Origin of the sequence: Streptomyces sp. NPDC005435 (genome assembly GCF_040703155.1) — a bacterium.
In the GTDB taxonomy this organism is placed as follows: domain Bacteria; phylum Actinomycetota; class Actinomycetes; order Streptomycetales; family Streptomycetaceae; genus Streptomyces.
Genome location: NZ_JBEXEQ010000030.1, coordinates 1 through 56917 on the forward strand (window position 1 = coordinate 1; position 56917 = coordinate 56917).

Genomic DNA, 56917 nt, shown 5'->3' on the forward strand with positions numbered 1-56917 from the left:
CTCACCCTCTCGGGCTTTCCTCCGGGCTTCCCTTCGGTGTTTCCGACTCTATCAGACCGTTTTCCGATCCGATTTCCTCGGTGCTTTCCAGGTTCTCGCTCTCGCGTTTCCCTTTCCGGCGGTTCCGACTCTATCAGAAGTTTTTGGCCGGTCTTACCGGCCGCTCATTTCTGAGTAATTCGGAATGTGCTTCTCGGAATCGCCTGAGCGACTTCTTCGAGCAGCAGATAGATTCTAGCGGTCAACCTTGAGCTCGTTCAGCTCCAGGCAACTGTTTGACTCTACCTCCCCGGTCCACCCGTGTCAACGGGTTTTTCGGGGCGATCAGGAGACTAGCAGCTCACAGGCCGTTTCCGCACATCAGGCGGCTGTGGGGACGGTCGAGCTGCGCTCGTACAGCGCGAGGTCGCCCGTCTCGCCGGCGCGGACCGCTCGGCCGCCGAGGACATAGACGTAGGCCAGGAAGGCCAGCTCGGCGGCGATGCCGATGCCGATGCGTGCCCAGGTGGGCAGGCCGGACGGGGTGACGAAGCCTTCGATGGCGCCGGAGACGAAGAGGACCAGGGCGAGACCGATGGCCATGCCGACGGCCGCGCGGCCTTCTTCGGCCAGTGCCGTGCGGCGGCTTCGCGGGCCCGGGTCGATCACGGTCCAGCCGAGGCGGAGGCCCGTACCGGCGGCGACGAAGACGGCGGTCAGTTCGAGCAGGCCGTGCGGGAGGACCAGGCCGAGGAAGGTGTCGAGGCGGCCGGCGGAGGACATGAGGCCGAAGCCGACGCCGAGATTGAGCATGTTCTCGAAGAGGATCCAGAGCACGGGCAGGCCCAGGAAGACGCCCAGGACCAGGCACATCGCGGCGGCCTGGGCGTTGTTCGTCCATACCTGGGCGGCGAAGGAGGCGGCCGGGTGGCTCGAGTAGTAGGTCTCGTACCCGCCGCCGGGGCGGGTCAGCTCGCGCAGGTGGGCGGGGGCCGCGATGGTGGCGCGCACCTCCGGGTGCGTGCCGATCCACCAGCCCAGCAGGATCGCGACCGCCGTCGAGACGAGTGCGGTGGGCACCCACCAGCGGCGGGCCCGGTAGACCGCGGCGGGGAATCCCTGGCTCAGGAAGCGGGCCGCGTCGCGCCAGGAGGCGCGGCGGGTTCCGGTGACGGCGCTGCGCGCGCGGGCGACGAGCCGGCTCAGCCGGCCGGTCAGCTGGGGGTCCGGGGCGCTGGACTGGATCAGGGAGAGATGGGTGGCCGTGCGCTGGTAGAGGGTGATCAGCTCGTCGGTCTCGGCGCCGTTGAGCCGGCGCCTGCGGCTGGTCAGGGCGTCGAGGCGGTCCCACTCGGCTTGGTGTGTGTAGACGAAGACGTCCAGGTCCATCGGGTCTGCCCGCTCCTCGGCCGGTCGTCGTTGCGCGTATTGCTGTCAGCTTGTCGTACCGCGACGCGATGTGGGCTCAGCTTGGCAGACTTGCCCCAAGGGGCGGGCCAGGGGAAGGACGGCGGGGCATGAGTGAGCTGGTGACCGGTGAGGCGGTGGCGCTCGAACTGCGGCCCGCCAAGCTGCCGAGCAGGGCGTTGGCCGTGTTCCTGGACCTGGTCGTGGCCGTGTGCGTGTACATCGGTGTCTCCGTCGTGGTCCTGCTGGCGACGGCGTCGCTGGACGACGCGGCGCAGACGGCGCTGTCCATCGCGGTGTTCCTGCTGATCCTGGTCGGTGCTCCCATCGCGGTGGAGACGCTCAGCCACGGGCGCTCGGTGGGGAAGCTGGTGTTCGGGCTGCGGGTGGTGCGCGACGACGGGGGGCCGATCCGGTTCCGGCACGCGTTGGTGCGCGGTGCCGTCGGGGTGGTCGAGATCCTGATGACGTTCGGGGTGGTGGCGTGCATCGCGTCGCTGGTGTCGGCGCGCGGGCGGCGGCTCGGGGACGTGTTCGCGGGCACGCTGGTGGTGCGGGAGCGGGTTCCGGTGGGGACCGCCTGGCCGGTGCCGGCTCCGCCGCCAGGAGTCGCGGAGCGGTTCGCCGGGCTGGATCTGTCGGCGGTGCCGGACGGTCTCTGGCTCGCCGTCCGGCAGTACCTGGGGCGGATGCGCCAGCTGGATCCGCGGGTCTCGGCGACGATGGCCGGGCGGCTCGCGGCCGATCTCGCGGGGCGTACGGGGACGGCGGTGCCGCAGGACATGCCTCCGGCTCTCTTCCTGGCCGCCGTGGTCCAGGAGCGGCAGGCCCGTCAGGCCGCGGTGCGGACGGACGGTGCGGCTCATGCGGCGGTGACCGGCGGGGATGCGCCGAGCGGTGGTGGCTGGGCCGCGCCGGGCGGGGCTCGGGTGTACGAGGCCGCGGTGGAGCAGCCGCCCGTGGAGAAGGCGCCGGATTCCGGTTCCCGGCCGACGGGGTTCGTGCCTCCGGCGTGAGCGGCCGCCCCGGTTCTCAGCCGAACGTCGACGGCGGGGACTTGAGGTCTTCCAGCTCGACGCCTGGGGCGGACAGGACCACGTCCCCGGCGAGGTGGACGGTGTGCACCTCGCCGGTGTCCAGGGCTGTGACCTGGTATTCGTCCACGATCAGGGGGCCGTTGTCAGTGGCGTGTGTTTCTCTGTCGACCAAGGCCCAGGACTGGTCCACGGTGCGGGGGGCGAGCACCGGGTCGGTGAGGGCGACGAGGCGTACGCGGGTGGCCGAGGGCGAGGGGGTGAGGCGCAGCAGACGAGCGGTGGCGACGAGGAACGCGGGGGACGTGCCGGTGAAGGCGTGGGCGCGCACATTGCCTTCGGTGGCCTGAGTCCCGGTGGGGTCCGTGCGGACCCAGGAGATGCCGTCGAGCGCGGCGCCGCGTACCTGCCAGTCGCCCGCGTGGATTTCGAGGCGCAGGGGGCGGCCGAGGTCGTCCAGGGCGAGGTCGACGGAGCCGCTGTGATCACCGTCGGGGGTGGTCAGCTGCGAGACGTAGCGCCAGCCGGAGGGGCCGGGGGCGCAGTGGAAGTGTTCTTCCGCGAGAGGGGTGTGGTCGTGCGGATCGTGAAGCGAATAGCGGCCACGCGGCATGACGGGTCCTGGGGTCTGACGGGCTGACGGTGCGGCCGGTGGGCCGACGGTCGGCCGGAGCAGGGCAGGCCCCCGGCACGGGGGTGCGGGGGCCTGCCCAGGTCGCTCAGTAGCGGTAGTGGTCCGACTTGAAGGGACCGTCGACCTCGACACCGATGTACGCGGCCTGCTCCGGGCGCAGCTTGGTGAGCTTGACGCCGAGCGAGTCCAGGTGGAGGCGGGCGACCTTCTCGTCCAGGTGCTTGGGGAGCACGTAGACGCCGGTCGGGTACTCGTCGGGCTTGGTGAACAGCTCGATCTGGGCCAGGGTCTGGTCCGCGAAGGAGTTGGACATCACGAACGACGGGTGACCGGTGGCGTTGCCCAGGTTCAGCAGGCGGCCCTCGGACAGGACGATGATCACCTTGCCGTCGGGGAAGGTCCAGGTGTGGACCTGCGGCTTGACCTCGTCCTTGACGATGCCGGGGATCTTGGCGAGGCCGGCCATGTCGATCTCGTTGTCGAAGTGGCCGATGTTGCCGACGATGGCCTGGTGCTTCATCTTGGCCATGTCGGCGGCCATGATGATGTCCTTGTTGCCCGTCGTGGTGACGAAGATGTCGGCCTTGTCGACGACCTCGTCGAGGGTCGTGACCTGGTAGCCGTCCATGGCCGCCTGGAGCGCGCAAATCGGGTCGATCTCGGTGATGATCACGCGGGCGCCCTGGCCGCGCAGGGACTCGGCGCATCCCTTGCCGACGTCGCCGTAGCCGCAGACGACGGCGGTCTTGCCGCCGATGAGGACGTCGGTGGCGCGGTTGATGCCGTCGATCAGGGAGTGGCGGCAGCCGTACTTGTTGTCGAACTTCGACTTGGTGACGGCGTCGTTCACGTTGATCGCCGGGAAGAGCAGGTCGCCGTCGCGCTGCATCTCGTACAGGCGGTGGACGCCCGTCGTGGTCTCCTCCGTGACGCCACGGATCTCGGAGGCCAGGAGGGTCCACTTCTGGGAGCCGTCGGTGATGGTGCGGTTGAGCAGTTCGAGGATGACGCGGTGCTCGTCGGACTCGGCGGTGTCGGGCGAGGGGACCTTGCCGTCCTTCTCGTACTCGACGCCCTTGTGGACGAGGAGGGTGGCGTCACCGCCGTCGTCCAGGATCATGTTCGGGCCGCCGGTGGGGCTGTTCGGCCAGGTCAGCGCCTGCTCGGTGCACCACCAGTACTCCTCCAGGGTCTCGCCCTTCCAGGCGAAGACCGGGACGCCCTGCGGGTTCTCGGGCGTGCCGTTCGGGCCGACGGCGATGGCGGCGGCCGCGTGGTCCTGGGTGGAGAAGATGTTGCAGGAGGCCCAGCGGACCTCGGCGCCCAGGGCGACCAGGGTCTCGATGAGCACGGCGGTCTGCACGGTCATGTGCAGGGAGCCGGTGACGCGGGCGCCGGCCAGGGGCTGGGCCTCGGCGTACTCCTTGCGGATCGCCATCAGGCCGGGCATCTCGTGCTCGGCGAGGGTGATCTCCTTGCGGCCGAACTCGGCCAGGGAGAGGTCGGCGACCTTGAAGTCCTGTCGGTTGTCGACAGTCGTCATTGCGGGCTGCTCCTCGGAGTTGGGGCGAGGTGGGTGGGGCTGGTCTGCGCGGCGATGGGCACAAGGGTGCCCGAAAAGAGGACACGGGCGTGCCCGGGTGCGCGCAGCGCAGTCCGTCGGAGGCCCTCTCTCCCTCGGACGATCCGTCCCCGGACCGCCCGACCGCCATCAGCAGCGACGTCTGGCTCCGTCCCAAGCTAACACCGGAGATGGGGGCTGCCCCAGTCCGCCTCTCGGGCCGGCGGGGTGTCCGGTACGCCGGACGGGGCCCGCCCGGGTGTGGGCGGGCCCCGTCGGACGAGGTGACCGGGTGGCCTGAGCAGTGGCTCAGTGGTCGGCCGGGTGGGGGGTCGGGCCGCCCGGGGTGGCCTTGGGGTCCGGGCCCTTGGCGGCCTCGGCCTCGCTGTAGATGTCGGGCTCCAGGTAGATGACGCGGGCGATCGGGACGGCCTCGCGGATGCGGGCCTCGGCGGCGTTGATGGCGTGAGCGACCTCGGTGGCCGTGTCATCGTGCTCGACGGCGATCTTGGCGGCGACGAGCAGTTCCTCGGGGCCGAGGTGGAGGGTGCGCATGTGGATGACGCCGGTGACGGTGTCGCCGTCGACGATGGCGGCCTCGATCTTCTTGACGTCCTCGATGCCCGCGGCCTCGCCGAGCAGCAGGGACTTGGTCTCGGCGGCGAGGACGAGGGCGATCAGGACGAGCAGGACACCGATGCAGATGGTGCCGATGCCGTCCCAGACGCCGTCGCCGGTGAGGAGGGCGAGGCCGACGCCGACGAGGGCGAGGACCAGACCGATGAGCGCGCCGAAGTCCTCCAGCAGGACGACCGGCAGCTCGGGGGCCTTGGCGCGGCGGATGAACTGGGCCCAGGAGAGCTTGCCGCGCAGCTCGTTGGACTCCTTGATGGCGGTGCGGAAGGAGAAGCCCTCGGCGATGATCGCGAAGACCAGGACGCCGACCGGCCAGTACCAGTGCTCGACCGGGTGGGGGTGGCTGATCTTCTCGTAGCCCTCGTAGATGGCGAACATGCCGCCGATGGAGAAGAGGACGATGGAGACGAGGAAGGCGTAGATGTAGCGCTCGCGGCCGTAGCCGAAGGGGTGTTGCGGGGTGGCTTCGCGCTGGGCCTTCTTGCCGCCGATGAGCAGCAGGAACTGGTTGCCGGAGTCGGCGACCGAGTGCACGCCCTCGGCGAGCATCGACGAGGAGCCGCTGAACGCGAACGCCACGAATTTCGCGACCGCGATCGCGAGGTTGGCACCGAGTGCCGCCACGATCGCCTTCGTACCGCCTGACGCGCTCATGTGTCCGCGTGTCCCTTCACTGTCGTACGTCTACGCCGTCTCGGCGTGTACCCGTCTTTGCCGGTGCTTTGCCGGTGGGACATTGTTGCAGCCCACCGGGGTGGCGGGGCGTCAGCTGTCCACAGGCCCGGTCATACGATCACAGTGGCACGGAAGACGGTGCCGGTTCCGGCCAGCTCGACGCGCTCACCTGCGGGGACGTAGACCGACTGGCCGGGGAGCAGCTCGTGCTCGCCCGCGCGGACGGTGCCCGCCGTGCACAGCAGGATCTGCGGGGTGCCACGGGTCAGGTCGCGGACGGTGCCGCCCTCGGGCAGGACGAGGCGGGAGAGCCGGAACTCGTCGATCGGGGTCTCGTAGACCTCCTCCCCCTCCGGCGAGGCCTCGGGGCGCAGGACGCCCGGGTCGCCCGACGCGAACCGGACGATCCGCAGGAGTTCGGGGACGTCGACGTGCTTGGGGGTCAGGCCGCAGCGCAGGACGTTGTCCGAGTTGGCCATGATCTCCACGCCCAGGCCGTCGAGGTAGGCGTGCGGGATACCCGCGCCGAGGAACAGGGCCTCGCCGGGCTGGAGCCGGACATGGTGGAGCAGCAGGGCGGCGATGACACCGGGGTCGCCCGCGTAGTGCCGGGCTATGCCGGCGTACGGGGTGTAGGGGCCGCCGAGGCGGGTGAAGGCGGCGCTCGCCTCGGCGACGGTGCGGGCCATGTCCGCGCGGTCGGCGGTGAGGATCGCGGTGAGGACCTCGCGCAGGGCGGCGTCCTCGGGGCGGGCGCGCAGCGCGTCGGCGTAGGGCTTGAGGGAGTCGACGCCGAGCCCTTCGAGCAGCGCGGCGGCCTCGGCGGCGGGGCGGAAGCCGCACAGGCCGTCGAACTCGGTGAGCGCGCAGATCAGCTCGGGCTTGTGGTTGGCGTCCTTGTAGTTGCGCTCCGGGGCGTCCACCGGGATGCCCCGGCGCTCCTCGTCGGCGTAGCCCTCCCGCGCCTGGGCGAGGTCGGGGTGGACCTGGAGGGAGAGCGGGGCCCCGGCGGCGAGGATCTTGAGCAGGAACGGCAGCCGGGGGCCGAACTTCGCGACCGCGGCCGCGCCGAGTTCGCGCTCGGGGTCGGCGGCGATGACCTCGGTGAGCGGGCCGCGCGGGGTGCGCGAGGGGGCGCCGGGGTGGGCGCCCATCCACATCTCGGCCTGCGGCTCGCCGGTCGGCTCGGTGCCCAGCAGGCGCGGGATGGCGGTGGGCGAGCCCCACGCGTAGGGGCGGACGGTGTTGTCGAGGCGGTCCATGTGTCTCTCTGTCTCCGTACGTGCGCTGCGCGGCCGGTGCCGGGGATGGGCGCGGGCCGGACCGCCGGCCCTCGCGGGGGCGGGCGGTCCGGGAGCAAGGTCAGGCGGCGGAGGCGAGCGCCAGGTAAACGGCGGCGAAATCCGTGACGGCGATCAGTTCCGCGAGGGTCTCCAGATCGGCGCCGTCCTCCGGCTCCAGTTCGCTGATCGGCGTGTCGTGGCTGAGGGCCAGGTCACGGGCGGCGGGGGCGGCCGTGAGACCGCCGAGGGGGCGGTCGCGGAGCAGCACCACGCGCGCGTGCAGCGCGGGCGCCTCCTCCACGCGGTCGCGGAAGAAGTCGTCGGGGTCGGCGCTCGCGGCCAGCGGGCCCGCGAGGAGGGCGCTGTGCGCGGCGAGGGCCTCGGGGAGTTCCGCGACCAGGGCGGGGCGCCCGGCGAGTTCGGCGAGGGCGTCGGCGAAGCGGCGTCCGGCCGGGCCGGCGGAGGTGCCCTCGGTCCAGACGACCGGGAGCGCGTCGGCCAGTTCGGCGGCCAGGGTCTTCGCCGGGTTGCCGTACGTCACGATGGCGGGGCCGCAGCGCTCGGCGACGCGGTCCAGGCGGTCGGCGACCTTCTCCAGGGCGTCCGGGTCCGCCGCGAGCAGGCCGACGCGGTCGAGCAGCGCGAGCAGCGGGGTGAGCAGGGCCCAGAAGACGCCGGGCGAGGCTCCGGCGAGGGGTTCTTCCTGGTCGTAGGGGGACGTGGCCATCGGTACGAAGAGGCCGTGCGCCCCGGCGACCGCCTCGCTGAGCGGGGTGCCGGAGGGGGCCACGGCGACGACGGAGCAGCCTCGGCGGTAGGCCTGCTCGGCCAGGAGGGACAGGCTCGGTTCGCCGCCGTCCGGGGTGGCGATCAGCAGCAGGTCCACGGAACCGGCCCAGCCCGGCAGTTCCCAGCGCAGGGCGCCGGGGGCGGGGGCCACGCCGGTCGGGGCGAGCCGGATGACGGGGCTGCCGGGTCCGGCCAGGGTGCCGAGCAGGTCGGCGGCGTGGGTGGCGGCGGCTCCGGGACCGGCGATCAGGACCGCGCGGGGGCGGCCGTCCGGCCTGAGGGTGCCGACGCCGGCCTCGACGGCGTGCCGGGCGGCCGTACGGACCCGGGCCCCGGCCTCCGCCGCCCCGCGCAGCAGCCCTCGGCGGTCGGCCTCGGCGAGGCCCTCCGGAGTGTCCAGGAGCGATTCGTCGAGCATGGGCGGCAGCCTCCGGTCGCCGGGAATCCAGTCGGTGTGGTCGGGCGCGCGGACCGGTTCGCGGTGCCGCTCCGGCGCCCGGCGGTACTACAGCGGGCGGCGGGCCTCGTCCACGAGCAGGACGGGGATGCCGTCGCGCACCGGGTACGCCAGGCCGCAGCCCTCGCCGGTGCAGACCAGCTCGGTGCCCTGCTCGGAGTCCTGCCCGTGGTCCTGCTCCTTGAGCGCGGAGTGGCAGGCCGGGCAGGCCAGGATCTCCAGGAGGCCGGCTTCGAGCGCCATGGGGTGTCCCTTCGGGCGGCGGTACGGGATGTACGGATGTGCTGGTCAGATTACCGCCGTACGACATGGCGCCGTACGGCTCGTGGCCGGGCCGCCGTCGGCTCAGGCGCGGATGAGCGCCAGGGCCTCGTCGCGGATCTTCTCCATGGTGGCCGCGTCCTTGGCCTCCGCGTTCAGGCGGAGCAGGGGCTCGGTGTTGGAGGGGCGGACGTTGAACCACCAGTCGTCGGTGGAGACGGTGAGGCCGTCGAGGTCGTCGAGGGTGACGCCGGGGCGGCCTTCGTAGGCGGCGCGGATCGCGGCGAGGCGGGCCGCCTGGTCGGCGACGGTGGAGTTGATCTCGCCGGAGCCCGCGTAGCGGTCGTACGCGGCGACGAGGGCGGACAGCGGGCCGTCCTGGCCGCCGAGGGCGGCGAGGGTGTGCAGGGCGGCGAGCATGCCCGTGTCGGCGTTCCAGAAGTCCTTGAAGTAGTAGTGCGCGGAGTGCTCGCCGCCGAAGATCGCGCCGGAGCGGGCCATCTCGGCCTTGATGAAGGAGTGGCCGACGCGGGTGCGGACCGGGGTGCCGCCGTTCTCGCGGACGACCTCGGGGACCGTGCGCGAGGTGATCAGGTTGTGGATGACGGTGCCCGAGCCGCCGTTGCGGGCCAGCTCGCGCACGGCGACCAGCGCGGTGATCGCGGACGGGGAGACCGGGTCGCCGTTCTCGTCCACGACGAAGCAGCGGTCGGCGTCGCCGTCGAAGGCGAGACCGAGGTCGGCGCCCTCCTGCACGACCCGCTTGCGCAGGTCCACGATGTTGGCGGGGTCCAGCGGGTTGGCCTCGTGGTTCGGGAAGGTGCCGTCCAGCTCGAAGTACATCGGCACCACGGTCAGCGGCAGCCCGGCGAGGACGGTCGGGACGGTGTGGCCGCCCATGCCGTTGCCCGCGTCCACGACCACCTTCAGCGGGCGGATCGCGCTCAGGTCGACCAGGGAGCGCAGGTAGGCGGCGTAGTCCTCCAGCGTGTCGCGCGCGGTGAGCGTGCCGGGGACGGCGGCCGGTGCCGGGGCGCCCGACTCCAGCCACCGCTCGACCAGTTCGCGGATCTCGGCGAGCCCGGTGTCCTGGCCGACCGGCGCGGCGCCCGCGCGGCACATCTTGATGCCGTTGTAGCGCGCCGGGTTGTGCGAGGCGGTGAACATCGCGCCGGGCAGGCCGAGGGCGCCGGAGGCGTAGTAGAGCTGGTCGGTGGAGCACAGGCCGATCTCGGTGACGTCCACGCCCCGGGCGGCCGCGCCGCGCGCGAAGGCGCGGGTGAGGCCGGGCGAGGAGGGGCGCATGTCGTAGCCGACGACGATCGCGCGGGCGTCGGTCACCTCGGCGAAGGCGGCGCCGAAGAGCGCGGCGAGGGACTCGTCCCACTGGTCCGGGACCACTCCGCGCACGTCGTACGCCTTCACGATCTGCGACAGATCAGCAGTCACGGCCCAGCCTCCCGAAAGTCCTGTGGGTGCCCAAAACTACCCGCCCGGGGGATTCGGCCGGGCGCGGGACACCACAAGGGGGACGCGAAGGGGCGGACGCCGCGTCAGTTGTCCGGGGAGCGCAGGACCCGCAGATGACCCCGGCGGGCCACCTCCATGGGGTCCGCGGTGCGCGCGCCGCCCGCTCCGGAGGCCCGCTCCTGGGGGCGGGCCGCCTCGCGCACGGCGTTGGCGAGGGCCTCCAGGTCGTCACCGCTGGGGCGGGCGGGGGCCGAGCCGTCGAGCAGGCGGACGACCTCCCAGCCGCGCGGAGCGGTCAGGCGCTCGGAGTGCTCGGCGCACAGGTCGTAGCAGTGGGGCTCGGCGTAGGTGGCGAGGGGGCCGAGGACCGCGGTCGAGTCGGCGTAGACGTACGTCAGCGTCGCGACGGCGGGTCGGCCGCAGGCGGTGCGCGAACAGCGACGTACAGGGCTCACGACGTTGGACGGTACCGCACTCTTGAGCGGGCCGCGACGACTCTCCACCAGGTCACTCCACCGTGTCGTGCCGTGAAGCGTCCCACACGCCCTTCCGGACAAGCCCTGTTGACCTGCTGCGACGGGTGTTCGCGCAATTCCCCGGCGGGGTGCGAGCGGTCACGAGTCGGTACAAACATCGTCCATCACGTGGTGTGCGCCGGTCTTGGAGCGTTACGGAAACGAGCCTTGGCCCGGCCGGTTCGGTCATTGCCGGACATCGGCATCCGGCGCGGGACGCCGTGTGGAGCCGGGCGCGGCGGGCGGGCGGGGACTACGCTTCACCGGTGATGGACAACCGCGTACCGCCCCGTGCCGCAGGCCCCGGGCCCCGCCGCCGTGATCGTCACGGGCGGGGCATGCGGGGGCCGATCGCCCCGCCCCAGGTGCCGCTGGCCGCGAGCCGCGGCGATGTGTTCCGGGATCTGGTGCAGGACTCCGTGGACCGGCTGGAGCGGCGGTGGCCGCAGCTGACCGACGTCGACTTCCTGGTGCTCGAGGTGCCCCGGCTGGAGGGCACGGGCGACGCGTGGGCCGACGAGGCCGTGCCGCTCGGCGGGATCATCCCCGCGCGGGAGGGCCGGCGGGCGCGGGTCGTGGTGTACCGGCGGCCGGTGGAGATCCGCACCAAGGGCCGCGAGGAGCGGGCCACGCTGGTGCACGAGGTCGTGGTGGAGCAGGTGGCCGAGCTGCTCGGGCTCACCCCGGAGACGGTCGACCCCCGGTACGGCGAGGACTGACGCGAGACCGCGGAAGGGCCGGGTCACGCGCGCGCGACCCGGCCCTTCCGTGTGAACTTCCCTGCGGCGCGCTACTTCTGAAGGATCGCCAGGTCCTGTTCCGCCTGCGGTACGGCCACCAGTCCGCGGTCGCTCGGCAGCGTCTGGACGGTGAAGCCGGGCACGCCCTCCTCGGTCGCCGACAGGGTGCGCGCGCCGTACACCGGGCCTCCGGAGACGGGCTCCACCGTGAGCGCGTAGGTGCCGCTGAGGCCCGAGGGGACCGGGGCGGCCACGTTCTGGGTGGTGCCGGCCTTGATGGTGAAGGTCTTGGTGGCCGGGCTGCCGCCCTCGCTGCCCGCCGAGGCGGTGACCTTGACGGTGGCGTCGGCGGTGGGCGCGGTCAGGGACAGGGTGGTGCCCTTGCCGCTGTTGTCGGCCGAGGTCGCGCGGCGGCCGACGGGGGCGGTCGCGGGAATGTACGCCGTCTCCCGCTTGGCGCCCGTGCCGCGTACGACGCGCAGCGCGGCGACCACGGGCACGGAGCCGTCGGCGGGGGTGAGGATCAGCGAGCCCGCCTCGCCCCGGGTGACGGCGCCGAGGTCGGCGGAGGTGGTCATGCCGGACTTGACGTGCAGGGTCTCGTTACCGGCCGGGGTGATGGTGCCGCCCGAGGAGGCCAGGCGGATCTTCAGGTCGGCGTCGTCGTCGCCGGGGGTGAAGGCGACCAGGCGCACGTCGGTGGCGTCCTTGGGGATGCCGGGCAGGACCAGGCTGCCCGCCGGGTCGGCGGCCGCGGCGAGCCAGTCGCCGCCCCCGGTGTCGTCCTGGGCCTGGACGGCGGCGCCGACGCGGCCGCTGCGCACGGTGACGTGCACGGTCAGGTCGGCCTCCTTCTCGTCGGTGAGGGTGGACAGCAGCACCGGTTCGCTCGCGTGCGGTTTGACGGTGATGCCGTCGGCGACCTCCGACTTGATCGCGCCGTCCTTGCCGTAGAGCTTGATGTCCACGACGGCGGCGGAGTCGTCCGGGTTGGTCAGGTGCACATAGTCGGTGCGGCCCGCGGCCGTGCTCGCGCCGGGGAACCAGAAGTCGGTGTCGGCGGGCGTGCAGGTGACGCCCTGGAGGCCGCTGCCGGTGCCCGCGGCGATCTCGGTCGTCTCCTGGACGGTCCAGCCGGGCGCGTACTTGCCGTCGGCGGTGCCGATGAACGCCGGGGCGTCGGCGCCCGAGGTGTCGCCGGTGGCCGGGGTGCCGGGCACCTTGGGCTTGAGGGGCGGCTCGACGGCCTGGGCGCCCTTGCCGCCCTTCTTGGCGCCGGAGCCGTCGGGGGTCTCCTCGGTGGCGCCCTGGAGGGTGGCGCTGCCGCTGCCGTCGGTGCCCTTGGTGACGGGCGTGAACGACGTGTACGACGTGTCGGCGATGTCGGAGAAGCTGGGCGCCGGGCAGAGCAGCCCGGTGCGCTGCACGGGCAGTTCGGCGGCCGCCTTCGCCCCGCTCGCGCCGGACGCCGGGGGCGGGTCGAACGTGGCGTAGGCGGTGACCGCGGCCAGCGCGGTGGCGCAGGCCAGGAGGGACAGGGTGGTGCGGTTCACTGCTGGCTCCCGTCATGGCGCTCGTCGCCGGTGCCGTAGGGCTGCTGGGCGGGGTCGTAGCCGTGCGGGTGGGCCGCCGGGTCGTAGGGCTGCTGCTGGGCGGCCTGGTCGCCGTAGCCGTACGGGTCGTACGCGTTCGCCTGGCCGGGCTGGTAGGGGGCGTTGCCGTAGGCGTCCTGGTAGGGGGCCTGGTACGGGTACGGGTTCTGGTCGGCCGGGTAGGCCGCGTACTCGCCCTCGGTGTACTCGGACTCGGTGTACTCGGCCTCCGCGTAGGCGGGGGCGTCCCACTCGGCGTAGTTCTGCTGGTGCGGGACGGCGCCCTCGGGGAGTTCCTGCGGGAAGTCGCCCTCGGGGAAGTCCTCGTGGCGGCCGTCGGGGAAGTCCTGGCCGGGGCTCTCGGGGAAGTCCGGGTCCTCGGCGCCCGCTTCGGGGGCCTCCTGCTCCCGCAGCGCCGCTTCACGCGCGGCCTGTTCCTCGGCCTGGGCGCGCAGCCGGCGGGCGCGGCGGCCGTCGCCCGCGAGGTCGTCGGCGGTGACCACGTCCTCCTCGGGGAGGTCGTCGTCGACGTCGCGGCGGCGGCCGGGCAGGGCGAGGACCACGAGGACGACGGCGAGCGCGCCCTGGGCCCACAGCCACAGGGTGTGGGTGAAGGGGGCGTCGAAGGTGACGTCCAGCTTGCCGCCGGCGGCGGGGAGCTGGAAGCCCTGGGCCCAGCCGTCGACCGTGGTGCGGGTGAGCGGCTTGCCGTCCAGGGTGGCGGTCCAGCCCTCTGCGGCGGTGTCGGCGAGCCGGAGGACGCGGCCGTCGGCGCCACTGGGAACGGTGGTGTGGATCTCCACCGGGCCCGCGGCGACGGACCTGGGCGTGCCGGAGCCGCCGCGGTCCACGATGGCGGCGCGGGAGACCTCGGCGTTGACGCGCCACAGCCCGCTGCCGTTCTGCTGGCTGAGGCGGCTCAGGCCCGGGGTGGCGTCCAGGACGCGGCTGATCTGGCGGGGCGCGCCCTGGTGGACGAGGACGTAGCGCACGGCGAAGCCGCCGAGCTGTCCGGCCTGGTCGGCGCCGGAGCCCGCGACCAGGTTGGCGACGATCTTGTCCAGGCGGGTGTTCGCCCCGTCGGCGGCGGTGAACTCGCCGTCGCCGATGCGGGCGCCCGCGCCCCGGACGAGGCTGTAGCGCACCTGGGCGGTGGAGTCGCTGTCCAGGACGAGCGTGCGGGCCTGGTCGCGGGTGGAGGCGTCCTCGGCGACGAACGCGGGGACCTGGGCCGGGTCGCGGCGCTCCAGCGGGCCGTCGGCGCCGCCGATCATCCAGCTCACGGCGGCCACGAGCGGGCCCACCACCGAGGCGAGGGCGATCAGCGCGGCGACCGGCTGGCGCCAGCCGAAGCTCTGCTCGGCCACCCGCGCGCGTGCCCCGTCGGCGCCGAGCGCGGCGGCGGCGAGCAGTGCGAGGCCGTAGACGAGGGTGGCGGGTCCGGCCCAGGCGGTGCGGTTGGACAGGACGGCGAGGACGAAGCCGGTCAGGGCGACGGCCCACGCGGTACGGATGCCCAGCTGCCGCTCGGAGCGCAGCAGGGCGGCGAGCGCGGCCAGGACGATGCCGATGAGCATCAGGCCGGACACGGTGCCGGGGCCGCCGGGGCTGGTGCCGAGCAGGTCGGACGCCGAGGCCGCCGAGGCGCCGTAGTCCAGTCCCGCCTCGCCGAAGAAGTTCGCCGGGAGCAGGGTCAGCGACCAGGGGGCGAGGACCAGCAGCGGGGTGCCGAGCTGGACGACGAGGCGCAGCAGGGAGGCCATCAGGTCCGAGCGGCGCAGCACCAGTACGCCGACGCCGAGCACCAGGGCGGCGGGCCAGACGATGGGGGTGAAGGCCGTGGTGATGGTGAGCAGCAGCGCGTACGCCCAGGTGGCGCGCCAGCTGCCGCGCGTACCGGAGCCGTTGGCGAGGCCGCCGGCGGCGACGCCGGCGCGCGCGAGGAGCGGCAGCAGCACGGCGAGGACGGCGGTGCCGATGCGGCCGCCCGCGAGGGCGCCGGTGACGGCGGGCAGGAAGGCGTAGGCGATGGCCGCCCAGGCGCGCAGCAGCCGGGAGTCGACCAGGGGCCGGGAGGCGAAGTAGGCGGTGAAGCCCGCGAGCGGCACCGAGCCGACCAGCAGCACGGTGACGGCGAGGCCGGTGGAGCCGAGGAGCAGGGAGGCCAGTGAGGCGAGGGCCGCGAGGTACGGCGGTGCGGCGGGGGTGCCGCCCGCCCCCGCCGGGTGCCAGGCGGCGCCGTAGGAGGCCCACAGGTCGCTCGCGCCGGCCGGGACGGGCAGCAGGGCTCCGCCCGCGAGGGCGCCGCCGCCGAGCAGGGCGCGGCAGGCGACGAGGGAGATCAGCAGCAGGCCGAGGAAGAGCACCGGGCCGGGGTTGCGGGCGATGCGCTTGAGCCGGGCGTACCGCTCGACCTCGAAGAACTCCTCGTCGCTTCCGGTGTCACCGCCGCCGCCGTGCCGTCCGACGGGGGTGGTGTCGGACTCGGAGCCGGTGGAGAAGTTGGCCGCGACCTGTTCGATGGTGACCCGGATCGTCGCGCCGGGCGGCGGGAAGAGCGGGCGGAGTTCGTCCTTGCCGACGAGCGCGCGGCCGCGTCGTTTGCGGGCGGCGAGGATGCGCTCGGGGCGCAGCAGGGTGCCGAGCAGACCCCGGATCTCGTCCACGGCCTGTCCCGGCACCTTGCCGACGAGGTAGGCGAGGGTGCGCAGGAGGGTGCCGAGGACGAGCCGCAGCAGCACCCAGGGCAGGGCGGCGGTGCGGGTGTTGACGAGCAGGGTGTGGACCGCGCCCGCCTTGTCGACCTTGTGCGGGGAGGCGGCGGTGCGGCCCGCGCAGTCCACCGCGCGGCGCTCGCGGGAGGCGGCCTCGGCGTGCCGGACGACCGCGTCGGGGGCGATCAGGACGCGGTGGCCGGCCAGGTGGGCGCGCCAGCACAGGTCCACGTCGTCGCGCATGAGGGGCAGCCGGCGGTCGAAGCCGCCGAGTTCCTCGAAGACGTCGCGGCGCACGAGCATGCCGGCGGTGGAGACGGACAGGACGGGGCGCACGTGGTCGTGCTGGCCCTGGTCCTGCTCGCGGCGGTCCAGGCCGGTCCAGCGGCGGCCGGAGTTGGCGATGGAGACGCCGACCTCCAGGAGCTGCCTGCGGTCGTACCAGCCGCGGAGCTTGGGGCCGACGATCGCCACGTCGTCGCGGCCGAGTTCGAGTTCGTTGTCCACGACGCGCAGCAGCTGGGCGAGCGCGTCGGGCTCGGGGGCGCAGTCGTCGTGCAGCAGCCAGAGCCACTGGACGGGTTCGCCGTGCGAGGGGCCGGGCCGGTCGTAGGCGTCGTCGCCCCAGGCGCCGCCCGGCGGGTTCCAGCCGCCGAGGCCGCGGAGGTGGGGCAGGTCGTCGGCGGTGAGGACGGGCGCGTGCCGGTCCGCCTCCTCGACGGCCGCGCCGAAGCCGGTGCGGCGGGCGAGGTGCAGGACGTTGGCGTCGCCGAGCGCCTCGGCGACCAGCTGGGCGGAGTCGTCCGCGCTGCCGGTGTCGGCCGCCACCGCGTACTGCACGGGGCGCTCCTGGCCGATCAGCCCGGCGAGGGCGTCGGGCAGCCAGCGGGCGCCGTCGTGGGTGACGAGGACGGCGGTCACCACATGACGCGGGAACTCAGGGGTGGCAGCGTCGTGTTGGGCTGCCGTATGGCTGTGCACGGACATCGAGGTACGGGCCCCGGTTCGATGGACTGCGGTGGACGCGTGCGCCCCTGGTGCGGGGCGGGGCGTCTCGGACGAGCGACCACACTATCGGCTGCCCATGACGACGGCCCGCCGCCTGTGGATAACCCACCGGCGACGGGCCGTTCGCCCCTTATGCACGGAACTTCTCCCACCGTCTGGTCGTCAACGGCCGGGAAGTGATCGGGAGTCGGTCAGACGGCGGCCTTCTTCAGGCGGCGCCGCTCGCGCTCGGACAGGCCGCCCCAGATGCCGAAACGTTCATCGTTGGCGAGGGCGTATTCGAGGCATTCGGAGCGGACCTCGCACGCGAGGCAGACCTTCTTGGCCTCTCTCGTGGAGCCGCCCTTCTCGGGGAAGAAGGACTCGGGGTCGGTCTGGGCGCACAGCGCGCGCTCCTGCCAGCCGAGCTCCTCGTCCGCGTCGTCGACCAGCAGTTGCTGCACCAGCTCGGTCATGTGCGCCCCTCGTCCGTCTTTCGCGTCCCCGTGCGTAGCCGTAACCGTCCGGCTGAACGACACGAGTGAAATTACAAGTGTGCTGCTCCGGGCGAGTCAAGCCGAGATCTGCTATTGAGCCCGTTATTCACTCTGCGGAACCAAGGCCGTGCGTTAAGTGTTCAAATCGCCATAAACCTTGACACGCATGCGGGCCCGGAGGGACGGCGGACCTCGCACCATCTCTGTACGAGGAGAGACGCCCTCGTGTTCGTCCCCGTTCCGCGTGGCGTGGCACGCGGCCCGCGCCCGAGCACCCGGATGTGCCCCATGTGTCCCGGCCATCGGATGAACAAACCTTTCACCTCACAGATGAACCGGATGAGGTGAAACATGTCCCACATACCGGGCATCGAGTTGACACCGCTGGTGTGAGCCGCTGTCCTAGTGGGCATGCTCGCGAACTTGGCGCTCACCTCGACCCGCACCGCCGGGTCCTTCGGTGCTGCCCTCGTCCGCCGGAGCTGTTGCTGTTGTCCCAGCTGTTGAGCCCACCGCGCTCCAGCTGACACCGGACCCATCCCGGCCCGGTCGCACCTCCCGGTCCTGACACCTGTTCCAGGACACCCCGCACGCCCGCGATCCGGGCGGCCCCCGCGTGAACCTTCCGCCCCCCACTCCTCTTCCGAGGGACCACAGCACCCCGATGAACAGCGACAACGACCTCCAGATCGCCGGCGACATCCTCGAAGTACCCCATCTGCTCCAGCCGCCCCGTGAACACCCGGTGACCGTCGCCGAGTTCGCCGGGCTGGCCCGCGCCGTCGCCGCCGACCGCGCCCAGTGGGCCCACCTGGTCCGCTACGACGCCACCACCCGCTGGTACCACCGGCTGCGCACCGGACCCGGTTACGAGGTCTGGCTCCTGTCCTGGGTGCCGGGCCAGGGCAGCGGGCTCCACGACCACGGCCGCTCCTCCGGTGTCCTCACCGTCCTGGAGGGCGGCCTGACCGAGCGCACCGAGCGCGGCACGCGCGCGCTGACGGCCGGGGCCCAGCGGGTCTTCGCTCCCGGGTACGTGCACGAGGTGGTCAACGACTCCCTGGAGCCCGCGGTCAGCCTGCACATCTACTACCCGGGCCTCACCGCGATGCCGATGCACGCGTCGGCGCACGGGGAAGCGCACGGCGAGCTCCGCGCCGAGCCGTGCCCGGCGGTGGTGTGAGCCAGGTGTGAGCCACTCCCCCCGCTGAGCGTCCGCGGCGGCTGACAGACTGTGGCCATGCGCATTGTGGTTCTGGCAGGCGGCATCGGCGGTGCCCGGTTTCTGCGCGGTCTCAAGAAGGCCGCCCCGGACGCGGACATCACGGTCATCGGCAACACCGGCGACGACATCCATCTCTTCGGTCTGAAGGTCTGTCCGGACCTCGACACCGTGATGTACACGCTCGGCGGCGGCATCAACGAGGAGCAGGGCTGGGGCCGGGAGGACGAGAGCTTCCGGGTCAAGGAGGAGCTCGCGGCCTACGGCGCGGGACCGGGCTGGTTCGGCCTGGGCGACCGGGACTTCGCCACCCACATCGTGCGGACGCAGATGCTGGACGCCGGGTTTGCGCTGAGCGCCGTCACCGAGGCGCTGTGCGCCCGCTGGCAGCCCGGCGTGAAGCTGATCCCGATGACCGACGACCGCGTGGAGACCCACGTGGCCGTGGAGATCGAGGGCGAGCGCAAGGCCGTCCACTTCCAGGAGTACTGGGTGCGGCTGCGCGCCTCCGTACCCGCCGAGGCCGTCGTACCGGTCGGCGCCGAGCAGTCCAAGCCCGCGCCCGGCGTCCTGGAGGCCATCGCCGAGGCCGACGTCATCCTCTTCCCGCCGTCCAACCCCGTCGTGTCCGTGGGCACGATCCTCGCCGTGCCCGGCATCCGCGAGGCCATCGCCGAGGCGGGCGTGCCGGTGGTGGGGCTCTCCCCCATCGTCGGGGACGCGCCCGTGCGCGGGATGGCCGACAAGGTGCTCGCGGCGGTCGGCGTGGAGTCCACCGCCGCCGCCGTGGCCGCGCACTACGGCTCCGGCCTCCTGGACGGCTGGCTGGTCGACACCGTCGACGCCGGCGCGGTCGGGCGGGTGGAGGCGGACGGCATCCGCTGCCGGGCCGTACCGCTGATGATGACCGACGAGGACGCGGCCGCCGCCATGGCGCGCGAGGCGCTGGCGCTGGCCGAGGAGGTGCGGGCCGCGTGACCACGAGCGAGTACCGCGTCTGGGCCCCCGACGGGCTGCCCGAGGTGGCGCCGGGCGACGACCTGGCCAAGCTGATCGCGGCCGCCGAACCGGGGCTCGCCGACGGGGACGTCCTGCTCGTCACCTCCAAGATCGTGTCCAAGGCCGAGGGCCGGATCCTCCAGGCCGCCGACCGTGAGGCCGCGATCGACGCCGAGACGGTCCGGGTGGTGGCCCGGCGCGGTCCGCTGCGCATCGTGGAGAACCGGCAGGGCCTCGTCATGGCCGCCGCCGGGGTGGACGCGTCCAACACGCCCGGGGGCACAGTCCTCCTCCTCCCGGAGGACCCGGACGCCTCCGCGCGCGCGATCCGTGAGGGCCTGCGCGACGCGCTCGGCGTCGGCGTGGGCGTGGTCGTCACCGACACCTTCGGGCGGCCGTGGCGCGCGGGCCTGACCGACGTGGCGATCGGCGCCGCCGGGGTGCGGGTCCTGGACGACCTGCGCGGCGGCACCGACGCGCACGGCAACCCGCTCTCCGCCACCGTCGTCGCCACCGCCGACGAACTCGCGGCGGCGGGCGACCTGGTCAAGGGCAAGTCCGCCGGGCGCCCGGTGGCCGTACTGCGCGGCCTGCCGCACGTGGTGACCGGCCCGGATGAAGGTGACGAAGACGGCGAGGGCGGCGAGGCCGGCGGAGGTGCGCGGGCGCTGGTGCGCTCCGCGCGCGACGACATGTTCCGGCTCGGCACCTCCGAGGCGGTCCGCGAGGCGGTGACCCAGCGGCGCACGGTACGGGCCTTCACCGACGAGCCGGTGGACCCGGGCGCCGTCCGCCGCGCGGTGGCCGCCGCCGTGACCGCGCCCGCGCCGCACCACACCACGCCGTGGCGGTTCGTGCTGCTGGAATCGGCCGAGTCCCGGCTGCGGCTGCTCGACGCGATGCGGGACGCCTGGATCGCGGACCTGCGCCGGGACGGCAAGAGCGAGGAGTCCATCGCCAAGCGCGTCCGCCGGGGCGACGTGCTGCGCAACGCGCCGTACCTGGTCGTGCCCTGCCTCGTCATGGACGGCTCGCACACCTACGGCGACGCGCGGCGCGACGGTGCCGAGCGGGAGATGTTCGTGGTCGCCATGGGCGCGGGCGTGCAGAACCTGCTGGTCGCGCTGGCCGGGGAGCGGCTGGGCTCGGCCTGGGTGTCGTCCACCATGTTCTGCCGGGACGTCGTGCGCGAGGTACTGGACCTGCCGGCCGACTGGTCCCCGATGGGCGCCGTCGCCGTCGGCCACCCCGCCCAGGACCCGGCACCGCGCCCGGCGCGTGACGCGGGCGCGTTCATCGAGGTCCGCTGAAAGGGGGCGGGGGCCTAGTCTCGTAGGGCAGCCCCCGCACCTCCCGCATCCCTAGGACCTCATCCGTGGCAGGACGTTTCGCTCCCCGGCCCGTTACGCGTACGACCGTGCGCGGCGGGGAGGGCACCGTGTCCGCCCCGGTGCCCCGGCAGGCGAGCGCGCCCCGCACCCGTTCATGGGCGCCGGAGGGGCCCCTCGACCTCGGTCTCGTGCTCGGGCCGCTGCGGCGCGGGCCCGGCGATCCGACGTTCCGGGCGGCGCGCGACGGCTCGGTGTGGCGGGCCTGCCGTACGCCCGCGGGGCCCGGCACACTGCGGGTGTCCGCGCGGGGCGGCGAGGTGTGCGGCGAGGCGTGGGGTCCGGGCGCGGAGTGGCTGCTCGACCGGCTGCCCGAGCTGCTGGGCGCCGCCGACGACCCCGGGGCGTTCGAGCCCCGGCACCGGATCGTGGCCCTGGCACGGCACCGGCGGCCCGGACTGCGGCTGACCCGCACCGGACTGGTGCTGGAGTCGCTGATCCCCTCGGTGCTTGAGCAGAAGGTCACGACCGACGAGGCGTACCGGGCGTGGCGGCTGCTGGTGTGCCGGTTCGGGGAGCCGGCGCCGGGTCCCGCCGGGACGGGCGAGCGGCCCCTGTACGTGATGCCCGCGCCCCGTGCCTGGGCGCTGATCCCCTCCTGGGAGTGGCACCGGGCGGGCGTCGACGACAAGCGCGCGTCGACGATTCTGCGCGCGGTACGGGTCGCCGCGCGGCTGGAGCGGACGACGGTCCTGCCTGCCGCCGAGGCGCGGGCCCTTCTGGAGGTCGTGCCCGGCATCGGGCCCTGGACCTCGGCGGAGGTGGTGCAGCGCAGTCATGGTGCGGCTGACGAGGTGACCGTGGGGGATCTTCACCTTCCCCGTATCGTCGGCTGGGCCCTGGCGGGGGACCGTGACGCCGACGACACGGAGATGCTGCGCCTGCTTGAGCCGTACGCCCCGCAGGGGCAGCGGCATCGGGCGGCTCGGTTGATTCTGCTCAGCGGGAACGCGCCGGCCCGGCGGAAGCCGAAGATGCCGCGAGTGGACATCGGGCGCCTGTAAAGCAAGGGGCACGCTACGAAGGGGCGCGGGGAACTGCGCGACAAGCCACGACGAACCCGCACCCACCCCCTACGTGTCGGACTACATGTCGGACGAGAACCGCACCGCCCCCGCCGGGATCTGCGCCCCGCACCACACCCGGACCCCGTCGCGGAGTTCGTTGTCCGCGCCGACCACCGCGCCGTCGCCGACCACCGCGCCGGTGAGGACGGAACGCTCCCCCACCCGGGCCCGGACGCCGATGAGCGAGTCGGAGATGACGGCACCCGCCTCCACGACCGCCCCCGGCAGGATCGCCGAGCCCGAGACCCGCGCGCCTTCCGCGACGAACGCGCCCTCGCCCACCACCGTGCCGCCGGTCAGCTTGGCGTCGGGGGCGACCGTGGCCGTGGGGAGGATCAGGCGGTCGCCCCGGCGGCCGGGGACGGCCGGGGAGGGGGCGCGGCCCAGGACGAGGTCGGCCGAGCCGCGGACGAAGGCGGCCGGGGTGCCGAGGTCGAGCCAGTAGGTGGAGTCGACCATGCCCTGGAGGTGGGCCCCGGCGGCCAGCAGTCCGGGGAAGGTCTCGCGCTCGACCGAGACGGGGCGCCCCGCCGGGATCGCGTCGATGACCGAGCGGCGGAAGACGTAGGCGCCCGCGTTGATCTGGTCGGTGACGATCTCCTCGGGGGTCTGCGGCTTCTCCAGGAAGGCCAGCACGCGCCCGGTGTCGTCGGTGGGGACCAGGCCGTACGCGCGCGGGTCGGTCACCTTGGTCAGGTGCAGGGAGACGTCCGCGCCGGTGGACTCGTGGGTGTCCACCAGGGCCCGGATGTCGAGTCCGGTGAGGATGTCGCCGTTGAAGACGAGTACCGGCTCGTCGGGCCCCGAGCGCAGTCGGGCGGCCACGTTGCGGATGGCACCTCCGGTGCCGAGGGGCTCCCGCTCGGTGACGTACTCGATGTGCAGGCCGAGGGCGGAGCCGTCGCCGAAGTACGGTTCGAAGACCTCGGCGAGATAGCTCGTGGCGAGGACGATGTGCTCGACGCCCGCCGCTCTGGCCCGGGCCAGCTGGTGGGTGAGGAACGGCACCCCGGCCGCCGGGACCATGGGCTTGGGCGTGTGCACCGTGAGCGGTCGCAGCCGGGTGCCCTTGCCTCCGACCAGGAGAATCGCTTCTGTCACCTGTCGTCTCTGCTTCCTGCCGGGACCGCCGAAACGTCTCGTTTCGGCCGGCCAGTGTATGCAGACCGTGCGACGGTGCCCCGGGTGGCCGCGCGGTGTTCCGCGTGATCGGCGCGCGGTCTTCCCCCGGCCGCACCCGCCGTCCCCACCCGCCCCCCGACGGCACGCTCTTCCCCTTCGGGTAGAGGTTGCCACCGCCGGCCGCCGGGCAACCCTTGTGCCACGCCCGCCGGGGCGCCTCCGCCGTGCCCGTGTGCCCCACCGGCCGGCCGGCGCGGCGTACTCTTGCGCGGGTGACTGCCACCGATCGCACCCCCGCCGACCTGCTGCGTTCCGCGCTCGCCGCGGACGCGGGCCGCCCCCTGGTGACGTACTACGACGACGCCACGGGCGAACGCGTCGAGTTGTCCGTGGCCACCTTCGCCAACTGGGTGGCCAAGACCGCCAATCTGCTCCAGGGCGAGCTGAACGCCGGACCCGGCGACCGGGTGGCGCTCATGCTGCCCGCGCACTGGCAGACGGCCGTGTGGCTGCTGGCCTGCGCGTCGGTGGGCGCCGTGGCCGACATGGACGGCAACGCCGCCGCGGCCGACGTGGTGGTCAGCGGCCCGGACTCCCTTGAGGCGGCGCGGGCGTGCCGGGGCGAGCGGGTGGCCATGGCGCTGCGCCCGCTGGGCGGCCGGTTCCCGCAGCCCCCGGAGGGCTTCCTCGACTACGCGGCCGAAGTACCGGGCCAGGGCGACCGGTTCGCGCCGTTCGCGCCCGTGGACCCGGACGAGCCCGCGCTGATCGTGGCCGGGGCGGAGTTCGGCGCGGCCGAGGTGGTCGAGCGGGCCCGCGCGGCGGCGCCCGCGCTGGACCTGACCGGCCCGGGCTCCCGGCTGCTGTCGGGGCTGCCGTACGACACCTGGGACGGGCTGAGCGCGGGGCTGTACGCGCCGCTGGCCGCCGGCGGTTCGGTGGTGCTGTGCCGCAACCTGGACCGCCTGGACGCCGACGCCCTCGCCAAGCGCATCGAGGCCGAACGGGTCACGGCAGCGCGCCACTGACCCGCCGGGGCCGTCCTCACCCGTCCGGCGCAGCAAAGGGCGGCCCGGGGCCCGTATCGCCGCCATGGTCGTAGCAGAGGGATGTGACGCTCGTACGCCATGGATCGGGGTGGACCTGACGTGCCCGACAGCGCAGGCAGGCCCCCCGCTGCGGGCCGCCCCGGGTCCTCGGCCACCGGTGACGGGCTGGCCCGGCGGCGCAGGCGCCGGTGGGTCAGGGGTACGGCGCTGGGCTCGGTCATGCTGCTGCTGGCGGCCGCCGGAGCGGGCTGGGCCGTCTACGACCGGCTCAGTTCCAACATCACCCCCGACGACGCGGCCGCCCGCGAGCTGGCCCGCTACGAACGCGAGCGGCCCACCGCGCTGGTGAAGGACGCCCAGAACATCCTGCTGATCGGCTCCGACACCCGGGCCGGGGACAACGGGAAGTACGGCCGCGACACGGGCACCGCGCGCTCCGACACCACGATCCTGCTGCACCTGGCCGCCGACCGGCGCAGCGCCACCGCCGTCTCGCTGCCCCGGGACCTGATGGTGCACGTCCCCGAGTGCGTGGGCGCGGACGGCGCCCGTACCGAGCCGGTGTTCGCGATGCTCAACCACGCCTTCCAGCTGGGTGGTTCGGCCTGCACGATCCGTACCGTCGAGGAGCTGACCGGCATCCGGGTGGACCATCACATGGTCGTGGACTTCAGCGGGTTCAAGGAGATGGTGGACGCGGTCGACGGGGTGCGGCTGTGTCTGAAGGAGCCCGTCGACGACAAGGCGGCCGGGCTCAGGCTGCCCGCGGGCGCGGTGACCCTCGACGGGGAGCAGGCGCTCGGTTACGTACGCGTCCGCAAGACCCTCGGCGACGGCAGCGACACCGACCGGATGGAGCGCCAGCAGCGCTTCCTCGGCGCCCTGGTGGACAAGGTGCGCGGCAGCGACGTGCTGCTGAACCCGGTGAAGCTCTATCCGGTGCTGGACGCGGCGACCTCGGCGCTCACCACGGACCCGGAACTGGCCAGTCTGCGGGGTTTGTACCAGTTGGTGCGCGGGCTGCGTGACATCCCCACCGAACATGTGCAGTTCCTGACGGTTCCCCGCGAGGCGTACGTCTACGACTCCAATCGCGACCAGCTCGTGGAGCCGGACGCCGGCCGCCTCTTCTCGCGGCTGCGGGCGGACCGGCCCGTCGCGGTGGCCAAGGACACTTCGCCTGAAAACACCGGTAATGCCCATCAGCAAGGCTCCACGAACGACCCTTCTCCGGTGCCGACTTTTCACGGGAACACGGCCGCAGATCCGGCCTGTGAGTAATGCGCCCGCCAAAACGGCGAACTTTTGTTCAGGATTATGGGAGGGATTGCCCGGTTGTGAAACGTGGAATTTGTCACGCGCGTCGTCCAACGCTGAACTGGGCGGATAGTGTGAGCGATCCGATGCACCCGGCCGCGAGGTCCAGCCCCTGAGGCCGTGCGTCGATTCACCGAGACCCGAGCGCCTACGAGGGGGAAGGCGCCGCGTGGCCCCGACGGAGGATTCGGACAACCGTGGACGCGCAAAGCCGTGGGCGGGCGGACAACATCGACCCCGCAGACCAGTGGGTACTCAATCCGAACACCGGCGAATACGAACTGCGACTAAATCCTTCCGGAGCGCAATCGCCGGTTCCCGGTCCGCGTAGATCCGCCCGCCGTGACAACGGCGCCGCGCCTCCGCGTCAGCGCGGCGACGCGCCGCCCCGGGAGCCCCGGGAGCGCGAGGCGGAGGTCCCGCAGCAGCCCCGCCGGCGCCGGGGTGCCGAGCCCGAGCCGGAGCCGCAGGGACGGCGCGGTGGCCGGCGCCCCCCGCAGAAGCCGAAGAAGTCGAAGGCGAAGAAGATACTCGCCTGGACCGGCGGGAGCATGGCGCTCGTGCTGGTCGCCGTGGGCTCGGCGGGCTACCTCTATCTGAAGCACCTCGAAGGCAACGTCGACACGACCGACGTCGGCAGCGTGGCCGAGAAGGGCTTCAGCAAGGACGGCGCCTTCAACATCCTGATCATCGGCACCGACCGGCGCACCGGCAAGGGCAACGAGGGCTACGGCGACAAGAACAGCGTCGGCCACGCGGACACCAACATCCTGCTGCACGTCGCCAAGGACCGTACGAACGCCACCGCGCTGAGCATCCCGCGTGACCTGGTCGTGGACATCCCCGACTGCGAGACCGTCGAGCCGGACGGCAGCAAGAAGATCATCCAGGGCACCTCGCAGGACCGCTTCAACACGAGCCTCGGCCAGGAGGGCCGCGACCCGGGCTGCACCATGAAGACCGTGCAGGCCGTCACCGGCATCAAGCCCGGGCACTTCATGATGGTCGACTTCAACGCGGTCAAGACGCTGACCACGGCGGTGGGCGGTGTCGACGTGTGCCTCGCGCACGCGGTGAACGACACGGACTCGCACCTCAACCTCCCCGCCGGAACGTCGAACGTGAAGGGCGAGCAGGCGCTGGCCTTCGTCCGTACCCGGCACAGTTTCGGCAACCATGGTGACCTCGACCGCATCAAGGCGCAGCAGCAGTTCATGGGCTCGCTGATGCGCAAGATGTCCTCCAGTGACACCCTGCGCAGCCCCACCAAGCTGCTCGACCTGGCGGACGCGGCCACCAAGGCGCTCACCGTCGACAAGGGCATCGGCTCGGTGAGCACGCTCAAGGACATAGCGCTGGAGCTGAAGAAGGTCCCGCCGAAGAACATCTCCTTCATGACGGTGCCGGTGAAGGACAACCCGGCGGACGGTGTCATCCACAAGACCGTGATCCTCGACCCGGTCGCGGCTCCCCCGATCTTCGACGCCATCAACAACGACGTGTCCTTCACGGACGTCAAAAAGAAGAAGAAGGCCGCCAAGGACGCCCAGGCCGCCCGGCTCAAGGGCAGCCGGGCCGCGGCCTCCGACGTCCGGGTGCGCATCTTCAACGGCGGCGCCGCGGGCGGCAGCGCCCAGGACACCCTGGTGTGGCTGCAGAACGACAAGGGCGTGCTCAAGTCGGAGAACGCGGGCAACGCACCCGCGGAACTCGCCAAGACCACCTTGGAGTACGGCCCCGACCAGGCGCCTCAGGCGCGTGAACTGGCCGCCCTCATGGGCCTGTCGGGCTCCGCGCTCAAGCCGGGCAAGAGCGTGACCAACAGCCAGGGGCTGCCGGAGATGACGCTGACCCTCGGCAAGGACTTCAAGGGCGCGGGCGTCTCGATGACCGCGCCGTCGAAGGCCCCGGAGGTCGCGAACAAGTCGACGGCCGACAAGACACAGTGCGCTTCGTAGGCAACGGATCGCAGGGGAACTCGTAGGTAACGCTTCGGGCCCGTCGTGCGTCTATAAGGACGCGGGACGGGCCCGTTTGCTTGGTGCGGTACAGGAGGCCGGGGAGTTGGCGCAGAGCAGCGTACGGGGGAAGGCCGGTCCGGAGGGGGCGGAGACAGCCGCACCGGACGGCCAGGGCCCTTCGGGGGGCGGCAGACGAGGGGCCCGGCGAGGGCGGGAGCACGGCCGGGGGCGGCGGGTGCTGCGCTGGGCGGCGATCGTGCTGGCGCTGGTGATACTCGGGTCGGCGGGGGCCGGCTATCTCTACTATCGGCATCTCAACGGCAACATCACCAAGGGCAGCCGGATCAGCGGCGACGACTCCAAGGTGCGGCGTACCCGGCCCGACGCGGCGGGCCGTACCCCGCTGAACATCCTGCTCATCGGCTCCGACAGCCGTAACTCCGCCGAGAACGTCAAGCTCGGCGGCAGCAAGGACAACCGGGGCAACCCGCCGCTCGGCGACGTGCAGATGCTGATCCATCTCTCGGCGGACCGCGAGAGCGCCGCCATGGTGAGCATCCCGCGCGACACCCGCGTGGCGATCCCCAAGTGCGTGGACCCCGACACCAAGCGGGTCTACCCGCCCACCGAGGACATCATCAACACCACGCTGGCCCGGGGCGGCGCGGGCTGCACGCTGGCCACCTGGGAGGACCTGACCGGTGTCTACATCGACCACTGGATGACCATCGACTTCGCCGGTGTGGTGCGGATGGCCGACGCCATCGGCGGCGTCGACGTCTGCGTCAACCAGAACGTCTGGGACCACTCGACGCCCGCCCAGCGCGGCGGCTCCGGGCTGAAGCTGACGGCCGGTCACCGCAAGGTGAAGGGCGTGCAGGCCCTCCAGTGGCTGCGCACCCGGCACGCCTGGGGCAGCGACGTGATGCGCGCCCGCGCCCAGCACATGTACCTCAACTCGATGATCCGCACGCTCAAGGGCCAGAACGTCTTCACCGACAGCGGGCGCCTGATGGACCTGGCCGAGGCGGCCACCAAGTCCCTGACGGTGTCCCAGGAGATCGGCACCGTCAAGAAGCTCTACGACCTCGGCACCCAGCTGAAGTCCGTCCCGGCCGACCGCATCACCTCGGTCACCATGCCCAACGTCGAGGACCCGCTCAACAAGGAGCACGTGGTGCCGCAGAAGGCGGGCTCCGACAAGCTGTGGGAGATGCTCCGCGACGACGTGCCCCTGGACCGCAACGGCAAGCCGTCCAAGGCGAAGTCCACGTCCCAGCCGGCCAAGACGCCTTCGGTCCGGCCGGCGCAGCTCGGGGTGGTCGTGGCCAACGGCACCGGCAGTTCGACGCTGGCCGCCGTGCCGGGCCGCGCGGCGGCGATCGGCACGGTTCTGACACAGGCCGGGTACGGCAGGGCGACCAAGGACGCCTCGGCCGCGCTGTCCCAGGACGAGACGGTCGTGCGTTATCCGAGCGCCGATCTGGAGGGCGACGCGCAGGGCGTGGCCAAGGCGCTCGGCATCCCGCTGAGCCAGGTGGAGCGGTCCACGGCCGTCTCCGGGGTGACGGTGATCGTCGGCGCGGACTGGCGCACCGGCAACGCGTACCCGAAGAAGTCCGCCCCGAAGGCCGGTGACATCCCCGAGGGATCGGACGCCATCAACGGCGCGGACTCCTCCCGGTGCATGGACGTGTACCAGCCCTACCGGTGGTAGGAGACGCGTGAAAGGGGCCCTTCCGGCGAGCGGAGGGGCCCCTTTCCGTCCGGCGCGGCGTCAACGGGTTCACAAGGGCCTCGCGTTACCGCGAACGGGGGACACCGTTGCGCGCCGCCGGGGCTGTGGCGCGGGCTGGAGATCGTATCGGCCTACGGTTCGTACAAACCCCACGTACGGCCCAGCCCGGAGGTGTCCCTTGCCCAGACCGCCTCGGCCCCCCTCCCCCTCGGCCAAGGGCGGTGCGGCCGCCCCGGGCCCACGGCGCCGTCCGCAGCCGCCCGGGCGGGCGCCACGGGCGGCTCTCGTACGGCGCCGCCGGCCGCGCTGGGGCATGCGGGCAGTGACCGCGCTGTCCGTGGTGGTGCTCGCCTCCGCCGGGATCGGCCACGCGCTCGTCACCGGGCTCGACTCGGGCATCGCGCGGGTGGACGCGTTCAAGGACATGAAGAACCGGCCCGCCGCGGGCCACGGCATGAACGTCCTGCTGGTCGGCACCGACGGCCGCGACAAGATCACCGAGCGGGAGCGGCAGGCGTACAAGCTGGGCGGGGCGCCCTGCCACTGCACCGACACGATCATGATCGTGCACATCTCGCAGGACCGGGACCGGGCGAGCGTGGTGAGCCTGCCGCGCGACTCCTACGCCGAGCTGCCGGCGCACGTCGATCAGAGCACCGGCGAGCCGCACCACGCGCACCCCGTCAAGCTGAACGCGGCCTACGCCGAGGGCGGGCCCCAGCTGACCGTGCGCACGGTGGAGGCGATGACGCATGTGAAGATCGACCACTATCTGGAGGTCGACTTCGCCAGCTTCATGCGGACCGTGGACGTGCTCGGCGGGGTCACCGTGTGCACGCCGACCACGCTGAAGGACTCGTACACCGGGCTGGACCTCGCGCCCGGCGACCACACCCTCACCGGCGGGCAGGCACTGCAGTACGTGCGCGCCCGGCACGTGGACGGCGCGAGCGACCTGGGGCGGATGCAGCGGCAGCAGCGGTTCATGGCCGCGCTGATCGAGCGGGCGACGTCCTCGGGGGTGCTGCTCAACCCGATGCGGTTCCGGGACGTGACGCGGGCGGTGCTGGGGTCGGTGCGGGCGGACGCCGGGTTCGGCACGAACGAGCTGCTGGACCTCGGGCGGGCGATGCGGAACTTCTCCCCCTCGTCCTCCGAGTTCACCACCGTGCCGATCGGGCAGATGGGCTTCGTCGTCAACGGCATCGGCTCGACCCTGAAGTGGGACAAGGCCAAGGCGGACCGGCTCTTCGCCGCCCTGCGCGAGGACAAGCCGCTCGCCCCGGTCCGCGCGAAGCACGTCCCCGCCGCGACCACCGTCGAGGTCGCGCCCTCCTCGATCCGGGTCCGGGTGGAGAACGGCACCGGCACGGCGGGGCTCGGCAGAAAGGTGGACGCCGCTCTGGCCTCCACCGGCTTCGCGACCACCCGCCAGCCCGCCACGGCCCCCCACCCGGTCCCGCGCACGGTCATCTCCTACGACCCCCGCTGGGACCGCTCCGCCCGCTCCCTCGCCGTAGCCCTCCCCGGCAGCGAACTCCGCCCCGTCCCCGGCCAGGGCGCGGTACTGAGGGTGACGGCAGGCCCCGACTTCAAGGACGTCCACAAGGTCAAGGGCCCGGACACGGCCCAGCCGGACTCCCCGGTGGTCCATGGGGACGAGGTGGTGTGCACAGGCAAGACGTGAGGGCTCCGCCGGTTCAGCGGGGAGGGGCGGTGCTTGGCTGGTCCGGCGGGGACTCGGCCGGGCTCCGGCGAACCCGGCAGGCCCCGCGGGAAAAGGGCACGGCAGGAACCGCCATCGCTGAACCCCCGGAGGGAACCGTCAGTCCTCGATGCCGTCGGCCGCCCGCTGTTCGCGCAGCTCGCGGATGGCGCGGCGGCGGGCCAGGCGGTGGCTGCGGCGGATCTGGGCCTCCTGGTGGCGGCGGCGGTCGCGTTCCGTCTCCGGGATCACCGGCGGGACCGCGCGCGGCTTGCCGTCGGCGTCCACGGCGGTGAAGACCAGGTAGGCCGAGCCGACCTGGGTGGGCGGCGCCGACTCGTTCCAGCGCTCGGCGAGGACGCGTACACCGATCTCCATGGAGGTGCGGCCGGTCCAGTTGACCTGGGCCTTCACATGGACCAGGTCACCCACGCGGACCGGCTCCAGGAAGGCCATCTCGTCCATGGACGCGGTGACGGCGGGACCTCCGGAGTGCCGGCCGGCCACCGCGCCCGCGGCGTCGTCGACCAGTTTCATGATCACCCCGCCGTGCACCGACCCCAGAAGGTTGGTGTCGTTGTGGGTCATGATGTGGCTGAGGGTGGTGCGAGAAGCCGAGGTGGGCTTGCCCGGGATCTCCGGAAGCTCGGTCGGCGGGACCTGGTCTGTCATGTCCCCCACTTTAAGCGGAAGCCGCATTCGCGATATTTGTGTCGCCTTCGCAACAGCCCCGCTCCGATTTTCCGACAACCCTTGTAAGGCACCTGCCCGCACCCTGCACACTTGGGCCCATGAATGACTGGCCCGAGGGATGGTCCGACAACGAACGCGGACCCCGCTACGGACGCGGCAGCGCCGGCGCGCAGCCGGAAGGCGCACGCTCGATGCGTCAGGTGGGGCGCGGCCCGGTACCCCCGGGTCAGCGCTCGTACGGCTCCCAAGGCCCCTCGGCGCCTCCGTACGGCGCCGGGGTGCCGCAGCAGCCGTCGTACGTCGACGGCCGGGGAGGCACCGGCTACGACAGCGGCTACAACACGGGCCAGGTCTACGGCGGCGGCGGTCCCGGCGGCCCGGCGGCGCCCGGCACCCGCGCTCCGCGCCCCGCCCCGAACTGGGGCCGCCGGATCAAGCTGACGACGATCACCGTGCTGAGTGTGCTGATCGTCACCTCGGTCGCCACCTACTTCTGGGCCGACTCCAAGCTGCACCGGGACGTCGACCTGTCCAAGGTGATCGACCGGCCGGCCGAGGGCGAGGGCACCAACTATCTGATCGTCGGCTCCGACAGCCGCAAGGGCATGTCGGACGAGGAGAAGAAGAAGCTGCACACCGGCTCCGCCGAGGGCCAGCGCACCGACTCGATGATGATCCTGCACGTCGGCTCGAACGGCGACACCCTCATATCGCTGCCGCGCGACTCGAACGTCACGATCCCGAGCTTCAAGGGCTCGGACTCCGGCAAGCTCTACCCGTCCCCCGGCGCCACCAAGCTGAACGCGGCCTACGCCAAGGACGGCCCCACGCTCCTGGTCCGCACGGTCGAGTACAACACCGGCCTGCACATCGACCACTACGTGGAGATCGGCTTCGCGGGCTTCGCCAGCATCGTGGACGCCGTCGGCGGGGTGGAGATGAAGCTCGACCAGGGCTTCAAGGACAAGTACTCCGGCGCCGACTTCAAGGCGGGCAAGCAGACCCTCAACGGCGAGCAGGCCCTCGCCTTCGTCCGCACCCGGCACGCCTTCGCGGCCTCCGACCTCCAGCGCACGAAGAACCAGCAGAAGTTCCTCTCCGCGCTGTCCCACCAGGTGGCCACCCCGTCCACCGTCCTGAACCCCTTCACGTTCTACCCGACCATGAGCGCCGGCCTGGACTCCCTCACGGTCGACAAGGACATGAGCCTGTGGGACCTCGCCTCCATGTTCTGGGCCATGAAGGGCGTCAGCGGCGGCGACGGCACCTCCATGAACATGCCCGTCTCCGGCTCGGTCGGCGGCAACCTCGTCTGGGACAAGGCGAAGGTCCAGACCCTGGTGAACGAGCTGAAGAACGACGAGAAGGTGACGGTCACGGGCAACTGAGGCTCTGACACACGCACACGCACACGCACAACGCGGAAGGCGCCTCCCCAGTCGTACCGGGAGGGCGCCTTCCGTCGTTTCCGCGACCCGCGTTACGGCAGGTTCCGCGCCATCACGATCCGCTGGACCTGGTTCGTGCCCTCGTAGATCTGGGTGATTTTGGCGTCGCGCATCATGCGCTCGACCGGGTAGTCGCGGGTGTAGCCGTAGCCGCCGAGGAGCTGGACGGCGTCCGTGGTGACCTCCATGGCGACGTCCGAGGCGAAGCACTTGGCGGCGGCGCCCTGGAAGGTGAGGTCCTTGTCGCCGCGTTCGGAGGCGGCCGCGGCCTGGTAGGTCAGGGCGCGGGCGGCGGCGATCTTCATGGCCATGTCGGCCAGCATGAACTGGATGCCCTGGAAGTCCGCGATCGGCTTGCCGAACTGCTTGCGCTCCTGGACGTAGCCCTTGGCGTAGTCGAGGGCGCCCTGGGCGACACCGAGGGCCTGGGCGGCGATGGTGATGCGGGTGTGGTCCAGGGTCTTCATGGCGGTCGCGAAGCCCGTGCCCTCCTCGCCGATCATGCGGTCGGCGGGGATGCGGACGTTGTCGAAGTAGACCTCGCGCGTCGGGGAGCCCTTGATGCCGAGCTTCTTCTCCGGGGCGCCGAAGGAGACACCCTCGTCCGACTTCTCGACCACGAAGGCGGAGATGCCCTTCGAGCGCTTCGTCGGGTCGGTGACCGCCATCACCGTGTAGTACTCGGAGACGCCCGCGTTGGTGATCCAGCGCTTGACGCCGTTGAGCACCCAGAAGTCGCCGTCGCGTACCGCCTTGGTCTTCATGCCGGCCGCGTCCGAACCGGCGTCCGGCTCGGAGAGGCAGTACGAGAACATCGCGTCGCCCTTGGCGAGCGGGCCCAGGTACTTCTTCTTCAGCTCCTCGGAGCCGGAGAGGATCACCGGGAGCGAGCCGAGCTTGTTCACGGCCGGGATCAGGGAGGAGGAGACGCAGGCGCGGGCCACCTCCTCGATCACGATCACCGTGGCGAGCGCGTCGGCGCCCGCGCCGCCGTACTCCTCCGGGACGTGCACGGCGTGCAGGTCGCCGGCCACGAGGGCGTCCAGCGCCTCCTGCGGGAAGCGGGCCTCCTCGTCCACGGCGGCGGCATACGGCGCGATCTTCGCCTCGACCAGCGAGCGGACGGAGTCGCGGAGCATGTCGTGCTCCTCGGACAGGCGGTACAGGTCGAAGTCAGCCGATCCGGCCACGGTCTCTCACGCTCCAAGGACGCTGTGCTACTGACGCTAATTACCGTTAAGTAACTGAAGTTTAGAGGGCTGCCCGGGGCCCGCATACGTGAGCTTCGCGACAGCTGGAGACCTGCCCCGGGCGGCACCCGACTATGCTCGGGCTCCGCACCGTCGACGTACCCCCTGGCTGGAGCAGCAATGAGCCTGAAGATCACCGTGATCGGCACCGGCTATCTCGGCGCCACGCACGCCGCGGCCATGGCCGAACTCGGCTTCGAGGTGCTGGGCCTGGACGTGGTGCCGGAGAAGATCGCCCTGCTGGAGCGCGGCGAGACCCCGATGTACGAGCCGGGGCTCGACGAGCTGCTGCGCCGCCATGTCGCGGGGATCGAGGGGTCGACGGGCCGGCTGCGGTTCACCACCGACTTCGCGGAGGTCGCGGAGTTCGGCGACGTCCACTTCGTCTGCGTGAACACCCCGCAGAAGCACGGCGAGTACGCCTGCGACATGTCGTACGTCGACGCCGCCATAGCCTCGCTCGCCCCGCATCTGAAGCGTCCCGCGCTGGTCGTCGGCAAGTCCACCGTGCCGGTCGGCTCGGCGGACCGTCTCGCCGCCTACCTGGCCGAGCACGCGCCCGCCGGGGCCGACGCCGAGCTGGCCTGGAACCCGGAGTTCCTGCGCGAGGGCTTCGCCGTCAAGGACACCCTGCACCCCGACCGGATCGTGGTCGGCGTGCGCGGGGAGCGGGCGGAGAAGCTGCTGCGCGAGGTGTACGCCACGCCGGTCGGCGAGGGCACCCCGTTCGTGGTGACCGACTTCCCGACCGCCGAGCTGGTGAAGACCTCCGCGAACTCCTTCCTCGCCACCAAGATCTCCTTCATCAACGCCATGGCGGAGGTGTGCGAGGCCGCCGACGCCGACGTGGCGAAGCTCGCCGAGGCCATCGGGTACGACGAGCGGATCGGCAACAAGTTCCTGCGCGCCGGGATCGGTTTCGGCGGCGGCTGTCTGCCGAAGGACATCCGCGCCTTCATGGCGCGCGCCGGCGAGCTGGGCGCGGACCAGGCGCTGACCTTCCTGCGCGAGATCGACTCCATCAACATGCGGCGCCGCGGTCAGATGGTCGAGATGGCGCGGGAGGCGGTCGGCGGCGGCTCGTTCCTCGGCAAGCGGGTCGCGGTGCTCGGCGCCGCCTTCAAGCCCGACTCGGACGACGTCCGCGACTCGCCCGCGCTGAACGTCGCCGGGCAGATACACCTCCAGGGCGGCCAGGTCACGGTCTACGACCCGAAGGGCATGGACAACGCCCGCAAGGTCTTCCCGACGCTCGGCTATGCGGACTCGGCCCTCGACGCGGTGCGCGGCGCGGACGTCGTCCTGCACCTGACGGAGTGGCGGGAGTTCCGCGAGCTGGACCCGGCGGAGCTGGCCGGCGTCGCGGCGGAGCGGGTGCTGCTCGACGGGCGCAACGCGCTCGACGCCGAGCTGTGGCGGCGGGCCGGCTGGACGTACCGGGCGATGGGCCGCCCCACCGCGTAACACCCTTCGGGGGTACGCCGGTTCGGCTGCGCCGGGGACGCCGGTTCGGCCGAGGCTCAGTCGGCCGAACCGGCGTCTGTGCGCATTGTGCACCACGGGGCGCGAGCGTGGCCGCACAACCCCCTCGGCCTTACCTGTCCTTGGTGTCCACAGTGGTGATCTTGGTGTCCTTGGCCCGGTAGCGCCGCATCTTCGCGCGCGCCCCGCACACCCGCATGGAGCACCAGCGGCCGCGTCCGGCCGGGCTGCGGTCGTAGTACGCCCAGTGGCAGTCGGGGGCCTCGCACGCCTTGAGCCGCTGCCAGGTGCCCGCGACCAGCGCCTCGGCGACGGCGGCGGCGACGCGGGAGAGCAGCGGGGCCGGGTCTGCGGGCGCGAGGCGGGCGGAGCCGTCGGTGTCGTCCACGTCGAGGCGGAGCGGGGCACGGGCGAGCAGCTCGCCCAGCGGGGTCACCGCGCGGTGCGGCCGGTGCCCGGCGTGCGCGAGCAGGGCGGCGCGCAGGGACTCGCGCAGCGTACGGGCGTCCGCCACGTCCTCCGGGCCGATCCCGAGGCCCGCCCGCCCCTCCTCCGTGTCGAGCAGGTCGCGGCCGCTCTCGATGTCCAGGCTGTTGACCAGGGACTCCACCAGGACCAGGTTCCCGGGGGCGGCCGATCTGTCACTCATGCTTGCGACGTTACCCCCACTGCGGGAGCATGAGGTAACCGTTACCGGTTAACCGTCTCTACAGGTAACCATCTCCGAGGAGGAAGCCATGCCCCTCGCCACACTGGGCGCGATCGTCCTGGACTGCCCCGACCCGCATACCCTGGCCGCCTTCTACGCAGGCCTCCTGGGCGGCACTCCGGAGGGCGACGACACCTGGATCGACCTGAAGACCCCCGCCGGCCCGACCCTCGCCTTCCAGCGGGCCCCCGGCCACGTCCCCCCGGCCTGGCCCACCCCGGACGCCTCCCAGCAGTTCCACCTCGACCTCACGGTGGAGGACCTGGACGCGGCCGAGAAGGACGCCCTGTCACTGGGCGCGAAGCCCCTGGACACCCAGGCCGGCCGCTCGTGGCGGGTCTACGCGGATCCGGCGGGGCATCCGTTCTGTCTGTGCGCGTGCTGACACGCCGACCGGTCAGTCGTGGTAGTGGTAGCGGGCCTTGAGGATCTTCACTTCCTTGTCGTCCGCCCGGTAGACCAGCCGGTGCTCGTCGTCGATCCGCCGGGACCAGTACCCGGACAGGTCGGCCTTGAGCGGCTCCGGTTTACCGATGCCGCTGAAGGGATCGCGCTGGATCTCCGCAATCAGCCGGGTGATCCGGCGCGCCATCCTGCGGTCGGAGGCGAGCCAGAAGAGGAAGTCCTCCCAGGCGTCGGGGTCGAAGTGCACGCTCCTCACTCGTCACCCGCCAATGCCCGAAGCTCGTCCAGCGTCTTGGTGACCACGGGCTGACTCGCCTTGTCGCGCGCGACCGCCTCCATCAGACGCCGGGCGTTGGCGGGCGAACGGAGCAGGTACACCGTCTCCTGCCAGGACTCGTAGTCCTCGGCGGACATCAGGACGGCGTCGCCCCCCTTGGAGCTGATCCGCACCGGGGTGTGGTCCTCGTTAACCCGCTTGATCAGGGGAAACAGATCACGGCGTGCTTCGCTGGCGCTTATGGTCATCGGTCCTGCCCCTTCCGGTGTCGTACCGGAAAACGGTACGACACCAGAACCGGTTCCCGGTACCGCCGAGCGGGTTTCAGGGTCCGGTGTCGTCCTGTCCAGCCGCCTCGATGACCCCCTCCAGCGTCGCCCGGGACCGCTGCAAGTCGCCGATCAGGCGGTCGATCCGGTCGCGTTCGGCGGTGAGGTCCTCAAGGAGGCGGGGGGTGGCGGTCGCGGAGGGGCCGCCGTCCTGGTCGCGCATGCAGGGGAGGAGGTCGCGGATTCTGGGGCTGTGCAGTCCGGCCGCGTAGAGCTCCTGGATGCGGACGACGCGGTCCACGGCGGTCGGCGGGTAGTCGCGGTGGCCGCCGGGGGTGCGGTCGGCGGACAGCAGACCCTGGGCCTCGTAGTAGCGCAGGGACCGCTCGCTCACCCCGGTGAGCCGGGCCAGTTCACCGATCCGCATGGCAGCCTCCCCAGGGCTTGAATCTGACACCAATGTCAGCTTCTACGGTACGGCCATGACGGACTTCCTGGCCCCCGCCCGGCTCGGCCGGCTCGCGCTCCCCCACCACCTCGTGATGGCCCCGCTGACCCGCAACCGTGCCGAGCCCGACGGCACACCGACCCCGCTCATGGCGGAGTACTACGCACAGCGCGCCTCCGCGGGCCTGATCATCGGGGAGGCCGCGACCCCCAGCGCGGTCGGGCAGACGTACCCCGACATCGCCGCCCTCCACACCGACCGGCACACCGAGGGCTGGCGGAAGGTGACCGGGGCCGTGCGAGCGGCCGGTGGGCGGATGTTCCTCCAGCTCCAGCACGGCGGGCGGGTCAGCCATCCGCTGACCACCGGGCTGACCCCGGTGGCGCCCTCCGCCGTCCCGCTGCCCGAGACGATCTTCACGCGGGAGGGACACCGGCCCGCCCCCGTGCCCCGGGCGATGACCACGGACGACATCCGGGCCAGCGTCGCGGACTTCGCCGCCGCCGCGCGCAGGGCGGTCGACGCCGGGTTCGAGGGGGTCGAGGTGCACGCGGCCAACGGGCATCTGCTGCACCAGTTCCTCGCCGGGAACACCAACCTCCGCACGGACGCGTACGGCGGCACCGTCGAGCGCCGGGTGCGGTTCGCCGTGGAGGTGACCGAGGCCGTCGCCGGGGCGATCGGGGCCGAGCGGGTGGGGGTGCGGATCTCGCCCGGCGGCACGGTCAACGGCATACGGGAGGACGACACCGACGCGCTCTACCCCGCGCTCGTGCACCGGCTGCGCGAGCTGGACCTCGCCTATCTGCACCTCGTGCGCGCCGAGCCCGGCAGCGCGCCGTACCGGCGGCTGCGGGCCGACTGGCCGGGCGTCCTGATCGGCAACCCCGTGCTGACCGGCCTCACCACCGAGGCGGTCGCCCGTGCCTGCCGGGAGATGCTGGCCGCCGGAGCCGACCTGGTCGCGCTGGGGCGGCCGTTCCTCGCCAACCCGGACCTCGTCGAGCGGCTGCGACGGAAAGCGCCGCTCAATCCGCTGCGCGAGCGGTATCTGATGTACGTGGGCGGGGCCGACGGCTACACCGACTACCCCGCCCTCGTCGGCTAGCCGTCCAGGGACTCGATCGTCGCCGTGGACGCCGGACGCGTGGCCCGGAGGTCGTGGGAGACGTCCTCCGCCGCGCCCAGGACGCGGACCGCGTTCTGCCAGGTGAGCTTCGCGAGGTCCGGCTTGGACCAGCCCCGGTCGAGGAGTTCGGCGATGAGGTTGGGGTAGCCGGAGACGTCGTTGAGGCCGTCGGGGGTGAAGGCGGTGCCGTCGTAGTCGCCGCCGATGCCGAGGTGGTCGATGCCGGCCACCTCGCGCATGTGGTCGAGGTGGTCGGCGACCGTGGAGACGGTGGCGATGGGGCGCGGGTGGGTCTCCTCGAAGGCGCGGTGGACCTTCATGCCCTCCTCGCTGGTGTCGAGGTGGTGGAAGCCGTGCGCGCGCATGTTGTCGTCGGCGGCGGCCGTCCAGTCGACGGCGGCCTGGAGGACGAACTTCGGCACGAAGGTCACCATGGCGATGCCGCCGTTGGCGGGGAGCCGCTCCAGCACGTCGTCCGGGATGTTGCGCGGGTGGTCGCACACCGCGCGCGAGGACGAGTGGGAGAAGATCACCGGCGCCGAGGTGGTGTCCAGCGCGTCCCGCATGGTCGTCGCGGCGACGTGGGAGAGGTCGACGAGCATGCCGAGGCGGTTCATCTCGCGGACGACCTCGCGGCCGAACGCGGTGAGTCCGCCCGCCTTCGGCTCGTCGGTCGCCGAGTCCGCCCAGTCCACGTTGTCGTTGTGGGTGAGCGTCATGTAGCGCACGCCGAGCGCGTACAGGCCCCGCAGCGTGCCCAGCGAGTTGTCGATGGAGTGGCCGCCCTCGGCGCCCATCAGGGAGGCGATACGGCCGGAGGCGCGCGCCGCCTCCATGTCGGCGGCGGTCAGCGCGGGCGCCAGCTCGTCCGGGTGGCGCTCGATCAGCCGCCGTACGCAGTCGATCTGCTCCAGGGTCGCGGTCACCGCGCCCGGCAGGTCGGAGCGCACGTACACCGACCAGAACTGCGCCCCGACCCCGCCCTCGCGCAGGCGCGGCAGGTCGGTGTGCAGATGGGCGTTCTGGTGCCCGGCGATGTCCCGCGCGCCCAGGTCGTAGGCGACCTGCTCGCGCAGCGCCCACGGCAGGTCGTTGTGGCCGTCGACCACGGGGAACTCGCGCAGCAGCGAGCGGGCTTCGTCCAGGGAGGTCATCCGCGTCTACTTTCCGAATCCGAAGCCGTTCGAGCCCTCGACCTTGGAGCGCAGGCGCTTGCCCTTCTCGGTGGCCTGGTCGTTGAGGTCCTGCTGGAAGTCGCGCATCCGCTGGAGCAGGTCCTCGTCGTGGGCGGCGAGCATCCGGGCCGCGAGGAGCCCGGCGTTGCGGGCGCCGGCGACGGAGACCGTGGCGACCGGGACACCGGCGGGCATCTGGACGATCGACAGCAGGGAGTCCATGCCGTCCAGGTACTTCAGCGGGACCGGCACGCCGATCACCGGCAGCGGGGTCACGGAGGCCAGCATGCCCGGCAGATGGGCGGCGCCGCCGGCGCCCGCGATGATCGCCTTGAGCCCGCGGTCGGCCGCCTGCTCGCCGTAGGTGATCATCTCGCGCGGCATCCGGTGCGCGGAGACGACATCGACCTCGTAGGGGATCTCGAACTCGTCCAGTGCCTGGGCGGCGGCTTCCATGACGGGCCAGTCGGAGTCCGACCCCATGACGATGCCAACGAGGGGGCTCATTCGGTGATCGTGCCCTTCAGGTAGCCGGCTGCGTGACGGGCGCGTTCCAGTACGTCGTCCAGGTCGTCGCCGTAAGTGTTGACGTGACCCACCTTGCGGCCGGGTTTCACGTCCTTGCCATACATGTGGATCTTCAGCTGGGGGTCGCGGGCCATGCAGTGCAGGTACGCGGAGTACATGTCCGGGTAGTCACCGCCCAGGACGTTCACCATGACCGTCCAGGGCGCGCGCGGGCGCGGGTCGCCGAGGGGGAGGTCGAGGACCGCGCGGACGTGGTTGGCGAACTGCGAGGTGATCGCGCCGTCCATGGACCAGTGGCCGGAGTTGTGCGGGCGCATGGCCAGCTCGTTGACGAGGACGCGGCCGTCGCGGGTCTCGAACAGCTCGACGGCGAGGTGGCCGACGACGTCCAGTTCCTTGGCGATGTTCAGCGCCATCTGCTCGGCCCGCAGCGCGAGGCCCTCGTCCAGGCCGGGCGCGGGCGCGATCACGGTGTCGCACACGCCGGCGACCTGGCGGGACTCCACGACCGGGTAGGCGACGGCCTGGCCGTGCGGGGAGCGCACGACGTTGGCGGCCAGCTCGCGGACGTAGTCGACCTTCTCCTCGGCGAGGACCGGCACGCCCGCGCGGAAGGGCTCGGCGGCCTCCTCGGCGGAGTCCACGACCCACACGCCCTTGCCGTCGTAGCCGCCGCGCACGGTCTTGAGGACAACGGGGAAGCCCTCGCCCTCGGCGGCGAACGCGGCCACGTCGGCCGGGTCGCGCACGATGCGGTGGCGCGGGCAGGGCACCCCGATCTCGGTGAGCTTCGCGCGCATCACGCCCTTGTCCTGGGCGTGCACGAGCGCGTCGGGCCCCGGGCGCACGGGGATGCCGTCCGCCTCCAGGGCCCGTAGGTGCTCGGTCGGCACGTGTTCGTGATCGAAGGTGATCACGTCACAGCCGCGCGCGAACTCTCGCAGCGTGCCGAGGTCGCGGTAGTCGCCGATGACGACATCGCTGACGACCTGCGCCGCGGAATCCTGAGGGGTGTCACTGAGGAGCTTGAACCTGATGCCCAACGGGATGCCCGCCTCGTGCGTCATACGCGCGAGCTGCCCCCCGCCGACCATGCCGACTACCGGGAACGTCACCCCCCTAGCGTATCGGCCGCCCGGACCGGCCCGGTTCGCGCGCGTCCCCGCGCCCCCGCACTCGTTCTCTTACCCGCCCCTTGCCCGGCTCTTGCCGACCCGTTTCCCGGCTGTGGCCCGGTGCGCGGGCATCGTGAAGGGCTCGTGGATAGCATGGCGGGGGCCTATGGAAGCTACGGACGGGAGCTGCACAGCCATGGAACACCGTTCCTCGGGGCTGAACCGGCTCGCGCGCGAGCTGGCCAAGTTCGGTGCCGTCGGCGGTGCCGGTGTCCTGGTCAATCTGGGCGTGTTCAACCTGGTCCGGCACATCTCGGACCTGCCGGTGGTGCGCGCCAGTGTCATCGCGACCATCGTCGCGATCATCTTCAACTACGTGGGCTTCCGCTACTGGACGTACCGGGACCGCGACAAGGGCGGCCGCCCCCGGGAGCTGATGCTGTTCCTGGTGTTCAGCGCGATCGGCCTGGTGATCGAGAACGGCGTGCTGTACCTCGCGACCTACGGGTTCGGCTGGCACACGCCGCTGCAGAGCAACGTCTTCAAGTTCGTCGGCATCGGCGTCGCGACGCTGTTCCGGTTCTGGTCGTACCGCACCTGGGTCTTCCGGGCGCTGCCCGCCGGGGGGGATTCGGTCGTCAAGGGCTCGGGCGGGCCCCGGCCGGACGAGAAGGAGCGGGTGCGCTAGCCCGGTCCCCGGGCCGGCCTCAGGCCCGCCTCTCAGCGGACCATGGGCTGCGCCTCGCCGTCCGCCTTGGGCGGCGGGGCCGTACGGGACAGGAAGAGGCCGAAGACGGCCGGCTGGGTCTGGAGCAGCTCCAGGCGTCCCCCGTCGGCCTCCGCGAGGTCGCGGGCGACGGCGAGCCCGATGCCGGTGGAGTTGCGGCCGCTGATGGTCCGCTCGAAGATCCGCGCGCCGAGGTCGGCGGGGATGCCGGTGCCCTCGTCGGTGACCTCGATGACGGCCTGGTTGCCGATGACCCGGGTGCGCAGGGCGACGGTGCCGCCGCCGTGCATCAGCGAGTTCTCGATCAGCGCGGCCAGCACCTGGGCGACCGCCCCTGGCGTGCCGACGGCCTTCAGGTGCCGCTTGCCGGAGCTGACGATGGCCCGGCCCACGTTGCGGTAGGCGGGGCGCCACTCGGCGAGCTGCTGCTGGATGACCTCGTCGAGGTCGAAGGAGACGGCGGAGCCGGTACGCGGGTCGCGCGAGTTGGTCAGCAGCCGCTCCACCACGTCCGTCAGCCGCTCCACCTGCGTCAGCGCGATGGTGGCCTCCTCCTTCACCGTCTCCGGGTCGTCGGTGAGGGTGATCTCCTCAAGCCGCATGGACAACGCGGTCAGCGGCGTACGCAGCTGGTGGGAGGCGTCGGCCGCCAGGCGCCGTTCGGCGGTGAGCATCCGGCCGATGCGCTCGGCGGAGGAGTCGAGCACGTCCGCGACCCGGTCCAGCTCGGGGACGCCGTAGCGCTTGTGCCGGGGGCGGGGGTCGCCGGAGCCGAGGCGTTCGGCGGTCTCGGCGAGGTCGGTGAGCGGGGACGCGAGCCGGTTGGCCTGGCGTACGGCGAGCAGCACGGCGGCGATCACGGCGAGCAGCGCGACCAGGCCGATGATCAGCAGGGTGCGGCCGACTTCACGGGTCACGGCGGAGCGGGGCTCCTGCACGGTGACCGTCTCGCCCTCCTCCCCGCGCTGCGTGGAGTGGATGACGTCGCCCTCGGGCCGGGTGCCGATCTCGATCGGGGCCCGGCCGGGGACGCGGATGACGGCGTACTGGTCCTTGCTGACCGGGTTGCGCAGCGCGTCGGCGTCGACGTGCTCGGCGGCGAGGATGCGGCTGTCCACGATGCTGGCCAGCCGGACCGCCTCGGACTCAACGCGTTCCTGGGCACTGTTGCTGATCGTCCGGGTTTCGACGATCACCAGGGACACCCCGAAGACCGCGATCACCACCAGCACGACGGCAAGCGTGGACTGAATGAGACGACGACGCACGGGGTCCCTCCGGAGAAACTAAGGACCACCAGTCTCCCCCGGCCCAGCTGCAGCCCCCTAAGGGGCGCGGGGAACCGCGCGAAGAGCCACGACGAGCGGAAAGCCGCCGACGAACCGGCAGCCCCTCCCCGGAAGGCGGAACTCAGCTCTTCTCGAACCGGAAGCCCACTCCACGCACCGTGGCGATGTACCGCGGGTTGGCCGCATCATCCCCGAGCTTCTTCCGCAGCCACGAGATGTGCATGTCCAGCGTCTTGGTGGAGGACCACCACGTCGTGTCCCACACCTCCCGCATCAGCTGATCACGCGTAACCACGCGGCCGGCGTCCCGCACCAGCACCCGCAGCAGATCGAACTCCTTGGCCGTCAGCTGGAGTTCCTCCTCGCCCATCCACGCGCGGTGCGACTCGACGTCGATCCGCACCCCGTGGGTGGCCGGCGGCTGCTGCGGCTCGGTGGCGCCGCGCCGCAGCAGGGCCCGGACGCGGGCGAGCAGCTCGGCGAGCCGGAAGGGCTTGGTGACGTAGTCGTCGGCGCCCGCGTCGAGGCCGACGACGGTGTCCACCTCGTCGGCGCGCGCGGTCAGGATGAGGATCGGCACGGTGTGGCCGTCGGCACGCAGTCGGCGGGCGACCTCCAGGCCGTCCATGCCGGGCAGGCCCAGGTCCAGCACGACCAGGTCGACACCGCCCTGCATTCCGGCGTCGAGCGCGGTGGGGCCGTCCTCGCGGACCTCGACCTCGTAACCTTCCCGGCGCAGGGCGCGGGCCAGCGGCTCCGAGATGGACGCGTCGTCCTCGGCGAGCAGTACACGGGTCATGAGCTGATGGTAGACCGCCCGCGCGTGGAGTCGGGGTGTGGTCCGCCACCGCGCTCTTACCTTTGTCCCCCGCTGGTACAAACCATTGCTCTCGGCATGGGATCGTGGAAGGAACCTTGGAAACCCCTTGCGCGGTTCCCCTGATTCCTGTGATCCGCGTCTCAAGTCCTTCCATATCCGGCAGTCTCCTGCCGTATGGTGATCTGAACGCCTGTAGCACACACCGGGGACCTCTTGGCGGGCACATGTCGCCAAGGGTCTCTTCTTTGATGTGCGGGCTGACGAAGATCAGCCTTGAAAGGAATGACCTCTGGCCGGGCTCCGGACGCAGTGACGCGTCCGGGGCGTGGATCCCGGTGGTCGCCGTCCACCGCTCCCCCGGGAGGCGGGGCCCCCCGGGCGTGGGGGTGGACGTCCGACCCGCCGGTGCCGGCCGCACCCCCACCGGGCGCGCCGCGCTCCAACGCGCGTCCCGACCAGCAAGGAACGACCATGGCGTCCAGCCTGACGAAGGATTCGGTCCGCCCGGACATCGGGGCCGAGAAGACCTTCTTCGGCCACCCCCGCGGACTGGCCACCCTCTTCATGACCGAGATGTGGGAGCGTTTCTCCTACTACGGCATGAGGGCTTTGCTCCCGCTGTACCTGGTCGCCCCCAGCGGCCTGCACATGAACGCGGGCACGGCGACCGCGATCTACTCCGTGTACGTGTCGCTCGTCTACCTGCTCGCCCTTCCCGGCGGCTGGGTCGCGGACCGTCTCCTCGGTCCCCGCAAGACGGTGGCCGTTTCCGGTCTGATCATCATGCTCGGCCACCTGTGCCTGGCGCTGCCGGTCTCCGCGAGCTTCTTCGTGGGTCTGGTGCTGGTCGCGATCGGTTCGGGTCTGCTGAAGGCCAACATCTCGACCATGGTCGGCCACCTGTACAAGGGTCCGGACGACGCGCGCCGTGACGGTGGCTTCACGCTCTTCTACATCGGTATCAACCTCGGCGCCTTCATCGCGCCGCTGGCCATCGGTACCGTCGGTGAGAACGTCAACTGGCACTTCGGCTTCGCCCTCGCCGCGCTCGGCATGGCGCTGGGTCTGGGCCAGTACCTGCTGGGCAGCCGCCACCTGAGCGAGCAGAGCAACGTCGTCCCGACGCCGCTCACCGCCGAGGAGAAGCGGTCCACGCTGCGCAAGGGCCTGATCTGGCTCGCCATCGCCGTGGTCTTCTACGGCATCGTCGGCGGCACGGGTCACTTCACCCTGAACTGGGCACTGATCCCGCTGACGATCATCGGCCTGGTCATCCCGGTCATGGTCATCGCCCGCATCCGCCGGGACAAGGACCTGGACGCCACCGAGCGCTCCAAGGTGTCGGCGTACATCTGGTTCTTCGTCGCCGCGGCCGTGTTCTGGATGATCTACGACCAGGGCGGTTCGACGCTGTCGATCTTCGCCGACGCGTCGGCCAAGAACACGATCGCCGGCTGGGAGTTCCCGGTCTCCTGGTACCAGTCGGTCAACCCGGTCATGATCATGGCCCTGGCCCCCGTGTTCGCCTGGCTGTGGCTGTGGCTGAACCGGCGCGGCAAGGAGCCGAGCACCATGGTGAAGTTCGCCTCCGGTCTCGTGCTCGTCGGCGCCTCGTTCTTCCTCTTCCTGGCCCCGCTGTCCATCGCCCAGGGCGGTCACAAGGCGGCCGCGCTGTGGCTGGTCGCGATCTACTTCGTGCAGACCGTCGGTGAGCTGACGCTGTCCCCGGTGGGTCTGTCCGTGACCACCAAGATGGCTCCGCAGAAGTACGCCTCGCAGATGATGGGCGTCTGGTTCCTCGCGGTCACCGCGGGCGACTCGATCACCGCCCTGCTGTCCAACCCCGCGGTCGGCGGCATCAACCTCGACCGCATGGGCTTCGTCGGCCTGGAGGCCGTCCTCGCGGTCGTGGCCGGCATCGCGGTCTGGATGTACCGCAAGAAGGTCAAGGCGATGATGGGCTCGGTCAACTAGCCCCTGCTACGCCCGAAAGGGGCCCGCATCCTGAGGATGCGGGCCCCTTTCGCATGCCCGGACGCACTCGGCCCGCGTGGGCCTGCTCCGGCGGCGTGGCTCCGGGCCGGGACCGCCACTGGGTGGTACGCCGACTCCCCCACGCGCCCTGGGCGGGGGAACTGGGTGGTCCGGGGGTTGTCGCCGTGCGGCAGACTGCCCCGCGCGCCCTGGGGAGGGCGGGGGCCTGCGGGACACCTCTACGCAGCCGCCCGGGGCAACATCGAAGGGGGCGCCCTGGGGGCACGGACGACGAGGTCCCCGATTCGGCGGCGGCACGCCAGGACGCGACACCCTCCACGCCCATTCCCCTCAGCGGGGAGGCCGCACCGCGAGATGCCCTCCCGAGGGACGTGCAAGACCGGGGTCCGCCTCGGGACGGGACGATCCGCGTGTCCCGAGCGGCGGCACTCCGCAAGAGAGCCCTCGACCGGCAGCCCCGCCAACGAGCGGCACCCTCCCGACGGGATCGTCCGCAGGGAAGACGCACCACACGGCACCCGGCACTCTCCGCAGGGGACAGGTGCCACCGGGGCCGCTACGGACGGGGCGGCATCCCCCCGGGGCCGACCGGCGGACCGTACAACGAGCGACACCCTCCCGACCGACTCAGCCAAGGAATGACGTATCGCACGACACTCAGCGCCCCTCCGCACGGGGCACGGGGGCGCCGTAGCCCACTACGGAGCGCGATCTACAGGGCGGCACTCCGCAGGAGAGCCCTCGGCCGGCAGGCCCGACAACGAGCGGCGCCCTCCCCGCCGGACGACACCCGGCGCTGTTCGCAGAGGACGGGTGCGGCCGGGGGCGGTCGAGCCACCGGCCGGGCGGCAGCCCACGAGGGGCCGCGACCGGCGGAGTCCGTACAACGAGCGACGCCCTCCCGGCCGGGTCGGCCGCAAGCAGGGGTATCGCACACACTCAGCGCCCCTCCGCACGGGGCACGGGGGCGCCGTAGCCCACTGCGGGGCCCGATCTGCGGGGCGGCACTCCGCAGGAGAGCCCTCGGCCGGCAGGCCCGACAACGAGCGACGCCCTCCCGGCCCGGGGCGGGCACAAGGAGGGCGTATCGCACAACACCGACGCGCAGATCGACGTCAAAGCGCCGCAGGCGTCACGCCGGGGCGCCCAGTTCCGCCCAGACCGTTTTGCCGGGCTGGTCGGGGCTGCGGACGACGCCCCAGTCCAGGCAGAGGCGCTGGACGATGAACATGCCGTGGCCGCCGGGGCGCCCCGCGCGGTGCGGGGTGCGGGGGGCCGGCTGGCCGGTGCCGCGGTCGCGGACCTCGAGGCGGATCACCTTGCGGTCGCAGGTGAGGTACAGCTCGTCGGGCCCCCCGGCGTGCAGGCACGCGTTGGTGACCAGCTCGGAGACGACGAGCAGGACGTCCTCGGCGGCGGCACGCTGTTCCGCGCCGGAGGCGGGCAGCCAGCCCCAGGCGTACAGCGCCTGGCGGGTGAAGTCCCGGGCGAGCGGCACCACCCCGCTCTCGCCGTCCAGGCTCAGTCTGCGGACCTGCCGCCCCTGGGCCTCCCGCACGTCCTCGGCGGCCGCGGGCAGCACGGCGCCCCCCGTGGACGCGCCGTCGGACGGCGCGCTCCCCTCGGGCACCCCGGAAGCGCCGCTCGGCTCCGGGCCGCGGTCGCCCGGCGAGAAGGGCCGGGTGGTGCTCATCAGCGCTTCACCTCACCGATTCACCAGTTCACGATTCAAAAGTCCGACTCCGTTCGGATCGCGGGCGGTCCCGTCCGCCGCCCGCCGGGCGGCCATGCGCGCCGCCTCCGCCGCCCTCGCCCGTCCGCCTCCACCCCTACGTCGCGTCCGGGCCGTCCACCGGTTCCCGGAAGAGAGCGGACGGCGGTCGCCGGATTCAGAATGTTCTCCTGCCCGACCGATGCGGCGGAACACCCACGTGTTCCGCGTGACCGGTGCGCCGGGCGGCGCGGGCGTGCGAGGGGCGCGGCGTCAGCCGTCCTCGCCGGCCAGGGCGGCGTCCAGGGAGTCATGGACGGTGAACACCGCCTCCGCTCCCGTGATCTCGAACACGCGTGCGACGACCGGCAGCATTCCCGCCAGATGGACCCCACCGCCCGCGGCGTCGGCCTTGAGCCGCGCGCCGAGCAGGACGTTGAGGCCCGTGGAGTCGCAGAACTCCAGTCGCGAGCAGTCCACGACGAGCCGCGAGAAGCCCTTCGCCAGGAGGTCGTCGAGCGGCTCGCGCAGTAGATCGGCGGTGTGGTGATCGAGCTCACCCGCCGGTGTCACTACGGCGCTGGAGCCCTCTTCCCGCACCTCCACCAGAAGCCGGCCCGACTGTGCGCTGCCGACCGTCCCGTGGTCCATGCCGTCTCTCTCCCGAGGTCGTGGCTGCTGATGCCCTCGAACACTACGCCTTCCCCACGCACTTCGACACCTGAACAACCCCGCAAAAACGGGCATATCGCCGTACAAGGAACTTGCCACCGGCTCGGTGAAGCGGGTAGGGCTAGTAGGGACACATACGCCCGCACGCCGGCTTCGGAGGCGCCGCACACCGCAGTGCACGTATTTCGGCTTCGGCAGCCTTATGCCGAGAACGATGGAGGACACCCATGTCACCCCGGCTCGACGCATCGCATACCCCGATCGCGACGTCGACACCCCCACCGGACAAACTGGATCACGCCATCGATCCTCTCGACCCCCTGGCGGGCCTCCCGGAGATCCCGCCCTTCGACGAGGTCGGCCCGGTGGACGCGCGGGCCCTTTCCAAGACCCTCTTCGAGCGCCTGGAGTCGCTGGAGGAAGGCACCCATGAACACGCGTACGTCCGCAACACCCTCGTCGAACTGAATCTGGCGCTCGTCAGGTTCGCCGCGTCCCGCTTCCGCTCCCGCAGCGAGCCGATGGAGGACATCGTCCAGGTCGGCACGATCGGCCTGATAAAGGCGATCGACCGCTTCGAGATGGCGCGCGGCGTGGAGTTCCCGAGCTTCGCGATGCCGACCATCATCGGCGAGATCAAGCGCTTCTTCCGCGACACCTCGTGGTCCGTGCGCGTACCGCGCCGGCTGCAGGAGCTGCGCCTGGACCTGGCCAAGGCCGGGGACGAGCTGGCCCAGCGCCTGGACCGCGCCCCCACCGTCGCGGAACTGGCCGAGAAGCTCGGCATCTCCAACGAGGAGGTCGTCGAGGGCATGGCCGCCTCGAACGCCTACACCGCCGCCTCGCTGGACGCCCAGCCCGAGGAGGACGACTCCGAGGGCGCGCTCGCGGACCGCATCGGCTACGAGGACCACGGGCTCGAAGGCATCGAGTACGTCGAGTCGTTGAAGCCGCTGATCGCCGAACTCGCGCCCCGCGACCGGCAGATCCTGTCCCTGCGCTTCGTGGCGGGCATGACCCAGTCGGAGATCGGCGACGAACTCGGCATCTCCCAGATGCACGTCTCCCGGCTGCTGTCGCGCACGCTGGTGCGGCTGCGCAGGGGGCTCACGGCGGAGGACTGAGGCAGCGCCTCACCCTCGGTTCATGAGGCGGCTCGGCCCACGGGGCCGGGCCGCCTCACCGTCTTCAGGGGCGCATACGGCTCGGAGCGCACACGGCTCCGGCAGCCCATACGGCTCGGGGCGCACCCGGCTCGGGGGGGCACCCCGCTGGTGCGCGCCCCTCACACCACCCGTACGCCCCCGCGCCACACGGCCTCGACCAGCGGTACGCCCGGCCGGTAGGCCAGGTGCACATGGCTCGGCGCGTCCAGCAGGATCAGGTCGGCGCGGCTGCCGGGCGTGAGGCGGCCGATGTCGGTGCGGCGCAGGGCGGCCGCGCCGCCCGCCGTGGCGGACCAGACCGCCTCGTCCGGGGTCATGCCCATGTCCCGGACGGCCAGCGCGACACAGAACGGCACGGACGAGGTGAAGGACGAGCCGGGGTTGCAGTCCGTGGAGAGCGCGACCGTCGCCCCGGCGTCCAACAACCTCCTGGCGTCCGGCCATTGGGCGCGGGTGGAGAACTCGGCACCGGGCAGCAGCGTGGCGACCGTGTCGCTGTGGGCCAGCGCGTCCACGTCGGCGTCGGTGAGGTGGGTGCAGTGGTCGGCGCTGGCGGCGTCCAGCTCGACGGCCAGCTGGACGCCGGGGCCGTAGGAGAGCTGGTTGGCGTGGATGCGGGGGTGCAGGCCCTTGGCCCGGCCGGCGGTGAGGATCGCGCGGGCCTGGTCGCCGTCGAAGGCGCCCTTCTCGCAGAACACGTCGATCCAACGGGCGTGCGGGGCGCAGGAGTCCAGCATCTCGCCGGTCACCAGGGCGACGTACGCGGCCGGGTCGTCGGCGAGTTCCGGCGCGACGATGTGCGCGCCGAGGTAGGTCACCTCGTCGGTGTGCCGGGCCGCCAGGCGCAGGGCGCGGGTCTCGTCCTCGACGGTCAGGCCGTAACCCGACTTGGTCTCCATCGTGGTCGTGCCCTGGCGCAGCGCCTCGGCGAGATACCGCGTGAGGCCCGCCTCCAGCTCCGCGTCGCTCGCGGCCCGGGTGGCGGCGACGGTGGTGCGGATGCCGCCCGCCGAGTAGGAGCGGCCGGACATGCGGGCGTTGAACTCCGCCGTGCGGTCCCCGGCGAACACCAGGTGCGAGTGGGAGTCCACGAAGCCCGGCAGGACCGCCTTTCCCCCGGCGTCGAGGCGATTGTCAGTGGCGGGTGCTTTGCTTGACTCACCGGCCCACACGACGCGTTCGCCGTCGATGACCAGGGCCGCGTCCTGGATGAGTCCGAGGGGAGTCCCGTCACCGAGGGAGGGGTCGTTGGTGACCAGCGTGGCGATGTGGGTGATGGCGGTGCTGCTGCTCATGGTGTCCTCGTGGATGCCGGTGGGGGTCAGCCGCTCAGGGCCGCGATCGCGTCCGCGAGCGCGCGCGGCACATCGGGTACGAGCGTGTGCACCCCGTCGCGTACGACGTGCCGCCCGCCCACGACCGTGTGCCGTACGTCCGCCGCGCTCGCCGCGAATACGGCCGTCTCGGCGCCGAGCCGGGGTGGCGGTCCGGCCGTCCTGACCGAGTCGAGCGCGATGGTCGTGAGGTCGGCCGCGCGCCCGGGTTCGATGGCGCCCGCCTCCGGCCAGCCGAGCGCGGCGTGACCGTCCTCGGTGGCGGCGCGCAGCAGCGCGGCGGCGGTCCAGTGGCCCCGGGTGCGGGAGCGCAGCCGCTCGTCCAGCTCCATGGCGCGCGCCTCTTCGAGCAGGTCGATGACGGCGTGGCTGTCGGAGCCGAGGGAGAGCGGTGAGCCCGCGCGCTGGAGGGCGACGGCGGGGCCGATGCCGTCCGCGAGGTCGCGTTCGGTGGTCGGGCACATGCAGGTGCCGGTGCCAAAGTCGCCGAGGAGCGCGATGTCCTCGTCGGTGAGGTGGGTGTTGTGCACCCCGGTGGTGCGCGGGCCGAGCACGCCGTGGTCCGCGAGCAGCCGGGTCGGGGTGACGCCGTGGGCGGCGAGGCACGCGTCGTTCTCGGCGGTCTGCTCCGAGAGGTGCACGTGCAGCGGGGCCCGCCGTTCCTCGGCCCAGCGGGCGACGGTGGCCAGCCCCTCGGCGGGTACGGCCCGTACGGAGTGGATGGCCGCGCCGATCCGCGCGTGATCCCGTTCCTTGAGAACTGAACAGCGTTCGGCCCAGGCTTCCGCGCCGCCGTCGGAGAAGCGGAGCTGGTGGGCGGTGGGCGGCTCGCCGAAGCCGGAGGAGAGATAGGCGGTGTCGAGCAGGGTGATCCGGATGCCTGCCTCGGCGGCGGCCGCGATCAGCGCCTCGCCCATGGCGTTGGGGTCGGCGTAGCGGGCGCCACCACGGTCGTGGTGCAGATAGTGGAACTCGCCCACACAGGTGATGCCGGCGAGGGCCATCTCGGCGTACACCGCGCGGGCCAGCGCGTGGTACGTCTCGGGGGTGAGCCGGTCGGCGACGGAGTACATCACCTCGCGCCAGGTCCAGAAGGTGCCGCTGCCGACCTGGACGGTGCCGCGCAGGGCGCGGTGGAAGGCGTGGCTGTGGGCGTTGGCGAGCCCCGGCAGGGTGAGTCCGCGCAGGACCTCGGCGCCGGGCGGCGGAGCGGGCGTGCCGGTGCGGACGGCGGTGATACGGCCGTCCGCCACCTCGACGGTGACGCCGGGCTCGACGTAGTCACCGAGCCAGGCGTGCTCCAGCCAATAGGTCCCCTTGGTCACCTGCGGGCCAGTCCTTCCAGTACGTCGGCGAGGGCGCGCACCCCGGCCACGCAGTCGTCCTCGGCGGCGAACTCGGCCGGGGAGTGCGAGACGCCGGTGGGGTTGCGCACGAACAGCATGGCGGTCGGCACGCTCGTCGCGAGGATCCCGGCGTCGTGCCCGGCGCCGGTCCCGAGCACCGGGACCTTGAGGTCGGCGTCCCGGCCGAGGAGGCGGGCGAGTTCGTCGCGCAGCGCGTGGTCGAACTCCACGACGGGTGTGAAGGACTCCCGTACGACCTCCAGGTCGATCCCGTGCGCCCGCGCGTGCTCCTGCGCGGCCCGCTCGATCCCGGTGACGACCGTGTCGAGGGTCTCCTGCCCGTCGGCGCGGGAATCGAGCCATCCGCGCACCAGGGAGGGGATGGCGTTGACCCCGTTGGGCTCGACGGCGATCTTGCCGAACGTCGCGACGGCACCGGCGAGTTCGGCGGCCCGCCGGGCGGCGAGCACGGTCTCGGCGTAGGCCGGCATCGGGTCGCGCCGGTCCCCGAGCCGGGTCGTCCCGGCGTGATTGGCCTCGCCCCGGAAGTCGAACCGCCAGCGCCCGTGCGGCCAGATGGAACTGGCGATGCCGACGGGGTCGTCCGACAGGTCCAGCGCCCGGCCCTGTTCGACGTGCAGCTCGACGAAGGCGCCGATACGGCCGAGCCGCTCGGGATCGGCCCCGATGCCCTCCGGGTCGTACCCGGCGGCCTCCATGGCGCGCGGCAGCGTGACCCCGTCCCCGTCGGCGAGCCGGTGAGCCTGCTCGACGGTGAGCTGCCCGCTGCTGAGCCGCGACCCCACACAGGCCAGCCCGAACCGCGCCCCCTCCTCGTCCCCGAAGTTGACGATCCCGAGGGGCCGGTCCAACTCCGCTCCGCGCGCCCGGAGTTCATCCAGCGCCGCAAAGGCGGACACGACTCCGAGCGGCCCGTCGAAGGCCCCGCCGTCGGGCACGGAGTCGAGATGCGACCCCGTGACGACGGCGTCCCCTTCGGCGGGGTCCCCGAGCCAGGCCCACTGGTTGCCGTTCCGGTCGACCTCGTAGGTGAGGCCGCGCGCCTCGGCCTGCTCCCGGAACCAGGCCCGGCAGTCGGTGTCGGCACCGGTCCAGGCGTAGCGCCGGTAGCCGCCGGAGGCGGAGCTGCGCCCGATGGGGAGCAACTCGGCCCACATGCTGTGGAAGGAAGCAACGCCCTGGGTCGGCGAAGCCGTGCCGTCCCTCACGCCCCGTCACCCTCACGCATAGGCACCCGCACACCCCGCTCCTCGGCAACGGACTCCGCGATGTCGTACCCCGCGTCCACGTGCCGGATGACACCCATGCCGGGGTCGTTGGTCAGCACGCGCCGGATCTTCTCCCCCGCCAGCGCCGTACCGTCGGCCACGGTCACCTGCCCCGCGTGGATGGACCGCCCCATCCCCACGCCACCACCATGGTGGAGGGAGACCCAGGACGCCCCGGAAGCCACGTTGACCATGGCGTTCAGCAGCGGCCAGTCGGCGATCGCGTCGGACCCGTCGAGCATCGCCTCGGTCTCCCGGTAGGGAGAGGCGACGGACCCGCAGTCGAGGTGGTCGCGCCCGATGGCCAGCGGAGCGGCGAGCTCCCCGCTCGCGACCATGTCGTTGAACCGCTCGCCCGCCTTGTCCCGCTCCCCGTACCCGAGCCAGCAGATCCGCGCGGGCAGCCCCTGGAAGTGCACCCGCTCGCCGGCCATCTTGATCCAGCGGGCGAGGGACTCGTTCTCGGGGAACAGCTCCAGCATCGCCTTGTCGGTCTTGGCGATGTCGGCCGGGTCGCCGGAGAGCGCGGCCCAGCGGAAGGGCCCCTTGCCCTCGCAGAAGAGCGGCCGGATGTAGGCGGGGACGAAGCCGGGGAAGGCGAAGGCGCGGTCGTACCCGGCGAGCTGGGCCTCGCCGCGGATGGAGTTGCCGTAGTCGAAGACCTCGGCGCCGGCGTCCATGAAGCCGACCATCGCCTCGACGTGCCGGGCCATGGACTCGCGGGCACGCGTGGTGAACCCGGCCGGGTCCTTCGCGGCGTAGGAGGCCATGTCCTCGAAGTCGACGCCGACGGGGAGGTACGCCAGCGGGTCGTGCGCGGAGGTCTGGTCGGTGACGATGTCGATCGGGGCGCCCATGGCGAGCAGCCGCGGGAGCAGTTCCGCCGCGTTGCCGAGGACGCCGATGGAGAGCGGGCGGCGGGCGTCGCGGGCCTCGGTGGCGAGCTGGAGGGCGTGCTCCAGGCTGTCGGCCTTCACATCGAGGTACTTGTGCTCGATGCGGCGCTCGATGGCCCGGGGGTCGACGTCGATACAGATGGCGACGCCGTCGTTCATGGTGACGGCGAGCGGCTGGGCGCCCCCCATGCCGCCGAGCCCTGCGGTCAGGGTGATGGTGCCCGCGAGCGTGCCGCCGAACTTCTTCGCGGCGACGGCGGCGAAGGTCTCGTAGGTGCCCTGGAGGATGCCCTGGGTGCCGATGTAGATCCAGGATCCCGCGGTCATCTGGCCGTACATGGTGAGGCCGAGGGCCTCCAGGCGGCGGAACTCCTCCCAGTTGGCCCAGTCGCCGACGAGGTTGGAGTTGGCGATGAGGACGCGCGGGGCCCACTCGTGGGTCTGCATGACGCCGACCGGGCGGCCGGACTGGACGAGCATGGTCTCGTCCTGCTTGAGGGTGCGCAGCGTGCGGACCATGGCGTCGAAGGAGCGCCAGTCGCGGGCGGCCTTGCCGGTGCCGCCGTAGACGACGAGCTTGTCGGGGTGCTCGGCGACCTCGGGGTCGAGGTTGTTCTGGAGCATCCGCAGGGCGGCCTCCTGCTGCCAGCCCAGCGCGCTCAGTTCCGTGCCGCGCGGCGCTCGTACTCCACCAGGGGGCGGCCCGTAGGGCCTCGTTTGAGGGTGGTGGCGGGAGACGGGCGGGAGAGGTCCTGACATCTTCGTCCTCCTGTAGCTACGGCTATTCACATCCTCCAGTCGTGAATAGGGCTAGTCAATAGCGTGGGGCGGCCACGTCCGCGCGTCGCGGATGTTTGGCTGGAAGCGACGACAGAAGCGAGGACGGCAGGAGGGGCACCCCGTGACGCACGGCATCGAGCACGGCACCGAGCAGGACCTCCCAAAACACATCCACCCCGAGAACGACAGCGCACAGACCCGCGCCGCCCGCCGCGACACCGCCGTCCGCGCCGCCGTGGCGCAGGGCCTGCTCGGCCCGGACACCCCGCTCGTCGCCCTCCTGGACGTCACCGGCATCCGCGCCTCGGCCGCCGCCCTGCGCGCCGCGTTCGACGCCGTACTGCCGCCGGGCACCCCCGTGCTGCACGCCTTCGCCGTGAAGGCCGCCCCGCTGGTGCCGGTGCTGAGCCTGCTGGCGGCGGAGGGCCTGGGCGCCGAGGCGGCGAGCCCCGGCGAGCTGGCGCTGGCCCGCGCGGCCGGAATCCCCGCGTCCCGCACGGTGCTGGACTCCCCCGCCAAGACCACCGGCGAGCTGCGCGAGGCGCTGGCGCTCGGTGTCGCCGTGAACGCGGACAGCCCGCAGGAACTGGACCGCCTGGACGCGCTGACGCGCACCGCGCCGACCCGTTCCCCGCTCGGCATCCGGGTCAATCCGCAGCTCGGCGCGGGTTCCATCGGGGCGACCTCGACGGCGACGGCGACCTCCAAGTTCGGGGTGGGGCTGCGCGACGCGGGGGCCAGGGAATGGGTGGTCCGGGCGTTCCTGGACCGGCCGTGGCTGACCCGGCTGCACACGCACACCGGCTCGCAGGGCATCCCGCTGCCGCTGCTGGCGCGGGGCGTGGCGGAGACGTACGCGCTCGCGGAGGAGATCAACGCGCGGGCCGGGCGGCGACAGATCGACACCGTCGACATCGGCGGCGGGCTGTCGGTGGACTTCGCCTCGGAGGCGGCGGGTCCGGGGCACGCGCGCTACGCGCGGCTGCTGGCCGAGGAGGTGCCGGGGCTGTTCGACGGGCGGTACGGCCTGGTGACCGAGTTCGGCCGCTCGCTGCTGGCCAAGCACGGCACGGTGGTGGCCCGGGTGGAGTACGCCAAGAGCACGGGCGGCCGGCGGATCGCGGTCACGCACGCGGGGGTCCAGGTGGCGACGCGGACCGTGTAC

The 56917-nt window shown here is 72.3% G+C and carries 49 protein-coding genes (1 of these 49 cut by a window edge); 19 read left to right on the forward strand and 30 right to left on the reverse strand.

What is annotated here, in order from left to right:
* Positions 1-360: 360 nt before the first annotated feature.
* Positions 361-1368, reverse strand: coding sequence for a stage II sporulation protein M (locus AB0898_RS29130; protein WP_366806018.1), 1008 nt, complete (start codon positions 1366-1368; stop codon positions 361-363).
* Positions 1369-1496: 128 nt separating this feature from the next.
* Here AB0898_RS29130 and AB0898_RS29135 point away from each other — a divergent pair, with 128 nt between their 5' ends.
* Positions 1497-2402 (forward strand): RDD family protein, encoded by a 906-nt coding sequence (locus AB0898_RS29135; RefSeq protein ID WP_366806019.1) that lies wholly within the window; start codon positions 1497-1499, stop codon positions 2400-2402.
* Between the two features lie 16 nt (positions 2403-2418).
* Here the strand turns inward: AB0898_RS29135 and AB0898_RS29140 are convergent, their stop codons facing one another.
* From AB0898_RS29140 to AB0898_RS29175, 8 genes are all read right to left on the reverse strand, one after another.
* Positions 2419-3033, reverse strand: a complete 615-nt coding sequence (locus AB0898_RS29140) for a hypothetical protein (protein ID WP_366806020.1) — start codon at positions 3031-3033, stop codon at positions 2419-2421.
* A 106-nt stretch (positions 3034-3139) separates the two neighbouring features.
* The gene (ahcY, locus tag AB0898_RS29145; protein ID WP_366806021.1) at positions 3140-4597 is read right to left on the reverse strand and encodes an adenosylhomocysteinase; all 1458 of its coding nucleotides are present in this window, start codon (positions 4595-4597) and stop codon (positions 3140-3142) included.
* A gap of 327 nt (positions 4598-4924) precedes the next feature.
* A complete protein-coding gene (locus tag AB0898_RS29150; protein WP_366806022.1) occupies positions 4925-5905 on the reverse strand; it encodes a cation diffusion facilitator family transporter in 981 nt (326 codons plus the stop codon).
* Between the two features lie 131 nt (positions 5906-6036).
* A complete protein-coding gene (gene manA, locus AB0898_RS29155) occupies positions 6037-7188 on the reverse strand; it encodes a mannose-6-phosphate isomerase, class I (RefSeq protein WP_366806023.1) in 1152 nt (383 codons plus the stop codon).
* A 100-nt stretch (positions 7189-7288) separates the two neighbouring features.
* Positions 7289-8416, reverse strand: coding sequence for an SIS domain-containing protein (locus AB0898_RS29160; RefSeq protein WP_366806024.1), 1128 nt, complete (start codon positions 8414-8416; stop codon positions 7289-7291).
* Between the two features lie 87 nt (positions 8417-8503).
* Positions 8504-8698: a Trm112 family protein gene (locus AB0898_RS29165; protein WP_366806025.1), complete on the reverse strand. Its 195-nt coding sequence runs from the start codon at positions 8696-8698 to the stop codon at positions 8504-8506.
* A gap of 102 nt (positions 8699-8800) precedes the next feature.
* Positions 8801-10165 (reverse strand): phosphomannomutase/phosphoglucomutase, encoded by a 1365-nt coding sequence (locus AB0898_RS29170; protein WP_366806027.1) that lies wholly within the window; start codon positions 10163-10165, stop codon positions 8801-8803.
* A 104-nt stretch (positions 10166-10269) separates the two neighbouring features.
* Positions 10270-10689 carry a DUF3499 domain-containing protein gene (locus AB0898_RS29175; RefSeq protein WP_366806028.1) on the reverse strand — a complete coding sequence of 140 codons (420 nt, stop codon included), beginning with the start codon at positions 10687-10689 and terminating at the stop codon, positions 10270-10272.
* Positions 10690-10970: 281 nt separating this feature from the next.
* On the opposite strand from AB0898_RS29175, the gene AB0898_RS29180 reads away from it, so the two are divergent.
* Positions 10971-11420: a metallopeptidase family protein gene (locus tag AB0898_RS29180; protein WP_366806073.1), complete on the forward strand. Its 450-nt coding sequence runs from the start codon at positions 10971-10973 to the stop codon at positions 11418-11420.
* A 71-nt stretch (positions 11421-11491) separates the two neighbouring features.
* On the opposite strand, the gene AB0898_RS29185 is transcribed toward AB0898_RS29180, so the two are convergent.
* The 3 genes from AB0898_RS29185 to AB0898_RS29195 form a co-directional block, all read right to left on the reverse strand.
* Positions 11492-12994, reverse strand: a complete 1503-nt coding sequence (locus tag AB0898_RS29185; RefSeq protein ID WP_366806029.1) for a DUF5719 family protein — start codon at positions 12992-12994, stop codon at positions 11492-11494.
* Positions 12991-16734 (reverse strand): glycosyltransferase, encoded by a 3744-nt coding sequence (locus tag AB0898_RS29190; protein WP_366806030.1) that lies wholly within the window; start codon positions 16732-16734, stop codon positions 12991-12993. Before AB0898_RS29190 ends, AB0898_RS29185 begins: the two co-directional genes overlap by 4 nt.
* A gap of 212 nt (positions 16735-16946) precedes the next feature.
* Positions 16947-17210: a WhiB family transcriptional regulator gene (locus AB0898_RS29195; protein WP_003975777.1), complete on the reverse strand. Its 264-nt coding sequence runs from the start codon at positions 17208-17210 to the stop codon at positions 16947-16949.
* 685 nt (positions 17211-17895) lie between these two features.
* Here AB0898_RS29195 and AB0898_RS29200 point away from each other — a divergent pair.
* From AB0898_RS29200 to AB0898_RS29215, 4 genes are all read left to right on the forward strand, one after another.
* A complete protein-coding gene (locus AB0898_RS29200; RefSeq protein WP_366806031.1) occupies positions 17896-18414 on the forward strand; it encodes a cysteine dioxygenase family protein in 519 nt (172 codons plus the stop codon).
* 57 nt (positions 18415-18471) lie between these two features.
* Positions 18472-19431, forward strand: a complete 960-nt coding sequence (gene cofD / locus AB0898_RS29205) for a 2-phospho-L-lactate transferase (protein ID WP_366806032.1) — start codon at positions 18472-18474, stop codon at positions 19429-19431.
* Positions 19428-20762 (forward strand): coenzyme F420-0:L-glutamate ligase, encoded by a 1335-nt coding sequence (locus AB0898_RS29210; RefSeq protein ID WP_366806033.1) that lies wholly within the window; start codon positions 19428-19430, stop codon positions 20760-20762. Before cofD ends, AB0898_RS29210 begins: the two co-directional genes overlap by 4 nt.
* Before the next feature lie 65 nt (positions 20763-20827).
* Positions 20828-21844, forward strand: coding sequence for a DNA-3-methyladenine glycosylase 2 family protein (locus tag AB0898_RS29215; RefSeq protein ID WP_366806034.1), 1017 nt, complete (start codon positions 20828-20830; stop codon positions 21842-21844).
* 81 nt (positions 21845-21925) lie between these two features.
* Here AB0898_RS29215 and AB0898_RS29220 read toward each other — a convergent pair whose 3' ends face one another.
* On the reverse strand, positions 21926-23008 hold the full coding sequence (locus AB0898_RS29220; RefSeq protein ID WP_366806035.1) for an NDP-sugar synthase: 1083 nt from the start codon (positions 23006-23008) through the stop codon (positions 21926-21928).
* 293 nt (positions 23009-23301) lie between these two features.
* Between AB0898_RS29220 and AB0898_RS29225 the strand changes: the two genes are divergently transcribed.
* The 5 genes from AB0898_RS29225 to AB0898_RS29245 all read left to right on the forward strand — a co-directional run bounded on the left by AB0898_RS29225 (position 23302) and on the right by AB0898_RS29245 (position 30781).
* Positions 23302-24057 (forward strand): TIGR03089 family protein, encoded by a 756-nt coding sequence (locus tag AB0898_RS29225; RefSeq protein ID WP_366806036.1) that lies wholly within the window; start codon positions 23302-23304, stop codon positions 24055-24057.
* A 120-nt stretch (positions 24058-24177) separates the two neighbouring features.
* Positions 24178-25359 (forward strand): LCP family protein, encoded by a 1182-nt coding sequence (locus tag AB0898_RS29230; protein WP_366806038.1) that lies wholly within the window; start codon positions 24178-24180, stop codon positions 25357-25359.
* 233 nt (positions 25360-25592) lie between these two features.
* Positions 25593-27353 (forward strand): LCP family protein, encoded by a 1761-nt coding sequence (locus AB0898_RS29235; protein WP_366806039.1) that lies wholly within the window; start codon positions 25593-25595, stop codon positions 27351-27353.
* Positions 27354-27459: 106 nt separating this feature from the next.
* Positions 27460-29073 (forward strand): LCP family protein, encoded by a 1614-nt coding sequence (locus AB0898_RS29240; protein WP_407078427.1) that lies wholly within the window; start codon positions 27460-27462, stop codon positions 29071-29073.
* 334 nt (positions 29074-29407) lie between these two features.
* Complete coding sequence (locus AB0898_RS29245) at positions 29408-30781, forward strand: LCP family protein (RefSeq protein ID WP_366806040.1); 1374 nt, start codon at positions 29408-29410, stop codon at positions 30779-30781.
* Positions 30782-30919: 138 nt separating this feature from the next.
* On the opposite strand, the gene AB0898_RS29250 is transcribed toward AB0898_RS29245, so the two are convergent.
* Positions 30920-31471: an acyl-CoA thioesterase gene (locus AB0898_RS29250; RefSeq protein WP_366806041.1), complete on the reverse strand. Its 552-nt coding sequence runs from the start codon at positions 31469-31471 to the stop codon at positions 30920-30922.
* 119 nt (positions 31472-31590) lie between these two features.
* Between AB0898_RS29250 and AB0898_RS29255 the strand changes: the two genes are divergently transcribed.
* A complete protein-coding gene (locus AB0898_RS29255) occupies positions 31591-32880 on the forward strand; it encodes an LCP family protein (protein ID WP_366806042.1) in 1290 nt (429 codons plus the stop codon).
* 92 nt (positions 32881-32972) lie between these two features.
* Here the strand turns inward: AB0898_RS29255 and AB0898_RS29260 are convergent, their stop codons facing one another.
* Positions 32973-34130 (reverse strand): acyl-CoA dehydrogenase, encoded by a 1158-nt coding sequence (locus AB0898_RS29260; protein ID WP_366806043.1) that lies wholly within the window; start codon positions 34128-34130, stop codon positions 32973-32975.
* A 180-nt stretch (positions 34131-34310) separates the two neighbouring features.
* Here AB0898_RS29260 and AB0898_RS29265 point away from each other — a divergent pair, with 180 nt between their 5' ends.
* Positions 34311-35654: a UDP-glucose/GDP-mannose dehydrogenase family protein gene (locus AB0898_RS29265; protein ID WP_366806044.1), complete on the forward strand. Its 1344-nt coding sequence runs from the start codon at positions 34311-34313 to the stop codon at positions 35652-35654.
* Between the two features lie 130 nt (positions 35655-35784).
* Here the strand turns inward: AB0898_RS29265 and AB0898_RS29270 are convergent, their stop codons facing one another.
* Positions 35785-36321 carry a CGNR zinc finger domain-containing protein gene (locus AB0898_RS29270; protein ID WP_366806045.1) on the reverse strand — a complete coding sequence of 179 codons (537 nt, stop codon included), beginning with the start codon at positions 36319-36321 and terminating at the stop codon, positions 35785-35787.
* 88 nt (positions 36322-36409) lie between these two features.
* Between AB0898_RS29270 and AB0898_RS29275 the strand changes: the two genes are divergently transcribed.
* On the forward strand, positions 36410-36766 hold the full coding sequence (locus AB0898_RS29275; protein WP_366806046.1) for a VOC family protein: 357 nt from the start codon (positions 36410-36412) through the stop codon (positions 36764-36766).
* A 12-nt stretch (positions 36767-36778) separates the two neighbouring features.
* On the opposite strand, the gene AB0898_RS29280 is transcribed toward AB0898_RS29275, so the two are convergent.
* From AB0898_RS29280 to AB0898_RS29290, 3 genes are all read right to left on the reverse strand, one after another.
* Complete coding sequence (locus AB0898_RS29280) at positions 36779-37042, reverse strand: Txe/YoeB family addiction module toxin (RefSeq protein WP_366806047.1); 264 nt, start codon at positions 37040-37042, stop codon at positions 36779-36781.
* Positions 37039-37311, reverse strand: a complete 273-nt coding sequence (locus AB0898_RS29285) for a type II toxin-antitoxin system Phd/YefM family antitoxin (protein ID WP_366806048.1) — start codon at positions 37309-37311, stop codon at positions 37039-37041. Before AB0898_RS29285 ends, AB0898_RS29280 begins: the two co-directional genes overlap by 4 nt.
* A gap of 76 nt (positions 37312-37387) precedes the next feature.
* Entirely contained in the window at positions 37388-37759 is a 372-nt protein-coding gene (locus tag AB0898_RS29290; RefSeq protein WP_366806049.1) for a MerR family transcriptional regulator, read from the reverse strand.
* Positions 37760-37814: 55 nt separating this feature from the next.
* Here AB0898_RS29290 and AB0898_RS29295 point away from each other — a divergent pair, with 55 nt between their 5' ends.
* Positions 37815-38888, forward strand: coding sequence for an alkene reductase (locus tag AB0898_RS29295; protein ID WP_366806050.1), 1074 nt, complete (start codon positions 37815-37817; stop codon positions 38886-38888).
* Here the strand turns inward: AB0898_RS29295 and AB0898_RS29300 are convergent.
* From AB0898_RS29300 to AB0898_RS29310, 3 genes are read right to left on the reverse strand one after another with little or no spacing between them, the layout of a single operon-like run.
* On the reverse strand, positions 38885-40063 hold the full coding sequence (locus AB0898_RS29300; RefSeq protein WP_366806051.1) for a dipeptidase: 1179 nt from the start codon (positions 40061-40063) through the stop codon (positions 38885-38887). The two genes, AB0898_RS29295 and AB0898_RS29300, sit on opposite strands and share 4 nt — an antisense overlap.
* 6 nt (positions 40064-40069) lie before the next feature.
* Positions 40070-40591, reverse strand: coding sequence for a 5-(carboxyamino)imidazole ribonucleotide mutase (gene purE / locus AB0898_RS29305; RefSeq protein WP_366806052.1), 522 nt, complete (start codon positions 40589-40591; stop codon positions 40070-40072).
* Positions 40588-41727: a 5-(carboxyamino)imidazole ribonucleotide synthase gene (locus AB0898_RS29310; RefSeq protein WP_366806053.1), complete on the reverse strand. Its 1140-nt coding sequence runs from the start codon at positions 41725-41727 to the stop codon at positions 40588-40590. Before AB0898_RS29310 ends, purE begins: the two co-directional genes overlap by 4 nt.
* Positions 41728-41923: 196 nt before the next feature.
* Between AB0898_RS29310 and AB0898_RS29315 the strand changes: the two genes are divergently transcribed.
* Positions 41924-42415, forward strand: coding sequence for a GtrA family protein (locus AB0898_RS29315; protein ID WP_366806054.1), 492 nt, complete (start codon positions 41924-41926; stop codon positions 42413-42415).
* 32 nt (positions 42416-42447) lie between these two features.
* On the opposite strand, the gene AB0898_RS29320 is transcribed toward AB0898_RS29315, so the two are convergent.
* Together AB0898_RS29320 and AB0898_RS29325 are read right to left on the reverse strand one after the other, a co-directional pair.
* Positions 42448-43722, reverse strand: coding sequence for an ATP-binding protein (locus AB0898_RS29320; RefSeq protein WP_366806056.1), 1275 nt, complete (start codon positions 43720-43722; stop codon positions 42448-42450).
* A gap of 142 nt (positions 43723-43864) precedes the next feature.
* A complete protein-coding gene (locus AB0898_RS29325; RefSeq protein ID WP_018548088.1) occupies positions 43865-44542 on the reverse strand; it encodes a response regulator transcription factor in 678 nt (225 codons plus the stop codon).
* Positions 44543-45034: 492 nt separating this feature from the next.
* Between AB0898_RS29325 and AB0898_RS29330 the strand changes: the two genes are divergently transcribed.
* A complete protein-coding gene (locus AB0898_RS29330; protein WP_366806057.1) occupies positions 45035-46537 on the forward strand; it encodes an oligopeptide:H+ symporter in 1503 nt (500 codons plus the stop codon).
* 1153 nt (positions 46538-47690) lie between these two features.
* On the opposite strand, the gene AB0898_RS29335 is transcribed toward AB0898_RS29330, so the two are convergent.
* Complete coding sequence (locus tag AB0898_RS29335; RefSeq protein ID WP_366806058.1) at positions 47691-48251, reverse strand: ATP-binding protein; 561 nt, start codon at positions 48249-48251, stop codon at positions 47691-47693.
* Between the two features lie 291 nt (positions 48252-48542).
* Positions 48543-48920: an STAS domain-containing protein gene (locus AB0898_RS29340; RefSeq protein WP_018548091.1), complete on the reverse strand. Its 378-nt coding sequence runs from the start codon at positions 48918-48920 to the stop codon at positions 48543-48545.
* A 248-nt stretch (positions 48921-49168) separates the two neighbouring features.
* Between AB0898_RS29340 and AB0898_RS29345 the strand changes: the two genes are divergently transcribed.
* A complete protein-coding gene (locus AB0898_RS29345; protein WP_366806059.1) occupies positions 49169-50065 on the forward strand; it encodes an RNA polymerase sigma factor SigF in 897 nt (298 codons plus the stop codon).
* Positions 50066-50226: 161 nt separating this feature from the next.
* On the opposite strand, the gene hutI is transcribed toward AB0898_RS29345, so the two are convergent.
* From hutI to hutU, 4 genes are read right to left on the reverse strand one after another with little or no spacing between them, the layout of a single operon-like run.
* On the reverse strand, positions 50227-51402 hold the full coding sequence (gene hutI, locus AB0898_RS29350) for an imidazolonepropionase (RefSeq protein ID WP_366806060.1): 1176 nt from the start codon (positions 51400-51402) through the stop codon (positions 50227-50229).
* Positions 51403-51428: 26 nt separating this feature from the next.
* Positions 51429-52766, reverse strand: coding sequence for a formimidoylglutamate deiminase (locus AB0898_RS29355; protein ID WP_366806061.1), 1338 nt, complete (start codon positions 52764-52766; stop codon positions 51429-51431).
* On the reverse strand, positions 52763-53965 hold the full coding sequence (locus AB0898_RS29360; RefSeq protein WP_366806074.1) for an allantoate amidohydrolase: 1203 nt from the start codon (positions 53963-53965) through the stop codon (positions 52763-52765). Before AB0898_RS29360 ends, AB0898_RS29355 begins: the two co-directional genes overlap by 4 nt.
* A 47-nt stretch (positions 53966-54012) precedes the next feature.
* A complete protein-coding gene (gene hutU, locus AB0898_RS29365; RefSeq protein WP_366806062.1) occupies positions 54013-55731 on the reverse strand; it encodes a urocanate hydratase in 1719 nt (572 codons plus the stop codon).
* A gap of 142 nt (positions 55732-55873) precedes the next feature.
* Between hutU and AB0898_RS29370 the strand changes: the two genes are divergently transcribed.
* A protein-coding gene (locus tag AB0898_RS29370; protein ID WP_366806063.1) for a diaminopimelate decarboxylase crosses the window boundary here: on the forward strand, positions 55874-56917 show its 5' portion. Its footprint extends 375 nt past the window's final position; 1044 of the gene's 1419 nt are visible here — the first part of the coding sequence; the start codon lies at positions 55874-55876; its stop codon lies off the right edge, out of view.

Bases quoted from the DNA above. Each gene is read 5' to 3' on its own strand.
- AB0898_RS29130 (WP_366806018.1), bottom strand. From the start codon at position 1,368: ATGGACCTGGACGTCTTCGTCTACACACACCAAGCCGAGTGGGACCGC.
- AB0898_RS29135 (WP_366806019.1), top strand. From the start codon at position 1,497: ATGAGTGAGCTGGTGACCGGTGAGGCGGTGGCGCTCGAACTGCGGCCC.
- AB0898_RS29140 (WP_366806020.1), bottom strand. From the start codon at position 3,033: ATGCCGCGTGGCCGCTATTCGCTTCACGATCCGCACGACCACACCCCT.
- ahcY (WP_366806021.1), bottom strand. From the start codon at position 4,597: ATGACGACTGTCGACAACCGACAGGACTTCAAGGTCGCCGACCTCTCC.
- AB0898_RS29150 (WP_366806022.1), bottom strand. From the start codon at position 5,905: ATGAGCGCGTCAGGCGGTACGAAGGCGATCGTGGCGGCACTCGGTGCC.
- manA (WP_366806023.1), bottom strand. From the start codon at position 7,188: ATGGACCGCCTCGACAACACCGTCCGCCCCTACGCGTGGGGCTCGCCC.
- AB0898_RS29160 (WP_366806024.1), bottom strand. From the start codon at position 8,416: ATGCTCGACGAATCGCTCCTGGACACTCCGGAGGGCCTCGCCGAGGCC.
- AB0898_RS29165 (WP_366806025.1), bottom strand. From the start codon at position 8,698: ATGGCGCTCGAAGCCGGCCTCCTGGAGATCCTGGCCTGCCCGGCCTGC.
- AB0898_RS29180 (WP_366806073.1), top strand. From the start codon at position 10,971: ATGGACAACCGCGTACCGCCCCGTGCCGCAGGCCCCGGGCCCCGCCGC.
- AB0898_RS29190 (WP_366806030.1), bottom strand. From the start codon at position 16,734: ATGTCCGTGCACAGCCATACGGCAGCCCAACACGACGCTGCCACCCCT.
- AB0898_RS29195 (WP_003975777.1), bottom strand. From the start codon at position 17,210: ATGACCGAGCTGGTGCAGCAACTGCTGGTCGACGACGCGGACGAGGAG.
- AB0898_RS29200 (WP_366806031.1), top strand. From the start codon at position 17,896: ATGAACAGCGACAACGACCTCCAGATCGCCGGCGACATCCTCGAAGTA.
- cofD (WP_366806032.1), top strand. From the start codon at position 18,472: ATGCGCATTGTGGTTCTGGCAGGCGGCATCGGCGGTGCCCGGTTTCTG.
- AB0898_RS29245 (WP_366806040.1), top strand. From the start codon at position 29,408: ATGCGGGCAGTGACCGCGCTGTCCGTGGTGGTGCTCGCCTCCGCCGGG.
- AB0898_RS29250 (WP_366806041.1), bottom strand. From the start codon at position 31,471: ATGACAGACCAGGTCCCGCCGACCGAGCTTCCGGAGATCCCGGGCAAG.
- AB0898_RS29255 (WP_366806042.1), top strand. From the start codon at position 31,591: ATGAATGACTGGCCCGAGGGATGGTCCGACAACGAACGCGGACCCCGC.
- AB0898_RS29265 (WP_366806044.1), top strand. From the start codon at position 34,311: ATGAGCCTGAAGATCACCGTGATCGGCACCGGCTATCTCGGCGCCACG.
- AB0898_RS29270 (WP_366806045.1), bottom strand. From the start codon at position 36,321: ATGAGTGACAGATCGGCCGCCCCCGGGAACCTGGTCCTGGTGGAGTCC.
- AB0898_RS29275 (WP_366806046.1), top strand. From the start codon at position 36,410: ATGCCCCTCGCCACACTGGGCGCGATCGTCCTGGACTGCCCCGACCCG.
- AB0898_RS29285 (WP_366806048.1), bottom strand. From the start codon at position 37,311: ATGACCATAAGCGCCAGCGAAGCACGCCGTGATCTGTTTCCCCTGATC.
- AB0898_RS29290 (WP_366806049.1), bottom strand. From the start codon at position 37,759: ATGCGGATCGGTGAACTGGCCCGGCTCACCGGGGTGAGCGAGCGGTCC.
- AB0898_RS29295 (WP_366806050.1), top strand. From the start codon at position 37,815: ATGACGGACTTCCTGGCCCCCGCCCGGCTCGGCCGGCTCGCGCTCCCC.
- AB0898_RS29300 (WP_366806051.1), bottom strand. From the start codon at position 40,063: ATGACCTCCCTGGACGAAGCCCGCTCGCTGCTGCGCGAGTTCCCCGTG.
- purE (WP_366806052.1), bottom strand. From the start codon at position 40,591: ATGAGCCCCCTCGTTGGCATCGTCATGGGGTCGGACTCCGACTGGCCC.
- AB0898_RS29315 (WP_366806054.1), top strand. From the start codon at position 41,924: ATGGAACACCGTTCCTCGGGGCTGAACCGGCTCGCGCGCGAGCTGGCC.
- AB0898_RS29325 (WP_018548088.1), bottom strand. From the start codon at position 44,542: ATGACCCGTGTACTGCTCGCCGAGGACGACGCGTCCATCTCGGAGCCG.
- AB0898_RS29330 (WP_366806057.1), top strand. From the start codon at position 45,035: ATGGCGTCCAGCCTGACGAAGGATTCGGTCCGCCCGGACATCGGGGCC.
- AB0898_RS29335 (WP_366806058.1), bottom strand. From the start codon at position 48,251: ATGAGCACCACCCGGCCCTTCTCGCCGGGCGACCGCGGCCCGGAGCCG.
- AB0898_RS29340 (WP_018548091.1), bottom strand. From the start codon at position 48,920: ATGGACCACGGGACGGTCGGCAGCGCACAGTCGGGCCGGCTTCTGGTG.
- AB0898_RS29345 (WP_366806059.1), top strand. From the start codon at position 49,169: ATGTCACCCCGGCTCGACGCATCGCATACCCCGATCGCGACGTCGACA.
- hutI (WP_366806060.1), bottom strand. From the start codon at position 51,402: ATGAGCAGCAGCACCGCCATCACCCACATCGCCACGCTGGTCACCAAC.
- AB0898_RS29360 (WP_366806074.1), bottom strand. From the start codon at position 53,965: ATGTGGGCCGAGTTGCTCCCCATCGGGCGCAGCTCCGCCTCCGGCGGC.
- hutU (WP_366806062.1), bottom strand. From the start codon at position 55,731: ATGTCAGGACCTCTCCCGCCCGTCTCCCGCCACCACCCTCAAACGAGG.